Annotated in this window: 39 protein-coding genes (2 of these 39 cut by a window edge); 13 read left to right on the forward strand and 26 right to left on the reverse strand. The window is 34.2% G+C overall.

Annotated elements, in window-relative coordinates; translation table 11 throughout:
• Window positions 1-3,382, reverse strand: partial view of a translocation/assembly module TamB domain-containing protein gene (locus IC221_RS12330; protein ID WP_188169260.1) — the 5' portion only. It extends 1,880 nt beyond the left edge of the window; only the first 3,382 of its 5,262 coding nucleotides appear in the window; the start codon lies at window positions 3,380-3,382; its stop codon lies off the left edge, out of view.
• 128 nt (window positions 3,383-3,510) lie between these two features.
• A complete protein-coding gene (locus IC221_RS12335) occupies window positions 3,511-3,933 on the reverse strand; it encodes a hypothetical protein (protein WP_188169261.1) in 423 nt (140 codons plus the stop codon).
• Between the two features lie 188 nt (window positions 3,934-4,121).
• Here IC221_RS12335 and IC221_RS12340 point away from each other — a divergent pair, with 188 nt between their 5' ends.
• From IC221_RS12340 to IC221_RS12350, 3 genes are read left to right on the forward strand one after another with little or no spacing between them, the layout of a single operon-like run.
• Window positions 4,122-6,551 (forward strand): TonB-dependent receptor, encoded by a 2,430-nt coding sequence (locus tag IC221_RS12340; protein ID WP_188169262.1) that lies wholly within the window; start codon window positions 4,122-4,124, stop codon window positions 6,549-6,551.
• A 40-nt stretch (window positions 6,552-6,591) separates the two neighbouring features.
• Entirely contained in the window at window positions 6,592-7,764 is a 1,173-nt protein-coding gene (locus IC221_RS12345) for an NTP transferase domain-containing protein (protein ID WP_052444280.1), read from the forward strand.
• A 49-nt stretch (window positions 7,765-7,813) separates the two neighbouring features.
• Window positions 7,814-8,467, forward strand: a complete 654-nt coding sequence (locus IC221_RS12350) for a bifunctional nuclease family protein (protein ID WP_188169263.1) — start codon at window positions 7,814-7,816, stop codon at window positions 8,465-8,467.
• Between the two features lie 144 nt (window positions 8,468-8,611).
• Here the strand turns inward: IC221_RS12350 and IC221_RS12355 are convergent, their stop codons facing one another.
• The 5 genes from IC221_RS12355 to IC221_RS12375 all read right to left on the reverse strand — a co-directional run bounded on the left by IC221_RS12355 (window position 8,612) and on the right by IC221_RS12375 (window position 24,030).
• Window positions 8,612-16,081 carry a S8 family serine peptidase gene (locus tag IC221_RS12355; RefSeq protein WP_188169264.1) on the reverse strand — a complete coding sequence of 2,490 codons (7,470 nt, stop codon included), beginning with the start codon at window positions 16,079-16,081 and terminating at the stop codon, window positions 8,612-8,614.
• Between the two features lie 17 nt (window positions 16,082-16,098).
• Window positions 16,099-17,544, reverse strand: a complete 1,446-nt coding sequence (locus tag IC221_RS12360; protein ID WP_188169265.1) for an FISUMP domain-containing protein — start codon at window positions 17,542-17,544, stop codon at window positions 16,099-16,101.
• Window positions 17,545-17,603: 59 nt separating this feature from the next.
• On the reverse strand, window positions 17,604-19,031 hold the full coding sequence (locus IC221_RS12365) for a RagB/SusD family nutrient uptake outer membrane protein (RefSeq protein WP_188169266.1): 1,428 nt from the start codon (window positions 19,029-19,031) through the stop codon (window positions 17,604-17,606).
• A 13-nt stretch (window positions 19,032-19,044) separates the two neighbouring features.
• Window positions 19,045-22,113, reverse strand: coding sequence for a TonB-dependent receptor (locus tag IC221_RS12370; RefSeq protein WP_188169267.1), 3,069 nt, complete (start codon window positions 22,111-22,113; stop codon window positions 19,045-19,047).
• Window positions 22,114-22,287: 174 nt separating this feature from the next.
• On the reverse strand, window positions 22,288-24,030 hold the full coding sequence (locus IC221_RS12375; RefSeq protein ID WP_188169268.1) for a hypothetical protein: 1,743 nt from the start codon (window positions 24,028-24,030) through the stop codon (window positions 22,288-22,290).
• Window positions 24,031-24,517: 487 nt separating this feature from the next.
• Here IC221_RS12375 and IC221_RS12380 point away from each other — a divergent pair, with 487 nt between their 5' ends.
• Entirely contained in the window at window positions 24,518-25,672 is a 1,155-nt protein-coding gene (locus tag IC221_RS12380) for an AraC family transcriptional regulator (protein WP_188169269.1), read from the forward strand.
• A gap of 29 nt (window positions 25,673-25,701) precedes the next feature.
• Here the strand turns inward: IC221_RS12380 and scpB are convergent, their stop codons facing one another.
• Both scpB and IC221_RS12390 read right to left on the reverse strand, forming a co-directional pair.
• Window positions 25,702-26,295, reverse strand: a complete 594-nt coding sequence (gene scpB / locus IC221_RS12385) for an SMC-Scp complex subunit ScpB (RefSeq protein WP_188169270.1) — start codon at window positions 26,293-26,295, stop codon at window positions 25,702-25,704.
• Window positions 26,296-26,361: 66 nt separating this feature from the next.
• On the reverse strand, window positions 26,362-26,739 hold the full coding sequence (locus IC221_RS12390; RefSeq protein WP_044203968.1) for a TraR/DksA C4-type zinc finger protein: 378 nt from the start codon (window positions 26,737-26,739) through the stop codon (window positions 26,362-26,364).
• Window positions 26,740-26,902: 163 nt separating this feature from the next.
• Between IC221_RS12390 and IC221_RS12395 the strand changes: the two genes are divergently transcribed.
• The 4 genes from IC221_RS12395 to purU all read left to right on the forward strand — a co-directional run bounded on the left by IC221_RS12395 (window position 26,903) and on the right by purU (window position 31,242).
• Window positions 26,903-27,775, forward strand: coding sequence for a DUF4178 domain-containing protein (locus tag IC221_RS12395; RefSeq protein ID WP_188169271.1), 873 nt, complete (start codon window positions 26,903-26,905; stop codon window positions 27,773-27,775).
• A 130-nt stretch (window positions 27,776-27,905) separates the two neighbouring features.
• Entirely contained in the window at window positions 27,906-28,646 is a 741-nt protein-coding gene (gene lptB, locus IC221_RS12400; RefSeq protein ID WP_188169272.1) for an LPS export ABC transporter ATP-binding protein, read from the forward strand.
• Window positions 28,647-28,851: 205 nt separating this feature from the next.
• Complete coding sequence (locus IC221_RS12405; RefSeq protein WP_188169273.1) at window positions 28,852-30,363, forward strand: GH3 auxin-responsive promoter family protein; 1,512 nt, start codon at window positions 28,852-28,854, stop codon at window positions 30,361-30,363.
• 6 nt (window positions 30,364-30,369) lie between these two features.
• A complete protein-coding gene (gene purU, locus IC221_RS12410; protein WP_188169274.1) occupies window positions 30,370-31,242 on the forward strand; it encodes a formyltetrahydrofolate deformylase in 873 nt (290 codons plus the stop codon).
• A 63-nt stretch (window positions 31,243-31,305) separates the two neighbouring features.
• On the opposite strand, the gene greA is transcribed toward purU, so the two are convergent.
• From greA to IC221_RS12450, 8 genes are all read right to left on the reverse strand, one after another.
• On the reverse strand, window positions 31,306-31,776 hold the full coding sequence (greA, locus tag IC221_RS12415) for a transcription elongation factor GreA (protein ID WP_188169275.1): 471 nt from the start codon (window positions 31,774-31,776) through the stop codon (window positions 31,306-31,308).
• A gap of 107 nt (window positions 31,777-31,883) precedes the next feature.
• Window positions 31,884-32,393: an NADH-quinone oxidoreductase subunit J gene (locus IC221_RS12420; RefSeq protein ID WP_188169276.1), complete on the reverse strand. Its 510-nt coding sequence runs from the start codon at window positions 32,391-32,393 to the stop codon at window positions 31,884-31,886.
• On the reverse strand, window positions 32,393-33,100 hold the full coding sequence (locus tag IC221_RS12425; protein ID WP_188169277.1) for a 4Fe-4S dicluster domain-containing protein: 708 nt from the start codon (window positions 33,098-33,100) through the stop codon (window positions 32,393-32,395). The genes IC221_RS12420 and IC221_RS12425 overlap by 1 nt, the downstream gene beginning before the upstream one ends.
• 176 nt (window positions 33,101-33,276) lie before the next feature.
• Entirely contained in the window at window positions 33,277-34,461 is a 1,185-nt protein-coding gene (locus IC221_RS12430; protein WP_188169278.1) for an efflux RND transporter periplasmic adaptor subunit, read from the reverse strand.
• A gap of 10 nt (window positions 34,462-34,471) precedes the next feature.
• Window positions 34,472-38,830, reverse strand: a complete 4,359-nt coding sequence (locus IC221_RS12435; RefSeq protein WP_188169279.1) for a CusA/CzcA family heavy metal efflux RND transporter — start codon at window positions 38,828-38,830, stop codon at window positions 34,472-34,474.
• Between the two features lie 142 nt (window positions 38,831-38,972).
• Entirely contained in the window at window positions 38,973-39,413 is a 441-nt protein-coding gene (locus IC221_RS12440) for a hypothetical protein (RefSeq protein ID WP_188169280.1), read from the reverse strand.
• A 113-nt stretch (window positions 39,414-39,526) separates the two neighbouring features.
• Window positions 39,527-39,847: a hypothetical protein gene (locus IC221_RS12445; RefSeq protein WP_188169281.1), complete on the reverse strand. Its 321-nt coding sequence runs from the start codon at window positions 39,845-39,847 to the stop codon at window positions 39,527-39,529.
• Between the two features lie 78 nt (window positions 39,848-39,925).
• Window positions 39,926-40,840, reverse strand: a complete 915-nt coding sequence (locus IC221_RS12450; RefSeq protein WP_188169282.1) for a hypothetical protein — start codon at window positions 40,838-40,840, stop codon at window positions 39,926-39,928.
• 123 nt (window positions 40,841-40,963) lie between these two features.
• On the opposite strand from IC221_RS12450, the gene IC221_RS12455 reads away from it, so the two are divergent.
• Window positions 40,964-41,527 carry a Crp/Fnr family transcriptional regulator gene (locus IC221_RS12455; RefSeq protein WP_188169283.1) on the forward strand — a complete coding sequence of 188 codons (564 nt, stop codon included), beginning with the start codon at window positions 40,964-40,966 and terminating at the stop codon, window positions 41,525-41,527.
• Window positions 41,528-41,610: 83 nt separating this feature from the next.
• Window positions 41,611-42,300: an arginine-tRNA-protein transferase gene (locus IC221_RS12460; protein WP_188169284.1), complete on the forward strand. Its 690-nt coding sequence runs from the start codon at window positions 41,611-41,613 to the stop codon at window positions 42,298-42,300.
• On the opposite strand, the gene lpxK is transcribed toward IC221_RS12460, so the two are convergent.
• The 3 genes from lpxK to topA all read right to left on the reverse strand — a co-directional run bounded on the left by lpxK (window position 42,255) and on the right by topA (window position 47,298).
• Complete coding sequence (gene lpxK / locus IC221_RS12465) at window positions 42,255-43,271, reverse strand: tetraacyldisaccharide 4'-kinase (protein ID WP_188169285.1); 1,017 nt, start codon at window positions 43,269-43,271, stop codon at window positions 42,255-42,257. The genes IC221_RS12460 and lpxK overlap by 46 nt on opposite strands.
• 69 nt (window positions 43,272-43,340) lie before the next feature.
• Complete coding sequence (gene sucC, locus IC221_RS12470) at window positions 43,341-44,531, reverse strand: ADP-forming succinate--CoA ligase subunit beta (RefSeq protein WP_188169286.1); 1,191 nt, start codon at window positions 44,529-44,531, stop codon at window positions 43,341-43,343.
• Between the two features lie 328 nt (window positions 44,532-44,859).
• Window positions 44,860-47,298 carry a type I DNA topoisomerase gene (gene topA, locus IC221_RS12475; protein WP_188169287.1) on the reverse strand — a complete coding sequence of 813 codons (2,439 nt, stop codon included), beginning with the start codon at window positions 47,296-47,298 and terminating at the stop codon, window positions 44,860-44,862.
• A 409-nt stretch (window positions 47,299-47,707) separates the two neighbouring features.
• Between topA and IC221_RS12480 the strand changes: the two genes are divergently transcribed.
• The 3 genes from IC221_RS12480 to IC221_RS12490 all read left to right on the forward strand — a co-directional run bounded on the left by IC221_RS12480 (window position 47,708) and on the right by IC221_RS12490 (window position 53,456).
• Entirely contained in the window at window positions 47,708-48,988 is a 1,281-nt protein-coding gene (locus IC221_RS12480; protein WP_188169312.1) for a citrate synthase, read from the forward strand.
• Between the two features lie 79 nt (window positions 48,989-49,067).
• Window positions 49,068-50,465 carry an outer membrane protein transport protein gene (locus IC221_RS12485; protein ID WP_188169288.1) on the forward strand — a complete coding sequence of 466 codons (1,398 nt, stop codon included), beginning with the start codon at window positions 49,068-49,070 and terminating at the stop codon, window positions 50,463-50,465.
• A 78-nt stretch (window positions 50,466-50,543) separates the two neighbouring features.
• The gene (locus tag IC221_RS12490) at window positions 50,544-53,456 is read left to right on the forward strand and encodes a glycosyl hydrolase (protein ID WP_188169289.1); all 2,913 of its coding nucleotides are present in this window, start codon (window positions 50,544-50,546) and stop codon (window positions 53,454-53,456) included.
• 63 nt (window positions 53,457-53,519) lie between these two features.
• On the opposite strand, the gene IC221_RS12495 is transcribed toward IC221_RS12490, so the two are convergent.
• From IC221_RS12495 to IC221_RS12520, 6 genes are all read right to left on the reverse strand, one after another.
• Window positions 53,520-53,888 (reverse strand): DUF983 domain-containing protein, encoded by a 369-nt coding sequence (locus IC221_RS12495; RefSeq protein ID WP_044203940.1) that lies wholly within the window; start codon window positions 53,886-53,888, stop codon window positions 53,520-53,522.
• The gene (locus IC221_RS12500; RefSeq protein ID WP_188169290.1) at window positions 53,881-54,597 is read right to left on the reverse strand and encodes a cell division ATP-binding protein FtsE; all 717 of its coding nucleotides are present in this window, start codon (window positions 54,595-54,597) and stop codon (window positions 53,881-53,883) included. The genes IC221_RS12495 and IC221_RS12500 overlap by 8 nt, the downstream gene beginning before the upstream one ends.
• A 2-nt stretch (window positions 54,598-54,599) precedes the next feature.
• On the reverse strand, window positions 54,600-54,803 hold the full coding sequence (locus tag IC221_RS12505; protein WP_044204043.1) for a hypothetical protein: 204 nt from the start codon (window positions 54,801-54,803) through the stop codon (window positions 54,600-54,602).
• 141 nt (window positions 54,804-54,944) lie between these two features.
• A complete protein-coding gene (gene fsa, locus IC221_RS12510; protein WP_044203938.1) occupies window positions 54,945-55,601 on the reverse strand; it encodes a fructose-6-phosphate aldolase in 657 nt (218 codons plus the stop codon).
• 141 nt (window positions 55,602-55,742) lie between these two features.
• Window positions 55,743-57,071: a protoporphyrinogen oxidase gene (gene hemG, locus IC221_RS12515; RefSeq protein WP_188169291.1), complete on the reverse strand. Its 1,329-nt coding sequence runs from the start codon at window positions 57,069-57,071 to the stop codon at window positions 55,743-55,745.
• Between the two features lie 224 nt (window positions 57,072-57,295).
• Window positions 57,296-57,671 carry the final stretch of a malate dehydrogenase gene (locus IC221_RS12520; RefSeq protein ID WP_188169292.1) on the reverse strand. Its footprint extends 557 nt past the window's final position, so only the last 376 of its 933 coding nucleotides appear in the window; its start codon lies beyond the right edge, outside the window; it ends in the stop codon at window positions 57,296-57,298.

The raw sequence follows: 57,671 nt of genomic DNA on the forward strand, positions 1-57,671 counted from the left end.
CTGTAAATTTCTCAAAGGCATCGAGTTTTAGTTCCTTAATATCAATTGATAAATCAAGTGGTGAAATACTGTCTACCAAATTGTAGGTTGCTTTTGATGACATATCACCAATAGCACCTTTGATACTTGTTTCATTTAAGAAAATATCTCTATTCTTGGTGTTGGATGCAGTGTTTTTAATTGTGGCTAATATATGGTTGAAGAAACCAAAATCTTCAATTGACAGATCAGCTGAAAGGTCTCCTCCATTATGTAAGTTGCCAATATTGACCAATGCATTGATCTCTCCATTGATTAATGAAGTATCTGTTTTAGCATTATAAGTTGCTGAATCCAAAGAAAATTGGTCAATTTGGAATGCATATACTGTGTCTTTTTCATCGTATTGAGAAGTTTCTAATTTGATGACCTGCTTTCCCTTTTTTATACGAAGGTTGTTTACATAAGGGAGATTGCCATCTGATAGAATATAGTTATCCTTGTTCACTGACCATCGTTCGTTATTAGCAATGATCTTATCATCTAAACTAAACTTATAGGTAGTTGAATCCAATTGAAGGTCTCCACCCAAATACAACCACTGTTTCTGACGATCTTCACTAAAGCCTTCTGTTTTAAAGCTTAAGTGGTTATTGGAAGCATCTCCTCCAAAATTCCAATAATGAGCTGCATAGTCTTCATAACCCAACATCAAGAATCGATGGAAACCTAAATCGTATTTTAGCTTTTCGGTATTTGCATGAACATTGGTATAGATCGTATCTAGTTGATAATCCAAATAGGCCAATTTTGGTATACTCAGATCAAAGTCAAAGGTATTGGCAGACGCATTGAAATGGAATTCACATTTTTCAAATTCCAAACTATCAAGTCCTCTGATAGTACCATTTGTCAGTAATTCATTGTCTTTGATTTTTAAGTATCCATTCAAATTGCCATTTGATGGAGGCAGTTGACCAATCATTTCTCTTGATGATAAGAATTGAGAGAAATAACGTTCTATCATTACTGAGATACTGTCAAGTGTAACGTCAGATTCGACACGAGCTTCGACAGCCTCTGATTCTAAATTAACAAAGAAGTGTGTGCTGTCTAATTCCACATGTGATCGTATATAACTTACATCATGTCTTTCTTTATCTTGGATAAAATAGATTTTGTTGAGATTGAGCGTAGAATTTAGATCTTCTACATCAAAACCAATTGTATTAGATTCTATATCCATCCCGAAGGCCAGTGTATCTTCGTATAAATTCAATGCATAAAGATCGATCACATTTACCTTACCATTTATAGCAGCTGTAGGAATTTCTTTGTTCATATCAACACTACCCACAAGGTCAAAATTCATTGCTTCTTTATCAGCTCTCGCTTCCCACTCCGCAGATTGTCTATCAATATTCATATGCATTGCTAACCCTTGATAGTCGTAATCGTTGTATTCTGCTTTTTGAAGATTAAATGAAAGTTCTGCAAGCAAATCGTTCTCCACATCAAAACCTTTTCCATCTAAAGTTAAATCAGTACTGATCTTTCCTATGGTTGAATCCTTTAATATTCTCCCAACATCTAAGTCGTGAGTTTTGGTATTCAAATGATACTCATCTTCGTTCTTAAGGTTAAAATCAAGTGTGAAATAACCATTATCAAAAATATCAATTTCAGATTGCGTTGATACATCTGTTAATCCTCCTTGTGCCTTAATATTTCCTTGAATTCTTCGAGGAATTCTATACTCTTGCTGCATTGTTGAATCCAAGAATATGCTTAAAAGCGGAGGTGTGTAGAATTGAAGTGAATCAATAGACATATCGTAACGCAATGAGTCATCAGACATGACATTGGCTAAGTCCATTTTGAAAAATGTACTGATACCTAATGAAGTGGAGAGTTGAGTGTTATCGATTGACATTTGTGATAAGTTACCCTCTACTACTGTTTTTAGATCTAGATCATGTGCTAAGAAAGGTTGAATCAGTGTATCTGATTTTAAGGATGGATCAAAAATAGAGGCATCACTAAATGCGATATGTGCTTTCTTCAGAGAATTTTTGAAGTATAACTCTTCAGGGTAATCCCCTATCAAAAATAAATTGGGGTATTTTAAATAAAGATCATTTTGAAGAAAGCTATTATTCAATTCTAATAATAAGTTGCTGACTGATAATGATTGAGGTTTTACCGAAACATTAGTTCTTAAATTATTGACTTTAAACCCACTTTTTTCTTTTAAGTAAAAAGAGAAAACCTCCAGGTCAATTTTTTCATCATTGATCGCAATATCATTTGTTACATTATCAATTTGCTGAAAGTAAATATGATTAGGGTCAAGACCTGATGCAACAGGAGAATAAAGATTGTCATCGTATTTTAAAGAAAGCTTCTCAATTTGAGTTTCTTTAATATCTATATTCCATCCTAAGTCCAATGAGTTGAGTTCGGTAAGCTTAGGTTTTACGTAAGGCTCTTCTACCTTTGTTGTGTCAGAAACCAAAGCATATTCTATATATGAATTCGTTAATTTATTCTCACCGATGGAAATAATGGTCTTTTCTAAATCTACCAAATGATCATTGATCTCATAAAGACCAATTTTGACAAGTGCTTTTTCGTTAATTACATTTTCATTGTATTCAAGAGAGAAATTGGCAATTTTTCCTTTTTTTAGCTGGAGTATAAATGGTGTGCTTTCGGTATTTCCCTCGCTTTCTTCAGCAGGAGGAGTCTCACTTACAGGCATTGGCCCAAATTGAGTATAGTTGACCTTAGAATTCTCTAAGTCAAAATAATTGATGGTATAAACACCATTATTTAGGTCAATCTCAGGAATTGAAGTTTCAGCTCTGCCTATCCCTACTTCAGCGGTGAGGTTGAGTACACTGTCAATATAATTGAATGAAGTATTTTCAATCAAAATAGAATGAATGACAATTTCAGGCAATGGTGAAGTAGTTGTATCTTCTACTACCACCTCCTCTTCACCTGAAGAAAATGCTTCTATTAGATAATCAAAGTTAAACTGCTCATCACTGTTCATCACCACTGTAGATTGTAAGCCAATAATGGCAATTTCATCAAGAATGATTTTTTCTAGTGAAACAGTTTCAAAGTCGATATCAACAGACAGTTCTTGAACTGAAAATAAAGTCTCATTTTTTGGAGTAATGAGAGCTACATCTTCCAAAACTAAAGATTTCGGAAAATTTAGTGCTATATATCCAATCTGAAAATCACTATTTGTCTTTTCAGAAACGTAAGAAGTGACTTTTTGAATGACAAGGTTTTGAACATATGGCACTCTTAGTATGCCATAGATTGAGCCTAAAAGAATTATGAATAAAAGAAGAATACCAAAAAATATTCGCTTGAAAGATCCTTTCATTATCGAATGGAGGAAATTGTGATCTGTATTTTAAAAGTAAGTCTAAAATTACTTAAATATTGGAAGTAGACACAATTTAAAAGGTGAAATAAAAAGTATTCTAAAAAAAAAGTCAAAAAAAGGAGCGATTAAGAAGTGAGCCAGTCTTTGTATCGGTTGGAGATAACTATTTTCATGGTGTCAAAATTCTCCGAACTGTCTTTTACATGAAACATAGAGTTTAATCCCTCAGACAAAGTATTTTGGTAATCCATCAAATACTGTCCACCCCCATAATAAGATCTTACAAAGGGTTTTAATGTTTCTCTGAAAAGTGAATAATCGATAATACCATCAAGTGTAGCTGCTAGAATAATTGGTGAAATCTCATTGTTCATGAAGTGTATAATCTGAGCCCCATATTCATCTTCATAATCATCACTGTATAAGTCCATTTTGATTACCCAACCCATGAATATACCCATATGAAGATAAGCTTGATCCAATGCCACTTCTTCAGGGAATTCTGAACCAAAATAATTTCGTACATTATCGACAATATTGCTATTCATTATCTCTTTTTTAATTAATTAAGTTCGTAACGTGAATTTAATATAAATATAAAAAGCAAAAATAACTTAACTTTTCAGATAAATTACGTGTAAAATGTAAACTAGATTTTAATTTCACTAAATTAGATTAATTTTTAGATGTACTTTATTTTAAGTATTGTAATTTTTTAATACCGTTTTTTGCAATTATGCTAAAAAAACTTAGTCTATCTTTTTGTGTCCTATTACTCGTTTTATTTGTTGGAGCTACCCAAGATTTAACAGCTCAGACGGCTACTTTACGGGGAGTTTTGATAGATTCAGTAGGAATGCCTATTCGATCTGCAATTGTTCAAGAAGGCAAAAACAAGCAAAATTTTTATTTAACCAACGATAAGGGAGGTTATATTCTTACTTTACCTGCTGATTCAACTATCACTGTTTTCTTTTCACATCCTAATTTTTCTCCTAGAGCTTTTGAAATTAAATTATCAGAAAATGAAATAAAAACACTCGATGCAAGATTATTTAAACAAATCTATCATTTGAAGGAAGTTGAGATTTCTAGTGATAAAACGCAAAAGGAATTAAGAGATAAAGCAAGTACCGTTTTTGTAAAAGGCGAAGACTTACGAGAAATTCCTGTAGGTTATGGTGAGTTTACTCAACAATTAGTTGCTTCAGGTGCCCTTGGTATTGCCTCTAACAATGAGTTATCTTCCGATTATTCTGTACGTGGAGGTAGCTTTGATGAAAACTTAGTTTACGTCAATAACATAGAAATATATAGACCATTTATCGCTAGAGCCGGCCAACAAGAAGGCTTGAGCTTTGTCAATACAAATATGGTAGAAGCTATTGAGTTTTCATCAGGAGGCTGGGAAGCGAAGTATGGTGATAAACTATCTTCATCATTGAACATCAAATATAAAAGACCGGTTGATTTTGGAGGTACTTTGGAAGCCTCTCTATTGGGAGGTTCACTTACTTTAGAGGGAGCTTCAAAAAATAAAAAGCATTCTGCCATAATTGGAGCTCGTTATAAATCGACGGAATACCTACTCAGTACTTTACAAACGCAAGGAGAATACAAACCAAGATTTGGTGACGTACAGTCTTATTTAAGTTTTGATATCTCAGGGAAAGAAAAATATGGAAGAACATTTATTGATGCGATACTTTCTTATGGAGCCAATAGATATAGCGTCTTCCCTTCTACCCGTAGTACCAATTTCCAAACAGGAGAAGGAATCAATAATCTTACTATTGGTTTTGAAGGTAAGGAACAATTGGATTATGATACTTTCCAAGGCGGTGTGAAATTGATTCATACTTTCAATCCAAGCTTGACGAGTAACTTGATCGCTTCGGCGATGATCACACAAGAAAGAGAGAGAAGTAATCTGGAAAGTGGTTATAGAATCAGTGATTTACAAGATTTAGAAAACGGAATTACAGGAAATGTCACTGAAAAAGGATTAGGTGGTGAATTTCAGTATTCAAGGAACACTTTAAAAGGTAATGTGTTTATTATTGAAAATCGAAATGTGTATGAGCATAATCAAAACTGGAAGTCTGAATTAGGTTTTCAAGCAAAGTTTGAAGACATTGAAGACAACTTGAATGAATATAAGGTGAAGGATTCTGCAGATTATGTGATTTCAGTGGAAGATCAAATACAAGCTGTTAATCACATTACATCTCAGCGTTATTCAGCCTATCTGCAGAGTTCTTATCTTTCTAATAATGAACTGCATCGTTTTACATTAGGACTAAGAGGGACATTTTGGTCCATCAATGAAGAATTGAATGTTAGCCCACGTTTACAATATACATTTAGACCGGAGTGGGAAAAGGATATAGTATTCTCATTTGCATCAGGTATTTATTATCAGCCTCCTTTTTATAGAGAAATGAGAAGACCAGATGGCACTCTTAATTTGGATCTAAAAGCGCAGGGTTCTATGCATTTCATTGGTGGTATTGATTATAATTTTGAACAATGGGGACGTCCTTTTAAATTGATATCTGAAATTTATTATAAACAGATGTGGAATGTAGTTCCTTATGATGTAGATAATATTAGAATTCGATATTCTGGCGAAAATGAAGCAGAGGCATATGCTGTAGGTATTGATACACGTTTAAGTGGTGAATTTATTCCAGGTACACAATCTTGGGTTGGATTGAGCGTGATGAGTACAAAAGAAAAAGTGGACGGAGATCCACGTGGATATATTAGAAGGCCTACCGATCAAAGAGTAACATTTACGATGTTCTTCCAAGATCATTTACCTAATAATCCTACCATGAGAATGAATCTGAGATTTATGTATGGATCAGGCCTTCCTTTTGGCCCTCCTAACAATCCTGAATTAAGAAATTCTTTTAGTGGTGGAAATGATTATATGAGGTTGGATGTTGGTTTTCAAAAAATAATAGCTTTAAATAAACAAGCTGAAAACCCTAGTGAGGAGTTCTTGAAAAACCTTTCTATTGGGGTTGAAATACTAAATGTATTGGGGAATAACAATGTGATTTCTCATACTTGGGTATCGACATATGATGGTACTCAATATGCTGTTCCTAATACACTATCGCAAAGATTTTTCAACGTGAAAATGATTTTGCACCTATAGTCAATGTTTGTAACTTTACAGAGAATAAACCAAAGATCTTATGCAGGATAACGATTTAGTACGTCCAAAAGTTGGAAGGTTCTGTAGAACTGAAGTTGCTTTTTTAGGTACTTCTTCCAGTAAAATAAAGGAACTGATTTTTAGGTTGACAGAGAGTTTGTCTAAAAATTGGAATATTGGTTACATTGATTGTGATCATCAATTCTCTGAACTTGAAAAAGAACTGGGTGTTGATTCTCAGACTTCATTATCTCATAAATCGAGAGTTGAGATAATTGATAAAATTACCTTTTCTAGAATCGATGTAAAGAAGGCTTTGAGTGTCAATGAAAGACATGTTGTGTTGAATGATATTGATGTAGCGTTCATCAATGGTAATCATTTCAAAGCATCTAAGCAGATTCTTATCATCGATAAGGAAAATACTTCGAAGATTAGTCGAAAAATTAGCCGATTAAGTAATGTCCTTTGCATAATTTATGCAGATGGAACTACTGAAGCTGATATTCCAGAGATTTTGCAAGAACGTATCCATAATATTCTTCAGAAGCCGGCTTTTCCTATTGAAAAGATACATCATATTTGTCAAGTTATTGAAAGCAAGATAAAAGCAGATGTAGGACAGATCAATGGATTACTTCTTGCAGGTGGTAGAGGAAAAAGAATGGGAGGTAAAGATAAGGCAAAGATCAATTACCATGGAAAGGAACAACGTTTTCATATGAAAGAGATCCTTTCTAGGTACACCAATGCTTCTTATATGTCTTGTAGACCTGATCAGGTCAATACTTTTTCTGATCAGTTGAATTTACTACCCGATACTTTTTTAAATTTAGGTCCATTCGGTGCTCTTCTTACTGCTTTTAGACATAACCCCAATGCAGCCTGGATCACCGTTGCAGTAGATTTACCTTTTGTTGATGATAAAACTATTATGCATTTAATAGAACAAAGGGATCCTACAAAAGTCGCTACATTATATAAATCGACAAATACAGGTGACCCTCAGCCTCTTTTAGGAATTTGGGAACCAAGAGCTTATTTACACTTATTACAAGCTTTGGCTTTTGGTAAAAAGAGTTTGAGAGAAGTGATTGAAGATGCCAATATTAAATTAATTACTCCACTTTCTGAACAAACTTTGAGTGAAGTAGACACTATGGATGAGCTAGATATTGCGATAAAACAGCTAAGTCAGCAAAATTCAATTTAGATTTTTGCTGATAATGTTTAGATTTGTGTAGAAATTAATAAAAAACGTCTTGAATAAAGTAAGATTAGAAATATTAGGGCTATCAGCTAGCCATACTTCGCATGGTTCATTTGCTCTAGTACTTGGAGAGAAACATGGAAATAGAAGACTGCCAATTATAATTGGTATGTTTGAAGCACAAGCTATTGCATTGGAGATCGAAAAAATTTCATCTAACAGACCAATGACCCACGACTTGTTTAAAAACTTCGCATTAAAATTAGGAGCATCAATTAATCATATACAGATTTCTAATTTGAAAGAGGGAGTTTTTTATGCTGACATTCATATTATCACTGCCGATGGAGAGGAAATTGTTTTAGATTCTCGTCCTTCTGATGCTGTTGCTATTGGAATTCGTTTCAACGCCCCTATTTATGCTTATGAGAATATTATGGGTGAGGCAGGTATACAAGTAGAAGAATTGGAACAAGATGAAGTAGATCACATTGAGGATGAACTGGAAGAAGATGATGATCTTGAAATTGAAGATTTTGAAGGTGTTGAAGAAGATGATGAAAGCAGTGTAGTTCCAGAATCAAGCGGTGGAGATCTTTCTTCTGTATCATTAGATCAACTTAATAAAATGCTACAAAAAGCAATTGACGAAGAAGATTATATGAAAGCAGCCCAATTAAGAGACGAAATTACGAAGAGACAATAGTCTAATCTTACTAGATTAACGATATAATAAAGACAGTATACTAAACGCTTGGTTTGGTACTGTCTTTTTTTCTATTCCAATTCAAATGAAAAAAGAAATGCACTAAGAAAACTTAGTGCATTTGCTGTTTTATCCAATTCAATATTATTTAATGAGAAGTTTATGGGACTTGACATATTGATTGTCAACATTAATCTTCAATACATAAACTCCTTTTGGTAAGTGCTCAAGAGGAATTAATTCAGAATGCATACCTGCTTTTTGTTGAGAGTAAGATTTTTGGTAAACACTCTTACCGTTGATGTTCACTACTTCAAGTTGCACATCTGTATCCTTCTCAACTTTGTAGGCCAATATTGCTTTACCATCAGTAACAGGGTTAGGGTAAACCGTGGATTGATCAAAAGATGCAAGATCTATATGAATAGGTTGTCCATTGGTATCTGTAGAGTTCATAACTGCTGAAGGATCATCAATTACTTCAACATAGACGAAATACCCAACAAGACCATCATCATAACCATCATAAGCTACAAATAGCACTTGTCCCACTCCTACTTTTAATGGAGTGATGTGGATATAAGATTGTCCTAATGCTAAATCAATCACATCCTCACTGTCATTTCTAACGAAAAACTGCATATCGTTACCGTCAGGGTCAATGAACAGATCATAAGGATCAATCGTAACGGTTTGAATAGTATCCGCTAAATTGATTCTAATGATAGCATAATCAGGGTTCAACACTGGAGGTCTATTCTTGTGTGTTACTTGAATCAATGTTGTATCTCTGGTAACATTACCAAATTCATCAGTTACTGAGACAGGTAAGTGATATAAACCTTCACTTTCATAATTTGTCATGATTTTTAGTGAAGCAGTATTCGGACCGTCTTGTAGGAAATGATAATTGATATTTTGAATATCATTAGAATCAACTTCGATTGTCATTTTATCACCTTCAGGATCTTCAAAAAGATAGGTAAATGTATATTCTCCGTCTTCCATCACACTTAAAGTGTCTTGATAGCTATTTGGAGTATATTCAAATGTTGGACGTCCGTTGACAGACACCTTCATTTTCATAACTTTACCTTTATTATTGATGTCATTAGATGAAACAATGATGGAAGCTACGTTTACACCTGGTTTTGCACCTGAAGCATTAATCGTTGCAGTCACTTCAGATTGTCCACCTTCCGATAAAACACCTTCTTTATGATCTACTGTCAACCAATTATTTTCAGCACTTGCTGTCAGAGGTCTGATTTTCCAAACAAATTTTTCATAGTTATTTGCTTGCCACCAACGGTAATTTCCGTTAGCTTCTTCCCCACCAAAAACACCACTAAATGTGTTGTCTAATATGGCTCTATCTTCTGAGGTGTTAAAGCCCATATATTTATGAGTAACAGGTAATCCTACTCCTACAAAGAAAGATTCTCCTTCTGGAATATGGAAAGGTTGTTCCAACTCAAAATACATCCAATCTTCATCAATTTTCTCACTGATTTGGAATTTTTGATCCAATAGTAATTCACCTTCTTGAGGAAGTTCACCTCCTTGACTAATCATAATACGAACATACTCATTGATGTTCTGAATATATGAATAAACCTTTATATGAGTAATATCAAAACCTCCTTCAGGAGCTACAAAACGGTTTGCAAATGCTAATTTTGCCCCTACTACAAAAGGAGTAAATACACCATCTGCTTCCTCACTCCAATCCAAGGCTAATGAATCTACGGCTAACCCATTTGTCGTCTTGATCTCACCAATCTCATCAATCACACCAGGGATTAAAGTAGGATCAATCTCTGGTAATACTGCCGGGATAATTGAATATTTCAATTTAGAAGTACCCTCATTATCAATGTTGAAAGAGTATGTTGTTGTATCTGTACTTCTTAATGATAACTCTTGGTCTGTAGCATCCCAACTGAAGATAGGAGAATCGACAAGGTTAGCTGTGATAGTTGCAGAAGTTTCACCTGTTGTATTGATAAAGTTAACTTTACCATTAATTGCAGTTTGTTCAGTAATTGGAAGTACTACTTCAATGTCAACGACCTCCCAAGGAGCAATTTGGATTGGTGCTAATAAAACTCCTGAGCTATTCATGATCATTTGATTACCAGATGCATCATAGTATTCAACTTTTCCTAAATCAGTTGAAGTTATTTTAGTAACTTCTAAATCATTATTTCCTTTGTTCATCAGTTGAATTTTGTCAGAAATTACTAAATTTTCTTCAAAAACAACTTCATCAAAATCTACATTATTTAAAACTGATAATTCCGGAGCACCTGTAAGATTGACCTTTACTGGAACTTCAATCAATGGTTTGATCTCACTATTTGTTAAAACTCTTAATGTGTCTACATAAGAACCATTGTAATTAAATCTTGAAGTATTGACTGAAAGCTGGTAAGAATCTTTTAGATCTGATCCTACTTTATGATGTACTGGTGGCACAATTGCAATTGATGATTTATCCTTTAAGTAAGACTGATTGACAATCAATACATCTTCATCTTGTAAAGTATATTTCTCATCTGGGCTTTCTAAACCATATCTTAATAAACCACCCCAGGTTTCTAGCTTTTTATAGTGGAAATATATTCTGCCATCTTTGACAATTTCAAAGCCAAAACTTAAAATTCCCGTACTTGAAGTAGGATCCTTTCCTATGATATTATTCCATTGTACAATTAAGCGTTCATCAGTCATTTTATAATACACACTATCTGTACCTGAATACTTCAAAAATGACCAGAAAGGAGCAATAATACCGCTTACACCATCATCTTTTAAGAATTGTTGACTCAAGAAATCTTCTTCCATAGGTAGTACTGAGGCCATACCATGAATTGAAATCCAAATTTTATTGTATTTTTCACCATAAAAAGGGAAGTCAAAAGGAAGCTCAATAGCAACAGGTTTACCATCTACTAATGGTAATACATTTTCGTTTTTGATGTATTCCCAACGGTAGAAATCATTTTCGGGGTTGCTTGTATGCCAAGTATAACCGTAATCATCTTGCATAAAACCGAAAGAAGTACTATCAAAAGTATCTTGGATAGATTCGTTTTCTAATCCTGTAAATAAACCCTCTTGAATTACATATTCAAAGTCAACTCCATCACTCTCATTTTGTATGAATACATCATAATTCTTCACTTCACCAATTGTAGCATCAACAACAATTTCGGATGGGAAGTTATGAGTGTAATCAGCATCGTTAATTCCATAACCTACTACATCTGTTTGTGTGATAGTGCCATCACTAAAGATAATATTAATTTTTCCTTCTTCTTTTTTATTAGAAGTTGGGGTAAATAGGATTGGAAGTGGATAGTTAGATTGACCTTTCACCTCAGTATTTAATAATTCATTACTAAAAGAGAATAAATTATTTGTTGAAGATATTGAAGTAATAGTGACAGGAGCTGAACCTTGGTTTTCAACCGAAATAAACTCTGTTTCATCGAGGCCAATTTTCACTTCTTTAAAAATTAATGAATCTGAGGCCTGCATTTCCGATAAACCTTGAACATTTACTTTAAAAGGTATAGTAGTTGAACCTTCAATCGTATTGGATTTTACTATAATTGAATTATTATAGGTACCATTGATTTGTTTGTTAAACTGAGGATCTAAGGTAACATTTAAATCAACACTATTTCCTGGAGGAATAATACCTTTTGAAGGAGTAACATCAGAAATCATATTCATGTCTGAAGTAGGTTCAAACATTACTGTTGTACCGTTTGTTAATGGCTCATCATCAAAATCTTTATACATTAATGTATCTGATACCAAGAACCCAATTGCATAGACTTTATATCTTGTTTCTGGATCAATATCTTCCACATTAATATAATTATATTCAATCAAGCCATTTCTATGAAATACTACTTGATATTCTATATTAGCATTTACGACATTGAATTTAGAGTCACCATAAATTACGTGATTAGCCTTAATAGAAAGGGCAAACTTATCACCATAAGCATGGTATTTCATTTCAACTGCACGTTGAAAACCATCTTCAAATGTTAAAGGGGATATTGCTATGAAATTGTAGAAATAAATTCTAGTATTATTTGTTAGGTCAATCTTACTCAACTGCTCATTGAAGTATGGGAAATCCATACCTAAATCATACGTTTTATAGTATACTTCAGTATCAATTGCTTTACCAATCTGATTGATTTCATCCCATAATTCGCCATCAAAAGGCTTTGTTTTTATAGAATAATTTAATGGCTGAGGAAGAACTCCTCCTTTCAATTCTAACTGGCTGTAAGGGGTTAAATCGTACTCCAAATCTGCCTGAGATCCTGTATTTTCTATTGTTAATACTACCTCTTTTTTATCTCCATAATTAATGTCAAACTCAGTAGCTTGTAAAAAAGCACTAATACTTGGTGCATCAACACTTGAGATTGTTAATGGAACATTAGCTTGACTATCATCAGAATGTAAAATCAGATTTTTTCTATGAATACCATTATTTTCATTAATATAATCAAAAGTAAATACTTGAGTTGATTTTGCTCCTACAACTATTGAATCTTCAAGAGTGATAATGTTTCCATCGATTTCATAACTTCTTATGACAAAATCACCTAAACCATTATTCTCTAGAGTGATCTCATGTTCCGTTTCAACATTTGTAAAGCAGTTTAATTCATATTGTTTTGCAAGGTCTATTTCTGGTTCATGACCAGAAACATCAACTTTTACTTCAATATTAACAACAGGTTTATGAATATCATTTGTTCGAATACCCAATGAAGCTAAGTGTTGTCCATTGGTTAAGGATTGTGCATCTACTGTAGCATTTACAGAAGTCGTTTCGCCGGATTGTACTTTACCAGATGTTGGATCAATGAACACAAATGATCCATTATCACCTGTACTTAAAACTCTTAATAAAGGAACAGTACTTCTAGTTGATAAACTTAATGAAGATTGGTAAGTCCTACCGTTATCTCTTGAAACTAAAAAGTTATCCACTTCAGATGGAATAAAACCAAATTGTAATAATAATGGTCTCTCAATTTCTTTAGGGAAATGAATTACAGTCCAAAATGTTTCATTTTCTCCAAAAAACTGAGGTTCATACAGTGGCATTCTGTAATATTTCATTACACCTGATGTATCAGGATAGTATTCCTGTGTGTATACTAGTTCAGATTCAAGAAAGTTTCTATACCCTCCTTTTCTTATTTCTATAAAAAATGGCTTATCACTTACTGTTGGTAACATTCCCAATTCAATATGCGTCAAATTGAATTCGTAATCATATGGAAGGTGGAATCTTGTAGCGTAAATCAATCCAGCATTTGGATTACCAGAACCTACAATAATACTTGGTCCTTCATATAATTCATAAGACATACCTGAAACAAATTCAGTAACGTCGTTTTTCCAATGTTCATTTGAGTGTAAGATCCCCTCTTCTACTTCATTAATTTGTGCTGAAGTAGCAAATTCAATAGATTGATCCACACTATTTAATGCCACTTCATTATTGAAGTTCAGTGGCATACTCAACACTTTACTAACCTCTGTTTGAGCTGTTGTAGCCGATTGGGACTCTATACCAAATTCTTCATGGAAGTTATTTTCGTTCGTAACCAAAGCTGACCAGTAAACGGTACCATCCCCAATGTTTGAAAATTCTAAGGGTGCCTCACTTGTCGTTTTTTCCTTCACATCAATTGATACGTATATTTGGTCCATTGATGTCATGAAATGAGGTTCATCAACTGTTGTCACCTTTAGAATATTTGAAATCTCAGATAAGTTTGTAAATTGATCTGCAGATTTTACAGCAAACCAATAATCTGATTCCTTCAATAATTGGTTAAAACGAATTCTTACAGTGTCACCTTCTGAAAGGTAATTCTCAATTCCATAAATCAATTGTTGATTGAAGTTTTCTTCTGTAATTTCTTCAGTAGAAAAAGCTAAATAAAATACACTTGGACCTTGACTATCTTCATCTTCTGGTACAGTCCATTCTAATGTAACTTCATTATGAAGAATTTCAGACGTTCTTAAATCAACAATAGTATTAGGAGCAATTCTGTTATCATCTGCTAAAGCATTGGCAGCGTTTAATACTCCACGTCCAAATTTATTATCATGATTACTGAAGTTAAAGGGGTCAGCTGAATTTAATAATATTCTTTTAAGGTCATCAGCTGTAAAATCTTCACCACCAAATTTTGAAATGATTAAAGCAGCTACACCACTCACATGAGGACAAGCCATAGAAGTACCTTCCATGTATCCGTAGTTGTTATTGATAAGCGTACTCAAAATACCTCCTTCTTGGTCAAAGTTTCTCATATCACCTCCCGGAGCAGCAATATCAACCCATTCACCATAAGTGGTATAGTAAGAAGGTAAACCTGATGGCCCCAATGCAGAAACAGCAATCACTTCATCAAATGCACCAGGATATTTGTTTTGCTCTAAGCCAGTATTACCAGCGGCAAAGAATAAAACACCACCTTTCATAGGACTTCCTTCGTATTGGCCTGCTTCGGCAACAAAATAACGAATGGCTTCTAAAACTTCTGGCTCATAATAATTCTCCGTATTGTATCCCCAAGAGTTTTGTGAAATTACGGCACCATTATCTGCACCATATACAATTGCTTCGGCGAAGTTGGCTCCATCTCTTTCTCTGTAATCAAATACTTGGCATGACATAATTTTTACACCATTGCCAGAACCATCACCACCTGCTACACCTGCTACACCAATTCCATTGTTGTTTACAGCACCAACTGTACCCGCGACGTGAGTACCGTGGTCACCTGGAGTAATTGGACCAGGAACAATGAAGTTGTATCCATAAATGTCATCCACATAGCCATTTCCATCACTATCTTCCCCTGGAGTACCATTCAACTCGGCTTCGTTGACCCACATGTTAGCATTTAAGTCTTCATGGTAAGGATCTACACCTTGATCGACCACTGCTACAATAATATCAGAGTTACCCGTTTGGATTTCCCAACCTTCTTTTAAGTTAATATCCATATGGAACTCACCTCCAATTTCTCTATGGTTGATATAATGCCATTGATCTGTTAAAAGAGGGTCATCAAATTTAAACTCTTCTTCTGTAACACTTTCAGTTTTGAAAGCATCTTTTTTGAAGACAACAGGTTTAGAGTCATTGTTGATGTTTACTTTTGAATAGACTGGCTTAACAATATCAATTTCAGCTAACCCTTTGTAATTTTCAATCATTACATATGGGTCAATGAGTGTATCAAAGTCTATTTCATACCAAAGGTGTAGTCCATATTCTATATGTTTTGCTTCATGCTTCATAGAGAAAGGAAAGACTCTTTTAATAGAGTAAATCCCCGTTTTTTGATTTACATCATCTACATGAGCAATTCCAACTCTTCCGTTAGATGAAGACAGTCTCATATTAGATGAAGCATTGACAGCATCTTTTGTAAATTTGACTCTAATCTTACCGCTCACGATATCATCACCTTGAGGTAAGTTTAGTTGTCCAAAAGTATTGAAAATAAAGCCAATACTTAAGAATATTAATATTAATAATTTTTTCATTCTCTTAATTTTAGCCTTTATTGTTTCTCTCGTACATAACGTACAGACATACCATTGAAATAGGTGTTTAAGATAGCAAACCCTACATTTGGAATAGATGTATTCATCGTTAGAACATAACCCATTCCGGTACTAGGATTGATATCAGAAGTCATAATCATTACTTCTTTTTCCTGACTTTTGAAAATATGTCTGAATGCTGGGTCTGAAATATCACTAAAAGACAGATAACCAGGATAATTGATCTCTAATCCAGATTCGCCTCCTACTTTTAAAGCTTCTTTTGCATACAATTCACCGCCATATAAACGAATGATATCATCTAACTCGATAGCAGTAGGTAATCTCCAACCTTCTGGAGGTCTGTTCATTGCAGCCTCAATAAAGTAAAGACGTCCATAGCGTTTTCTTTCTTCCTCATTATCTAGTGGATGTCCATCTTGGATTAGCGCTCTATAACCATAGCCATAATACCATGATAAATTTCCTGGGTCTTCGGCATAATTGTAGTTGTCTGCCATCCATTCTAAGCCATTGATTTCAACAAAACGATATTCTTGATTGTCACGTTCATCCACCCAAATCCCCCATTTTCCTCTGAAACGAAGTTTTACAGTATCTGCGGAAACAGTATTACCAATTTCCACTTTCCAGGCTAATTCATATTCAGTATCTGGATCTCCTTTAAATAAAGAGTGAGGAAGATTATTATGGTAAATCTCACCGTTTGTATCGTTCAATAAAGTCCAGTCGCCTGTTGCACCTGCGGGTAAAAAGGCTTGCAAAGTGTAGAACTTTTTCTCTCCGCTATTTAAATCAGTGATAATATCCAATTGGTCATTACCTGCAAAAGCTTTGAGCTCATCGGTTACAAAATCTAATTCTTCAGAAACGATTTTATTTCCAAATGATAAAGTCCATTGTACTTTATAAGCACTATTTTTTGCACCAACAAAAGCAGCCGTGCTATCATTGATCATTTCAATGCTTCCTCCTTCTCCTTCTAGGATAGACCAACTACCAGCAGCACCATATTTAGGTGCCGCTGCAGTTAAGTATGTCGATATATTATGAAAAAGTGTATCCTGAGGTATTTCTGTCAAAATGGAAGGCTTAAGTTCTTTGTAAGATACTGTGATCAAATCTGTTTTATATTGGTCTCCTTCAGTCACTTCCCAGATCAACTGATAAGTTACGCCTGGCTCACCATAAAACTTTGATGTTGGATTATGAATATCTTCAAAGCTTCCATTATCTCCAATATAAACCTTCCATGTACCCGTTTGTCCCTTGTCAACAGGTCTTGCTGACAATTCAACCATGTACCCTTCACTCTCAATATCCAAAAAGCTTGGACCAGCATCTGGGGTTATTTTTACGATATCAGTATCGTTCTTACAGCCAAATCCGAAGACCAGCAATAAAAGCAAACCGATACTATTTTGAATTAGTCTATTGTTCATTACGAATTCCTATTTAAGCAATTGTGATGATAGTGTAGATCATCAATTGGTTGAGTTATTTAGTACCCTATATTTTGATCTGCCTCAGAGATATTTGTATTTGCATCAATCTCAGATTGAGGAATAGGGAATGTTAATCTGTAGTAATCATTATCATTTGCAGTGAAATTAAATTTCACCCAATGGTCTCCTTCACGAACAAATGGTAATTGGCGTCTTTTGATATCATTCCATCTAAAGCCTTCTCCAAACAACTCTTTTCTTCTTTCTAATAGGACTTCATCGATCAATTCTTGTCCAACATTCTTGCTCTTTGGTACACCAGGATAAGCTCTTGACTGAATAACATGTAATGCATCTTGAGCTTTAGAATAATTTCCTAATTCCGCTTCACACTCTGCTTCAATAAGGTACATTTCTGAAGCTCTAATCACAATTCGCTCTGCATTACCAACAATTCTATTGTGACCAAATTTTAAGATTAGATTTCTATTTTCATCAATCTCTTCTTCTTTCAAAAAGAAGAAAAACCTTAAGTCCTCCGTAGAGAATTTTTCGATGAATTTATCATTTGCTCTCATTGAACTATATCCTCCCACTGGCCAATAGAAAGAAGGTAAACTTAGGTAAACATTGTTGTCTTCTTCAGTGTAGGCGATGGTGAAAATAGTTTCGGAATTTCTACTCATAAAACCACCATACATTTCATTGGCAGTCATTAGATCTAGATCTTTATAAGCATTTTGAGCATTCACTTTTGCTTCTTCCCATTTTTCTTGGTCAAGGTAAGTTCTTGCTAATAAAGCATGAGCACCCTTTTTAGAAATAAAACCTTCGTCAATATCCAAGGGCTCCAAGTCAGGTAATAATTCGACTGCTTTTAATAAATCAGACTCAATTAAATCATATGCATCTTGTAAAGGACTTCTACCTGGGTCTTCGGCTTCAACATCAAGCACTTGGTCTACAATCATAATAGACGGTGCCATGCTGTTTCGCTTATGAGCCGGAGCATACATCTGCACTAATTTAAGGTTTACATAAGCTCTAAGAGCTCTTGCTTGTCCCTCAATATTATCCTTTTGCTCTTGAGTGGCATCTGGGATGTTATTGACATTTTCAATAATTTTATTTGTATCAAAAATGATTTTATAGCCGATCCACCAAGGGCTATTGATGTATGTAAAAGTAGGTAATAAGTTCATCTGATATACATCAGTAAACCAGTTCCAGTTGTCTTCAGAATTGATCATTACATCCTCACCCATAATATCAGACATGATAGGGTTGTAAAGACCATCAAAATTAGGAGAACTTAATTGGTCATATGCACCTACTAATGCAGAGTGAGCACTTGAATATTTGCTGAATACATCCTTTTCTTTTAAAGCAAAACTAGGGTCAAGCTCTAGAAAGTCATTTGTACATGAAAATAAAAGACTTAATGAGAATAAGGTGATTATACTCTTTTTAATAATTGTGTTCATATTATTTTTCTCCTTAAAAATCTAAATTGAAACCTGTTGAAACTACTTTCACACCTGGGATATTACTTCCTGTAACACCATTGATACTCATTTCTGGATCAAACCCTTTATAGCTGGTGAGAGTCCATAAGTTTTCTCCAGATACATAGGCTCTCAATCCACTGATTCCCATTTTATTGCAAAGTCTTGATGGTAGTCGATAAGCCAAAGTCACATTTTTTAATCTGATATATGAACCATCTTCCATAAAACGTGATGACATTTCATTTCCTCGATCAGTGTTGTTGATCACATAGCGAGGTACATCTGTATAAATGTTATCAGGTGTCCATGCGTTAAGAGCATCAGCAGCGAGGTTATTTCCTGGTGCTTGACCGTCATGCATACTTGTTGCATAGTCATGATTGTAAACCTTGTTTCCATAACTGTAAGAAAACAATAAGCTCAATTCTAAGTTCTTATAACCTACACTATAATTCACACCACCAAATACAGTTGGTAAAGCTGAACCTAAACGTACTCTTTCAGCGTCACCGTATTCGCTTGTAACTAATCTTTCAGAACCATTAGGATCTTTAAATGCTGATGCAGGTAATTCAGTTCCATTTTCACCGGTATGATTTACATACCAGAGCGGTTTACCGTTTGAAGGATCAACACCGGCCCATTCTGTTAGATAAAATTGATATAAACTTGCTCCTTCCTCAATTAGTTTGGTACCCGATACTACTTTTTCTGTCGTTAATTTTAAGACTGTATTTTTATTAGTTGAAATATTGAATCCAATAGTACTGTAGAAGTCAGAGTTTGTTTTAATATCATAAGACATCGCTAATTCAAAACCTTTGTTGTCCATTGCTCCTAAATTGGTTAGGATTGATCCAAAGCCTTTTGATGCAGATAGAGGTTTTGAATATAATAATCCATCAGAATGACGGATATAATATTCAGCAGATAATGTTAGGTTTCTGATTAATCTAGACTCAAAACCTATGTTGAAGTTACTAATCTTTTCCCATCTTATATCTTGGTTATCCAATTGTGTAGGTGTCAATCCTGCGAAACCACTGTAATCTGCACCACCGCTGTATAAACCTAAGAATGAATAGTTTCCGATGTTATTGTTACCCGATGTACCGTAAGAAGATCTGATCTTTAAATGATTGATCCATGATATATCTCTCATGAAATTCTCATTGTTGATTCTCCAGCCGCCACCTATTGAATAGAAAACACCGTATTTGTGATTTTTTCCAAACCTTGAACTACCATCAGTACGGATACTACCACTGAAATAGTAACGGTCTTTAATATCAAATTTTGCTTGACCTAAGTATGAAACTAATGTCCATTCACTTGTCGAACTTGATGGTTTTGAAGGTTGAGACCCCCAAATGAGATCATAATATCCATCTACTGCAAATCCAGTGACTCCACTTGATAATGATGAAATATTTTGTCCTGCAGCTTCTTGACCTGCTAATAATGTAACGGAGAAATTTTCTCTGTAAAGATTATAATTGAATAAGTTCGAAACGTTCCATGTAAGGTTGTCAGATTGTGACATCACACTTCTACCGTCTACACCTTCTCCATTACCATGTTCTCTATTGTAATAATTTAGACCTTTGTTGATTGAATTATCAATACCTAAGGTTGTTTTAAATGATAAGTTTTTAGTAAAGTCGACGTTCAAATAAGAATTTAAAACACCTCTTTTGGTTTCATATAAATATTTATCTTTTTCAGCTAAGCCAATTGGGTTGAAGTCAAGTACTGCTTTGTTATCCCAATTGTAAGTGCCATCATCGTTATATACAGGAGAAGCGGCATTAATTACTTCAACAGATCTTACGGGGTTAGAACCTTGACTACCATTTGGAGGTGCATTTGTTTTTGAGTAAGACAACATTGAATTGACACCTGCAGTAAGGAAGTCATTGATTTTGTGAGAAACGTTTATCTTACTTGTATATCTTGTGTAATCAGAACTTAAGATAATTCCAGTATCATCATAATAACCAAGTGAAAAGAATACTTTCGTTAAATCATTACCACCACTAATATTTAAGTTATGATTATTGACTAAACCATTTTTATAAAGCTCATCTCTCCAATTAGTGTTAGTATGTACATGCGTACCATTGATTACTTTTCCATCATCACCTAACGGATTCTCTGAACTAAAAGGATTAAAACCTACAATGCCCTCAACATTCTCATGGGCATAATCTATTGCTTCTTCAGCTGAAAGGTTATCATTCAAAGCTCTGTTGTATAAACCTCTCCAAGTATGTTCATAGATTTGGCTTGAATTCATTAATGCATAACCCTCTGAAATTCTACTAGAAACACCGAATTGTGAGTTTAATGAAATTTTTGTTTCACCAGATTTACCTTGGTTTGTCGTGATAAGGATTACACCATTCGCTGCACGAGACCCATATAATGAGGCTGCTGCAGCATCCTTTAATACAGTGACACTTGCAATATCATTAGGATTAAGATCAGTGATAGATCCAGTCATAGGTACACCATCCAATACATATAATGGGGCACTACCTGCACTGATAGAGCCAATACCTCTGATTCTAATTGTTGAAGCGGAACCAGGTTGTCCTGAACTACTAGATACCATTAAACCAGGTGTAGTACCTTGTAATGCTTTATCAAATGAGGTTACTGCTCTATCTTTTAATACTTCATCATCGATAGTTTCAGCTGAACCAGTAAAAGCTTCTTTTGTAGTTGTTCCGTAAGCAACAACCATTACTTCTTCCAAGTGTTGAAGGTCCTGTTCCATTGTTACATTAACAATAGATCTGTTATTTACTCTTTCGTATTGAGTAGCCATTCCAATGAAGGTATAAACCAAAGTGGAGGTGTCAGAAGGAACAGTAATTTGATATTTACCACCCATATCAGAGACGGTAACAATATTAGACCCAAGAACTTTAATATTTACGATAGGCAGTTCTTCGCCTTTTTCGTCTACAATTTTACCTTTTACAATTCTGTCTTGTGCAAACAAAGCAGCTGTAGTAAACAATTGTAGAAGAAAAAATAATAATAAATTCTTCATTAAATAAGATTTGAATTGGTAGTATAAAAACTGAGTTGAAAAGCTCAGGTTAGATAAATTTTGATGGAATTTGTATGCTGTATTTAAAACGAATTGTGATTGAGGGCACCACATATAAATTGTTGTGATGCCCAGTTACAAAAGCAGTTATTGCTTTTATCAAGTAGTGTATTTTTAGTCACAAGAAGACAACAATTCTTCAATTGTAGCATTTTGATCTTCAACATCTTGATGCCATCCCCACTCGTTTATTGCTTGGATGTATACTCTGTAATTTGTATTACCTAATTCATCGTTCTTGATCTTTGTAAGAAGAGTTGATAAAGGACATAATGAAACATTAGTATTCTCAGGTAATTGTAATGAAAGGTAAGTATAGTCTTCATAACCAGGTTGTAATCTATCCAACACATTAAATGCATTAAAGTCAGTGACATCACCAATGTTTAGACGAAGACGTGTGGCAACCGTCATAGATGAAAAACCTTCAAACCTCACAACATCTGTTGAGAATAGTCCAAAACCACCATCATCAGCTGTTGGGTTTTGAATATCAATAGTGATGTCACCTCCTTGTAAAAGGTTTGAGAAACCATTAAACCAACTTGTTTTCTCGTAAATGTAAACCTTAGTGTTTTCAGATCTGAATTTAGAAACAGGAATACTTGCTTCAGTTATATTATTAAAAATGTCTAATACAGTTAAAGTACCATTGTTATTAAATGTAATATCAGACCCAATTAAAGATGTTATAGCATTAAATGACTCGATAGATGTCAATGCAGTGTTTCCTGAAATATTAATATCACCTTTAATTTCTGTAAGGCTTTGGAAGCTTGGGAAAGTTTCAAAACCATTAGTATTTGAAGTAGCGAATGTACCTACACCAGTATCAGGCTTATTGTCTATTATTACGATATCGCCATGAATTGTTTTTACATTGTCAACAACAAGATTTACAAGAGATTCGTTATAACTCAATTCTAAACCACCTAAGTGAGTACCAGCGATATTAATATCCGTGAAATTTGTTTTTTCAAGCTTCAAATTACCGCTAACATTACCAATGTCAAGAGTTCCGGTGCCACCATAAGCGACAGTAAGGTCTCCTTCAATATCTACATTCGATATTTCTACGTTAGATAAAGCACCGATATGCTTGTAACTTGGATCATCAGCCCAGTAACTATTAATCGATAACGATTTCATATAAGCTAATGTCTCAAAAGAAACTGTTTCCAAAAGAAGGTTGTTGTTGATTTCAACACTGCCAGAAACAAAGGCAAGCTTGTCAGCAACTAAAGAAGTTTGCTCAGAGTTGTCATTGTTAAACCATCCACCAGCTACAGTAAATAAGTTTTCAAAAACAACACTGCCTTTTGCTGACGATACGACTAAATCGCCCCCTACTGTTTCTAATGCAGGAAGTGTAATATCCATTAAATTAGATAAGTGGATGTTTCCGCCTGTTACTCTTAGATTAGCTAAAGCATTCAATTGTTCCTCTGTTGTAACTAATACATTACCTGTAACAATTGAAGCTCCTTGTGCAGTGTATTGAGCAAAGTTTTCAGAAGTTAATAAATCACCGTAATAAATAGAGCTACCACTTTCAGCTACTTCATCATGGATAGACTTCAAACTATCTGAGATGGTGCTGTATTGATCTGAAAGTTTAGAATTTTCAGCAATGAGACTTGCCATCATGTCATCCATCTCTTGAATTTTTTCAAGTAATGTATTCTGATGTTGCTCTTTTAATGAAGCTAGTTCTTTGTCTAAACTATCTAAGTTAGAGTTTAGATCTTCTACTTTACCGCTTAAGTCATCAATTTGACTTTGAATGCTGTCGTCTTGACAACTTACCATACAGCTAGAAAGTGCTAGTAATGATAGTACGAGTTTGTTGCGAAACATAATTTAAAAAGTTTAAATAAATAGAAAGGAGTTGTATCTCTCTTTAGTAATTTTTTGTAAATTTTCGTTAAAAATATGTTTCACCCTAATTTACAGTAGTCCAAGTTGTGTCACCGTTGTTATTGGCACAACTTCCATGAGTGGTACAGTTTCAATTCCACGAGTGGCACACCCTAAGTGGCTGTTAATTTGTTACTTAATAATATTTTATCTTCTATCCTTTAGTAAGGATGTTAGAAGAGGTAAATGGACTTCAAGTGACATAAAGGTAATTATTAGCTTATTCTAACATTCTAAATGATGTTTTTTAGTCAGACGATATTTACATTTGTATTTGGAGGTTTTCGACATTTACAAGTAGAAAATCATCCCATTCAATAAGGACTAAAACCATCTCATAGCTAGTGTGTAATCATTTTGTGTAACATTTTATCCAAACTTTGATTATGATTCACTAGGCCGTATAACTTACAAAATAATAGCATTCATGATCTTAGACAGTATTTTTCATTTATCACTACTAATTGGAGTAATATTATCTTTCTTACTTTCGATGTACATTTTTTTTGTTCCTCCAAAAAATCCTTCTAACACCACTTTGGGAAGTTTGATTTTGGTTTGGGCTACAACAGTGTTTGTCTATGTTTTCAAGTCAGATGAGTTTTTTCTTGAATATCCTCATCTATATTCTCTCATTGATCCCATAGTACTTCTCTTTTTTCCACTGATGTATTTCTATATCAGGTTTTATTTCACACCTGATTCAAAATGGAATTATAAGCTTTCATTTCACTTTCTCCCTGTATTCTTTTATTTCCTGGCATTTTCACCCTTTCTGATCTTACCATCACATGAGAAGGTTGAACATCTCACCAACGGATTACCAGAATGGTTTTTGCCCTACAGTTTATTTTTTGATTCTATCATCATTGTACAGGGCGTCATTTATTCTTTGAAGTCAGCAAAGATTCTCTATCAATTTCACGATACATCTAAAATCTCAGAAGACTTGAGGTGGTCTATCCGTTTCATGAAGTTTTTTATATTTAGTAATATCTTCCTTTGGGCTTTAGGTACGGCAGGCGTAGTACTTCAAATTCTAAAAGTACAGGTGACCATCAATTTTTTCCACTTCTTTTATTTCGGTTTAACCTGTTTAATGTTGACAATAGGTTTTTGTGCTTTTAAATGGCCAGAGCTTTTCTTACAACTAAATACAGTAATAGAGGAAGAAGCATCAATAAAAACCGTTACTATTGACGAGCCAGCTGAGGGAATTCAAGACTTAGAGGAAAATCAAAGACTAAACGAAGAAAGTCAACTTTTGTTAGATTTGATTGAAGAGAAAAAACCTTATTTGAAGAATGATTTGAAAATGCAGGAGTTGGCAGATATCACTGATTTTTCATACAAAAAGATTTCTCAACTATTGAATAATGAATTGAATACTTCATTTTATGAATTAATGAATGATTTTAGATTGAAAGAAGTATTGAAACTCATTGATGAAGGCAAGCATATTCAGTACAACTTACCGCACATCGGTGAACAGGCGGGTTTTAATTCTAAGACTACATTCAATAGAATATTTAAACAAAAAATAGGTCAAACACCTTCTGAATACATTAAAACACTAGGATAATAAGAGTAAGAGTTTTTGGGTGAAAAGATTTATGAATTTGAAGGTTCTTCTGTAGTAGGTTGAACGTCGTCAGGTCCATCTCCTAAATCCTCCTCAGAAAATTCTTTTGGTGATGGTAAATCTCTTAAAGTTGTGATACCAAAGTATTCTAAGAATTGATCAGTAGTTCCGTAAAGCATGGGTCTTCCAATTGCTTCAGACTTTCCTTTCATTTTTACCAATCCTCTATTGAGTAGCTTTTTCATTGCATAATCACTACCTACTCCACGGATTTTTTCAATTTCCCCTTTGGTAATTGGCTGTTTATAAGCAATGATTGATAAAGTCTCTAAGGCAGATCTTGACAAACGTTTTTTAGATCTATTTTTTAAGAAAGTATTAACTACATTACTGGTTTCTTTCTTGGTTAAGAAACTGTACCCTTCCCCACTTTTAATGACCTCAAAAGAATAATCTTTACGCTTATATTTTTTGATTAACTTTTCAATATTTTCAAGAATCATTTCTTTGGTGATTTCCTCTTCCTCGAAAGTTTCTTGAAGTGTATTTAAAATTTCGTCAACTGATACGGGTTCGTTAGAGACAAAAATTAGGGATTCAATTGCTATATCTATTCTTTCCATAAAAAAATATGACACTTGGTATCTGTCATCAACCAAGTGTCATTAAATTAATTAATACCTTGTAAATTAACTTCTTTTCAATTTAGCTTCAATCGAATGTTGTGTGTGCGGTACTGCACGTAAACGATCTTTAGAAATTAAGTTTCCAGTATCCACACATACACCGTAAGTACCATTTTTGATTCTTACTAACGCCTTTTCTAATTGGGTTCTGTATTTTACTGTTCTGGCAGCTAACTGATTTAACTGCTCTTTTTCAAAGGCATCTGCTCCATCTTCTAGAGTTTTCCCACCTGTGTGATTAGAATCTTGACCACTAGTATCTTTGGTAATAGAATGTTTTAAATGTTCAAGTTCCTTATTAGTTCTCTCTAGCTTCTTATTTAAAAGGATTTCAAACTCCTTTAAATCTTCCGCAGAATAGCGTAATTTTTCAACTGCCATATCTAAAAAACGGTTAAGGTAATATGATTTTACAAAGTTAATGAATATAAATCTAAAAAAATCGTACCATAAGAGTATTCGAGAAAAATAAACTTAAAAAATAGAATTAAACTCATTATTATTGTGTAAATATAAACTATTAATCTGAATTCAGACTTTTTTTATGAAAGAGAATATAGGAAAATATTTAGAAAATAATTTTTGGCCTAAATTATCAAAAGAGAAATTAACCACTGAGAAAAAAAAATACGAACTAGCATTACCTGCTCAAAAAAAAGTAACATTCTTCAAAAAAATAGAGGAAGAGTTTTACAAATTTGATGTAGTAAGAAAAGGGATTGTTGCTGCAAATGTACTTGCTTTCATGTATGATTCAGATGTCTCTTTCGCTTTATTTGCAGGATCAGCGATTTATCTTTTCAATCAAGCCAAGAAAATTAAAAATACTCCAGAGAAGGTTTTCAATCTTATCTCTGGCCATCAGATACATACAAATAATCCTACAAAAGCTTTCCAAAAAAGGTCTTTCAATTATGATCCCACTTCAATTGGTATTAATGATATACAACTAGGTTATTTGTTGGACTATGATCTAAAAACATATCAAGTTGTAGAGCACTATCAGTTGAATGCCAATAACAATGCAGAAGAAGAAAAAATTGTATTATTGTCAGGTATCAATGAGCTAGTTGTTTTTAAATATTTCGATCAAGTCAATCTGAAAATTAGAGTGACAGAAAAGGTCAATATCTATAGTATTGATGAAAGTTTAGATACTGAAATCTTATTAAAACAACAGCCAAAATCTATTCTTACCGTTAATGGCAAGAAGTTCTATCGAGATACCAACTATGCAGGTTCTTTTTATTCATTTACCGAAAATAAAGTAACACATAAGTATGCTCGATGGGATTATTATGATGAAAGCCGTGTAGAATATATGGCAATTGAGCAGATCGGGGCTAAAAATTTCCATGCTTATATTGGTAAATTAGTGCACGAAACAGCCTTTTCTGATATTTTACCCAAGAAATGACTGTTAAAAAAAGTTAGCTAACTTTAAGGTTAGTCAACCACCAAAAAATTATATTATTTTTGAGGGAAAATTTGAGCAATACCTATTATATTTCCTCAAATAAAAATTTAGAAGATATTATTTTTATATAATGATACTAAAAGCAGATAATCTTATTAAGCAGTACGGTAAGCGTACAGTAGTTAATGATGTTTCTATTCAAGTAGAGCAGGGAGAAATTGTTGGTTTGTTAGGACCAAACGGTGCTGGTAAAACTACATGTTTCTATATGATTGTTGGGTTGATTAAGCCAAACAATGGAGAGATTCATCTTGAAACAGAAAATATCACGACACTTCCAATGTTTAGACGTGCTCAGAAAGGCGTTGGTTACTTAGCTCAAGAGCCATCGGTTTTTAGAGGATTGACTGTTGAAGAAAATATTATGTTGCCTTTAGAAATGGAGAAAATTTCTAAAGAAGAGAAAAAACAAAGAGTAGAAAACCTATTAAATGAATTTTCTCTTACACATGTTCGTGATAACTTAGGTATGTCTCTTTCAGGTGGTGAAAGAAGAAGAACAGAGATTGCACGTACATTGGCAACAAACCCAAGTTTTGTACTTCTTGATGAACCTTTTGCTGGTGTTGACCCTATCGCCGTAGAAGAAATTCAAAGAATTGTTTACAACTTGAAAAAGAAAAATATTGGTATTCTTATTACTGACCACAACGTAACGGAGACTTTATCAATTACTGATAGAGTTTATATCTTACAAAGTGGTGTTGTATTTAGAGACGGTACTCCTGATCAGCTTATCAATGACCCTGAGGTTAGAAAAGCTTACTTTGGTGAATACGCTGAATACAAAAAGAAAGATTTTTCTGAGTAAGAAAGCCATAAATCATGATAAGGACGCTCAGTTGGGTGTCCTTTTTTTGATACCCAAAATTTTAATATTACTTTAGTAGTTAGCTTGAAACTAACAAGATGGACAAACATCAACAGTAGTAACTCATTTTTTAAATACCTGTGATATGTTGGGTTGCTATGGTATAGGTTAGTTTCTTTAATGATCTAGAACTATCTTTTATTATATGGAAATACTTACTTCTGCTATTAGCTGGATTTCAAAGAGAAGAATGCATCAGATTGAGCATTTTATGATGCATCCTATAGAAGTGCAAGATCACCTATTTAATGATTTGGTATCGAGTGCTTCCAAAACAGAATGGGGTAAGAAATATGGCTATAGTTCCATTAAGAATATTAATACTTTTGACGAAAGGGTTCCAATTTCAACCTATGAAGATTTGAACCCCTATATTGAAAGAATGATTCGTGGAGAACAAAACATCTTATGGCCTACTAAGATTACTGATTTTTCTAAATCATCAGGAACTACAAATGCTAGGAGCAAGTTTATTCCAGTTTCAAAAGAAGCACTAGAAGACTGTCATTATAAAGCAGGAAAAGATTTGGTGACAATATACCTCAATAACCATCCGAACTCTAAAGTAATGTTTGGAAAAAGTTTGGGAATTGGAGGTAGTATTCAGAAAAATCACCATTATAATGATAGTTTATTGGGCGACGTTTCTGCTATTATCATGAAGAACCTCCCCTTTTGGGCTGAATTTATGAGAGCTCCTAACTTGGAGGTAGCATTGATGGATGAATGGGAATCCAAGATTCAAAGGATTGCAGAAACAACAATAGAAAAAAATATTACAAGTATTGCCGGGGTTCCTACTTGGACATTGGTTTTATTTGAAAAAATATTAGAACAAACAGGCAAATCTTACTTGTCAGAAGTTTGGCCTAACTTAGAGGTGTTTTTCCACGGAGCAGTAGCTTTTGGACCTTACAGGGAAACATTTAAAAAGCTGATTGGCAGAGATGATATGCAATTCATGGATGTCTATAATGCTTCTGAAGGTTTCTTTGGTATTCAGGATACCACTAACGACGATGAACTTTTATTACTTTTGGATTATGGTGTATTTTATGAATTTATACCTATGTCTGAGTTTGATAAAGAAAACCCGAAAGTAATACAGTTGGCAGATGTTGAAATTGGGAAAAACTACGCCATTGTCATTACTACAAACGCAGGTTTGTGGAGATATTTGATTGGAGATACCGTTCGATTTACATCAAAATATCCTTATCGAATAAAAATATCTGGTCGTACTAAACATTTCATTAATGCTTTTGGAGAAGAAGTAGTGATAGAAAATGCAGAGGAAGCCATAAAAGCAGCATGTAAAGCAACCCAAGCTGAGGTTAGGAACTTTACAGCTGCGCCAGTTTATCTACAGGAAGGACAGAAAGGTGGTCACGAGTGGGCCATCGAATTTAAACATACCCCTAATGATCAGCAATTGTTTATTGAAACACTTGATAAAAAATTAAGAGAGGTCAATTCAGATTATGATGCAAAGCGTTATAAAGACATTGCTTTAATTGCACCAAAAATTCATTTTCTGGAACCTAAATCTTTCTATAATTGGATGAAATCAAGAGGCAAGTTAGGGGGACAAAATAAAGTACCGAGATTGGCTAATCATAGAGAATATTTAGACTCTTTATTAGCTTCATTAAAATAACTAAACATGAAACAACAAACACAACCGAAGACGGCCATCTTATTGATGCATTGTCCGGATCAAAAGGGAATTATATCATATACAACTCAATTTATTCACGAAAACCAAGGCAATATCATTTACCTTGATCAGTATGTAGATCGTGAAGTGGGACGATTTTTTATGAGAGTTGAATTTGAAATTGATTCTTTTTTAATTCCAGAAGATAAAATTAGAGATTATATAGAGACACTTTTAGCAAAGAAGTTTGATATGACTTTGAAACTTTATTTCAGTGATCAAAAGCCTCGTATGGCACTCTTTGTCACAAAAATGTCTCACTGTTTATATGATATTTTATCAAGAACAGATTCAGGTGAGTTACAAGCTGAAATTCCGATGATTATTAGTAATCATGAGCACTTGAAAAAAGTAGCGGATAAGTTTAAGATTCCTTTTTTCCATTTTGCAATGAATAAGGAAAATAAAAAGGAACAAGAAGCTGCTCAGTTAAAATTAATGAAAGAACATAACATTGATTTTGTTGTTTTAGCGAGATATATGCAAATTCTTTCCCCAGAATTTATTAAGAGTTATCCTGATAAAATCATCAATATACATCACTCTTTCTTACCAGCATTTGTAGGGGCAAAACCTTATCACGCAGCACATGAAAGAGGTGTGAAAATTATTGGAGCTACTTCTCACTACGTAACTTCAGATTTGGATGCAGGTCCAATCATTGAGCAAGATGTGGCGAAAGTAAGTCATAAAGATACCGTGAAAGAGTTGATCCGTAAGGGTAAAGATTTAGAAAAAATTGTTTTATCGAGAGCACTTTATCAGCATGTCAATAGAAAGCTGATGACCTATAAAAATAAGACAATCATATTTGATTAGTAAAAAATAAAGGGTGATACATTCATTTGTATCACCCTTTATTTTTATGCTTTGAATCGGAGATTATAGAGAAATATCTAAGATCTCGAATTTCATTAATCCTCTTGGAGTTTTTACTTCTGCAACCTCTCCTACTTTTTTACCCACTAAACCTTGAGCAATTGGGGAATCAATAGAAATTTTATTTTCTCTAACGTTAGCTTCTTTAGCTGATACTAATGTATATGACATCTCTGCTCCTGTTGGAGCTTTAATCTTAACAGTACAAAGGATACCAACTTTTGAGTTATCTAATTTTGATTCATCTATTACTCTTGCATTTGCAATTAAATTGGCTAAGTTGGCAATCTTTGCTTCTAAATGACCCTGCGCATCTTTCGCTGCATCATATTCAGCATTTTCACTTAAATCTCCTTTATCTGTTGCTTCAGCAATCTGACGAGCAATATCAGCTCTCCCTTTCGTTTTAAGCTCAGTTAATTCGTCCGATAACTTTTGAAGGCCCTCCGCTGTATAATAAGTAACTTGTGCCATAAGTTTTTTATTTATCTATAAATGAAAAACGATCCAAATAAATTAGATCGAATTATAATCGTGTAAGAAAACAAATATATGCCTTCTTCTATTATTTAGAAAGAATTTTATTGATTATCTAATGATTTATCTGCTTTACCAGCTACGAAAACAGCACCAATTAATACAACCAATAAAAGTATTGCCGTTAGTTCAAATGCAAAGATCTGATCGGTCATAAAACTGACACCTAAATTAGAAGTAATACCTTCATTATTGACAGTGTAATCTCTATCTAAGTCCTCTTCTAAAATTCCGAAAGCCAGAATTCCAAACAAGATGGCACCAAATGAAAAGCCAATTAACGTCCTTTTCGAACCACTATCCATTTCATGGTCAATAGAGTTTTTAGTATACATCACCCCAAATAATAAAAGGACTAATACACCTCCAATATAAACCATAACTTGAGTAATAGCGATAAAGTCAGCACCTGAAAGTACAAATAAACCGGCTACACTTAATAATGAAAAAAGTAAGTAAGCGGCATTATGGATAACGTTCTTTGTGAAAAATAACGCAAAGGATGATAATGCTATTACCCCTATAAAAAAATAAAATACTATTAGTTCAATCATTATTTCTTTTTGATCACTTTAGGTCTGAACTTTGGTTTTGGAGCTGATTTTTTTACTGGCTCTTCCACTTTTTCTTCCGTTTTAACAGTTGTAGCTTTGGCTTCTGTTGTAGCACCCAACTTTGCAGCTTTCTTTTTCTCTTGTTCTAAATCGTAAAGTCTGTTTTTCTCCTTCACTTCTTCAGGTGACATGTTTGCAAAGCCGTAAGTCAAACTTCTCATATCCAACTCACTGTAGTCATACGATTTCGTCATCGTCAGACATTCAGTGGGACAGACATAAGTACATAAACCACAGAAAAGACATTTTGCCATATCGATATCGAATTTGGCGGCATAAATTCTTTTGGGTGTACCATCAGAAGTTTCACCAATCACATCAGTGGATTTGATGGGTTCTATATCAATACAATCTACAGGACAGATTTTTGCACATTTATCACAAACAATACAGTCATCTATCTCAAGATCTAATTTATATCTACCATTATCAGGAACGGGCAATACCTCTTCAGGGTATTTTAAAGTTACAATTGCATTTTGTTTCTCAAAATAATTATCATCACTCGTTCCTAAGGGATCTCTTCTCTCATTTTTTAAAGCATCTTTAAAGTGATCTATTGTAATCTTTAGACCATGTTTGGATGTTTTGAATGCTTCTTTAATATTTCCGAAGTATGAATTATTTGCTCCTATTTTTTTACTCATTCGCAAATCTTTATAATAATTATTGTAAAGTTAATAATTTATTGGAGTAAAGTAACCGTTTAAGGGGAAATTATGTTTTAGTGATGAGTTGATAGGTTGGTGATGAAGATGAAAGTTTTTAAAAAACGCACCCAAAGAAAAAAATCCTCAGATGCGTTGTGGGTAGAATTAAAATATTAATGATGATGTTCGGCTTCTGCCTTTTTCATCTCAGCCATCAAATAATAAGCATTATTTAAAGCCACTTTTTGATGCTTATCTATTTCTTCTAAGAAGTTTATTTGAACAAAACCATTATCTTTTTCTCCAATGATGACTTTATGAGGTTGGAATGAATACTCGTTATTTTTCATCTCTGCTGTAAAGAAATACATACTATCTCCTTCTCTCACTAGAGCATCTTCTGGCAATGCAGAAGTGTAATCATTTTCGATCATTATTTTTCCTTTACAATACGTACCAGGAATCAAGCTCTCTTTTTCACCTTTAATATCTGCATGAAGGTGAATCGCTTTTGGCCCTTGTTCAAAGGATTTCCCCACATTAAAAATGCTCGCTTTCATCTCTTGATTAGGATTCGCTTCTGTTCTAAATACAACTTTTTGACCTACTTCAATTTTAGAGATATCCTTTTCAAAAACCATTAAGTCGACATGAATATCATCCAAGTTGATTACTTCAAACATTTCTGTCTGAGGATCTACATATTGTCCTGTTTTCACTTCTACCAATTTGATATAACCACTCATTGGACTCACTACGGGAATATTCTCGAAAATATGTCCTTCTTTGATCTTATTTATATTCAGATGAAGCATTTTGAGTTGTGCTTCCAACCCTTTCACTTCACCTTTGGTGGAGTAATAAATTGAAGTTGCTTTTTGGTACTCTTTTCCAGAACCTACCTTTTCATCGTATAGCTTTTTCTGTCTATTAAATTCATCTTCTAAAAAGCGAAGCTCATTTAATTTAGTGACATAATCGGTTTGTATCTTAATAAGGTTTGGATGCTTCAAATAAGCTAAAACCTGTCCTTTTCTAATTTTTTCTCCTTCAATTACATTGATCTTCTTAATATTAGCTCCAATTACAGCCGTGATAGATGCTTGATTTTGAGGCGGTACTTCAAGTGTGCCATTTGTTAGTACATACTCTCCGATATTCATAGTAGGTATTTCTCCCACTTTCATGGCTAAACTTTTGAATTGGAGTGAAGAAAGATGTACTTCATCAGAATGTTCCTTATGCCCTTCTTCATGCTGGTGTTCGTCTTCTGTATGATGATGATTTGCTGAAGTTTGACAGCTTTCAAGAAGAACACCTAGTAATAAGAATCCTAATATATATTTATACTTTTTCATTGTATTTCTTTTATTGTCCAGTGATGTATTCTATTTCAATCATGGTTTGATTGAAAGTGTTGAGGGTTTGTAAATAGTTATATTTCATTTCCAGACTTTGATTGATATTTTGGAAATACTCAATATAATTAATGGCACCATGCTCAAAGCTTTTCTGAGCATTTTCTATGATTCGATCAACTTGTGGAAGAGCCTTTGTTTCATAATAATTAAGGCTTCCATTTAACTTGTTGATTTCCTGTTCAAGCCTGATTTGCTCACCTTCTAATTGAATTTTAAATTGTTGAGATTGAACAACAGCATTCTGAGCTTTCAGTTTTGAAGCATCAATTTTAGCCTTATTTGAACCATAGAAAATAGGAATTGCTAAACCTACTGAGATACCTTGAAAACGGTTGGAGGAATTAGCAAATCCTCCATCTGCAGATAAAGGAACACCGTTCATGGAGTTGTTAAAATAACCAAGATTGATCTCAGGCAGTATCTCGGCTGAAGCAACTTTCTTTTCCGCTTCTGCTACCCCAACTTGTTGATTGATAAAAGCTAGAGTGGGATTACTTTCAATATCACGAGTGTTAATTCCACCTTTTTTCTCTAGCTTTTGAGGCTTGAACTTAAGTCCTATAGTATCTTGCAATAACACTCTCAGAGTATTTTTCTGAATGTTGATTTCGGACTGTAACAAAAACAACTTATTTTCAATATCCATTACTTGAGTTTCTGCTGATGCTTTTTCTAAAAAATTAGTAGCTTCCGTTTCAAACCTTATGTTTGATGCATGTAGAAACCTTTTATAAAGGCTGTCCTGAAATTGTATCAATTCCATTTCTTCATTCAGATAGCATAGTTGATACCAGGCTTTTTTAATTTCCCTTTTGATTTGATTTTCGGTCATTTTAAGCTTCAACTGACTTCCAATAAGATTTTCTTTCGCTAAATCCTTTCTTTTGGAGTAAACCGTCGGAAATTCTATATTCTGAGAAACTTCAAAACCCAAATCATTTCGGAAGGAGTTATATTGACCGTATGTAGAATTAATTTGAGTTTTCTGAATGTTTAATGCTTCTTTCTTACCCAACTCCGCAATTTCAATTTCAGTATTGGCAATTTTCATATTACCGTTTTGTTGCAAACCAATTGAAATCGCTTGATCTATTGAATTAATCACTTGACGTTGAGTTTGTGCCACACTCTCATTGTTTAATGAAAAAAGTATCAATCCGACAAAAATGGCAATAACAGGCTTGGGATTTACTTTTACTATCTCAGACTTTTCAATCATTGAATACAGGACAGGTAATACGATCAAGGTTAAGAAAGTTGAAGTAATCATCCCTCCAATTACCACTGTAGCCAAAGGTTGTTGTACTTCTGCTCCTGCTGATGAGGAAATCGCCATTGGAAGAAAGCCTAAAATATCGGTTAACGCCGTTAATAAAATAGGACGAATTCTTCTCTTAGCTCCAATTCTTATGCGATCTTTAAGATTATCGACTCCTTCGTGTTTTAGTTCATTCCAGCCTTCAATTAAAACCAAACCATTGAGAACTGCTACTCCAAATAACACAACAAAACCAACTCCCGCTGAAATACTAAAGGGCATTCCTCTTAACCAAAGGGAGATGATACCACCAATCGTTGCAAATGGTATTGCCATAGCAATCATTAATGTTTCTTTTAAAGATTTAAGTGCTAAAAAGAGTAATAAGAAAATAGATAAAAGAGCAATTGGAACTACAATTTTCAGTTTTTTTGATGCTCTCTCTAAATTCTCAAACTGGCCTCCATAGCGAATAAAATAACCTGCAGGTAAATCAAGTTCTTGGTTTAATTTGTCTTTAATATCATTGACCACTGATTCTATATCACGTCCTCTGACCATCAGACCAACATAAGTTCTACGTTGCGTATTATCTCTACTGATTTGCATTGGGCCGGTTTCATACACAACATCTGCAATTTGTTGAAGAGGAATTTGATGACCATTAGGTAAATTGACATAGAGACTTTTCAGATCATCAATATCATTTCTTTTACTTTTTTCCAACCTTACAACTAAGTCAAATCTTTTTTCACCTTCGAAAATGACACCTGCTGACTTCCCTGTAAATGAAGTTTGTACTAGGTCATTCAATTCATTGATGTTTAAACCATATTGAGCTAATTTGTTTCTGTCGTAATGCACAACAATTTGTGGCAACCCTGCAGTTGCTTCGACTCTTTTATCAGCAATACCTTCCACATCCCCAATCAGAGCACTAATTTCTTCTGCTTTTTCCGCCAAAACAGTTAAATCTTCCCCATACAATTTGATAGCTATATCTTCTCTGACTCCTGAAATTAGTTCATTAAAACGCATTTCAATGGGCTGGGTAAACTCGAAGTTTATGCCAGGGACTGTAGATACTTTTTCTTTAATTTTATCAATAAGTTCTTCTTTTGTAGAAGCAGAAGTCCATTCACTTTTAGGCTTTAAAATCACCAAACAATCTGCAACATCCATAGGCATGGGGTCGGTTGGGACATCAGCAACACCGATTCTACTCATTACTTGTTCAATCTCAGGGAAATTGGACTTCATGATATTCTCTATTTTTGTTGTTGCCTTAATGGTCTCTTCCAAAGAGGTACCAGGTTTCATGATCACATGATAGGCAATATCTCCTTCATCCAATTGCGTCATAAATTCCCCACCGAGTGTAGAAAAAATATAAAGTGAGGCCATCAAAACTATAAAACACGCCAAGATAATCATCTTCCCTTTTGCTAGAGATTGTAGAAGGATTGGCTCATAAGTATTTTCAATAGCTTGAATGATTTTACCCCCAAACGAAGGTTTATTCTTGCTTTTCACATTTATGAAAAGAGAGGAAATCATTGGTACATATGTCAAACATAGAATCATTACACCAATCATGGCAAACATAAAAGTGAGTGCCATTGGTATAAACATCTTACCTTCCACTCCTTCGAGGGTTAGTATTGGAGCAAAAACGATAAGGATAATTAACTGTCCAAAGAAAGCAGAATTCATCATTTTCGTTGAGGCTTCTTTACTCACTTCGTCTTTCTGTTGTTGAGATAAACCAATGTTAGAAACAACCTTTTTTTGCATCATAAATACCGTTGCCTCCACAATAATCACGGCTCCATCTACAATGATTCCAAAATCAATAGCACCAAGACTCATTAGATTGGCCCATACATCAAATTGATACATCATCATAAATGCAAAAAGCAAGGATAATGGAATTGTTGAGGCAACGACTAAACCTCCTCTCCAATTACCGAGTAACAATACTAAAATGAAGATCACGATAAGTGCACCTTCCACTAAATTATTCGAAACAGTGGATGTTGTATTTTCGATGAGTTTATTTCTTGCCAGGAACTCCTTGATGCGAACGCCCTCTGGCAATGATTCTTGAATTAATTCTACCCTTTCTTTTACAGCGGTGATGACTTGATCAGAATTGGCTCCTTTCAACATCAAAATCATTCCTCCTACAGCTTCTCCTTGTCCTTCCTTTGTCAAGGCTCCATATCGAACAGCATGTCCAAACTGTACCTTTGCAATATCACCAATACGAACGGGTATATTTCCTTCCTTCTTGACCAAAATATTTCTGATGTCGTCCAATGATCGTATTAAACCTTCACCTTTAATGTAATTGGCTTTATAATCCTTTTGAATGTAGGATGCTCCTGAATTTTGATTGTTTTGATTGAGGGCAGTGTAAATGTCTTGAATTGTGATTCCCATTGAATTCAAAACATCTGGTTCCACGGCTACTTCATACTGTTTAATGTATCCTCCAAAGGCATTGACTTCTACCACACCGGGTACCATTGCCATTTGCCTTCTAATTATCCAATCTTGAATGGATCTTAGATCAGTAAGAGAATAATGATCTTTAAAGGTCGGGTCTACTTCAAGTGTATATTGATAAATCTCGCCCAGACCTGTACTGATGGGACCGATAAAAGGTTCTCCAAATCCTTTTGGAATACTCTCCTTGACCTCATTTAACTTCTCCATCACTAGCTGACGAGGTAAATAGGTACCTACCTCATCATTAAAAACAATTGTCACTAAGGATAAACCCGAACGGCTTACGGAACGAATTTCTTCTACATCCGGTAGGTTGGACATCGCCAACTCAACAGGATAGGTAATAAACTGTTCCACTTCTTCAGTACCCAAACTTGGAGCTTGAGTGATGACCTGTACTTGATTGTTTGTGATATCCGGAACAGCATCGACAGGTACTTTAGTCAATGACCATATACCACCACATATCCATGCAATGATAAAAACACCAATGACTAATTTATTTTTTATTGAAAATGATATGATATGACTTATCATCTTTCTTCTGTATTATTGATTGTATATAGAATTCCCATTTAGGTAAAAATATAGTATTTCAACCTGTGAGATAAAAAAATGGATATAGCAATTAAGGCTAGTCTTTTCAGAGAAGCTTTAAAACTGTTATATCAAAAAGAAATTACAATAATACAGGAGGTCCACGTTTACCGGAGCCGGTAATATAGAGGAGTGGTTTTAAAGAGCTATCCTCAGCAACGAAGTGATTGATAACTTCTGTAAATGTTTTGGGGATACTCCAAAGAATATAAAAAGCGATAGCTTCTCGGATTACTTTCGGAGCTTTCAAGATCATTTCATTGTCGGTAGAGATCTTTGTATCTACCACGGCAGAATGATTAATGTGACCTAAAAGACATGCTAACAAATCATACAGATCTAAATCAGAATGATTGATAAAGTTATATGACTGATGGTCTTTACTATCATTTTTAACGCAACAGCCCTTCTGCTCAGCTGAGCAATGTATATCAAAATCTGAATGTTCAATAAAAGTATGTCCTACTCCAATTGAATAGATTAATAATATAAAAAATGATATGTACTGTTTTGCATTATTCATCACAACAAATTTAGAGATTAATAATATGCAACAGTTAGGCAATAATATAAAAAGAATTAAAATATATGTTAAAACAAAAGCATCTACCCTTTTACAGAATAGATGCTTATACATTAAATGATTTTGATATGCTCAATATCATTTCCAAATTTTACTTTATCTCCATCTTTTTTGTTTTTAAAAAAACGATAGAAAGGAGAATCAGTGGTTAGTCCTATGATGTTTTTTCCTTCGTATTTTAAAGCAGGAAGCTTTACGCCTACAACAAATAAAGAACTTTCCGTTTCAAAAACACTACCTTTCCCAATGCCTTCATTTAGATAAGGTTGATGCATGAGCCGTACAACATTTTCGAAATTGGCTTTTGTACTTTCTTTTGATTCTTTGATTTGTGCTTGTAAAAATGATAGTACTTTCTCTTTTGACGTTTTCATTTCAGAATACTTTAGTTATTTGATAATATTTAGACTAATTGGTTAACTATAAGTTAAGAAATGAAGCGTCAAAAAACACTATTTTTTTATCCAAATTTCAATATTAGAGGCATCTCTCCATAAATAATTCAATCCTTTAGAAGAAAAAGACTTATTAGGATCATTGTTGAAGAAAATCGCAACTTCTGGAACTTTAGTTCCCCACTTAGATGACATCTTACCTTCACCTTTTCTAATGAATGAAAGTTGGATAAATCCTTTAAAAGCGTAAGCCACCAAAACTAGTTCACCTGCATTTGCTTTTTTAATGGCTTCTTCAAGTGTTCCTTTATTACTAGCTTCCCCTAGCATTTTCCAATTGGTATCAGCAGCAATTTTATCATAGGCTTCTGTCATCGTCAAGAAACTACCGCCTACGTAGGGATCTTTAAAATCATCTACATTAAAAATCTCTGTAATTGCTCTTGATGTATATTGACGACACTTCATTGGATCAATCCCTTTCTGGTAGCATTCCTTGTATTCTTTGATGTACTTATTTAAAATATCAGAAACTTCAACCTCTGTCAGAGATTTCTTCACATTGGCAGATGAGCTTTCATTTTTTGGTGCTGTAGCGTTTGCTAAAATAGCGTTGTCTTCTGCAATAGGTGTTTCAATTTTTGAAAATAAGAAAGTACCTTGATCGACATTGTCGGTATTGAAAAATTCACCTTTGTACATGTAATTAGCAATGATTTTCCCTTCAAATCGTTCTCCATCTTTCTGACGTAATGTCAACGTTCCATCTTCTGCAAATTCACCAGTTAGTGTTTTTTTGTCTTTTGTATCCATGTAAATACAATAACCCTCCGCTTTTTGACCTTCAACGGAAAATCGAAGTCTAACTTTTAATTCAGTATTGATTAAACCTTCGAAAGAATAATTTGTTTGTTGTGCTTGAACTTGTAGTGTATAAACAAGTAAAAAAGGCAAGATTAAATATTTGATCATTGTATTTTTGTAAGTGTTAGATTGCGAAAATAAGGTTTTTTCTTTGTTTTTGACTAGCTTTTGAATTAAATCTATTTAAAATAAAGCACCAATTCGTAATTGTTGTTGAGAATTAAAATTATTATGGATTCATTATTTCATGCTCTTGTAAATTCGAACGAAAATATATCTGAACTTCAAAAATTATCAAGGGGAGATTTATTAATCAGAGTTGGAGAAATTGAAAAACACATGTATATCGTTTTGGATGGAGCTGTCAGAGTAACCTACTTTGAAGATGATAATGAAGAAGTACATACCATTCGATTTGGTTATAAAAACTCTATTCTAGCTTCTATTCCCTCTTTTTTTGATGGAAGTCCTTCTTTATTTACCATTGAATGTATTCGTAGTTCTGTGATAAAAAAAATTCACAAGAAACAGTTCTTTGAAATCATTAATTCCAATAACGACTATCAAAAAGAATACGATCTCTATTTACAAAACTTCTTTAAGCAACAAATTGAAAGAGAAATTGACTTATTAACCACTTCACCAACAAAAAGATTTGAAAGAGTGATAGAAAGAAGTCCACAATTATTCCAACATATACCAATGAAATATATTGCTTCTTATTTGAGGATGCAACCTGAAACACTGAGCCGAATTATGAAAAAAGAGAGAGACTTAATGAAAGAAGCAAAATAGGCCGTGTTTTTTCTGAATTATTTGTAGTTTTAATGTTCAATGATGTATTCTTTACCAAGAATAGGGATTAAATTTATCAATCAATGAACTATATACTAGACGAGTTTTCAAGAACGTGGGTATCCCCGTCACAATATGATTATTTATTGGCGAAAGGCTGGAGACACTTTGGTCCAAACTTCTTTAGATATAATATTAGCATTCACGATGACAAAGTCTGTAACGTACTTCCTTTACGTTTAAGAGTAAAGGATTTTAAGCCTTCAAAATCACAACGTAAAATTTTACGTAAATGTGGGGATTTCCAATTAAGTATTCAAAAGGTAGAGCTAGATTCAATTTCACAAGAACTATTTCAAATCCATAAATTGAAATTTGAAGACAATGTACCACAGAGTATTTTTGATTTTCTTTCTAAAGAGAAAACGTCGAGCACTCCTACTACAATATTGGATTTAAGGGTGTTTGATGATGATAAATTAATTGCAGTAAGTTATTTTGGAATTGGAGAAAATGCTCTTTCTAGCATATATGGTATGTTTCATCCAGACTATAAAAGTTATAGTCTTGGAATCTTCACTATGTTAGTAGAGATCATGTATGCCAATCAGCTTAACTGTGATTATTACTATCACGGTTATTGTTATGATGTACCGTCATTTTATGATTACAAAAAAAAATTCTCAGCCATGGAAACTTATCTATGGGATATTGACAAGTGGGTAGATTATTCAGCTTTTGATAATGCACTTTCAATGAGTGCCAAAAGTTGATCTTTTTGATTATTTAAAACTTCCGGGAGAATAGGAATGACTATAAATTGAAGGGAAGTATTTCTTAATAAAGGTCTTAGTTTTACCGCATCTTTTTCGGAGATGATGATTGTTTTCTGTTCACCTATTTCTTTCTCAATTCGTTGGATAGTTTTTTCAGTAAATGAATAATGATCTCTGAATTTAAAATGTTTCACCACTTTGCGTTGAAGATTTCCTTCAATGTATTCTAACATCGGTTCCGGCTTTGCAATACTCGTCATTACAAAAACCTCTTTGGCCTCTAACCCATTTTTAGAATTTTCATTCAGTGGATACAATTCCCCATATTTTATTGAGGTAAAAAATACCTGAGCATTCGGAGCATATTGATGTGTTGATTGTGTATAAAGTTCAATCTCCTTTTGACTGAGCTGATGTTTTACTTTAGTGTAAATAATAACGTCAGCCCTAGAAGCACCTTCTCGTCTTTCTCTTAATCTTCCTAATGGTAAAACCTCATCTTTAAAAAATGGGGCACTGAAGTCAGAAAGCATAATATTCAAGTCTCTATGAATTGCTCTATGCTGAAATGCATCATCGAGAACAATGATATCAGAATCAGCAAAGAATGGAACCCCTAAAACTCTTTGTTCTGCTACCACTACTTCTATATTTTGATACTTAGAGTGGTATTGCATCGGTTCATCTCCAATTGTTCTTGCCGTGGCTATTTCATCTGCATAAATAGGCCCTTTTGTCTTCCTTCCGTAGCCTCTACTGAGAATACCGACCTTATATTTATCTGATAAATTTTGAATCAGAAATTCCACAAAAGGCGTTTTCCCTGTTCCACCAACAGATAAATTTCCTACACAGATTATCGGTAAAGAAAAAGAAACAATACGACTTCTTCCCTTATCATAACCTTGGTTACGGACGGAGGTAATATAATCGTATAATCTAGAAAAGGGCTTTAATATATACTTCATGCTTCAAAAATAGACAATAAAAAACCCATCTGAAAAACAGATGGGTTGAAAATATTGTAATAAAAGTAATTAAGCTAAAGCAGCTTTTACTTTCTCTGCAGCTTCTTTTAATGTAATTGCTGAAGTTACTTTTAATCCTGACTCGTCAATGATTTTAGCTCCTTCCTCAGCGTTAGTACCTTGAAGACGTACAATGATCGGCACTTGAATGTCACCAATGTTTTTGTATGCTTCAACAACACCGTTTGCTACACGATCACAACGAACAATACCACCAAATACGTTGATTAGGATTGCTTTTACGTTAGGATCTTTAAGGATGATTCTAAAACCAGCTTCTACAGTAGTAGCGTTTGCTCCACCTCCTACGTCAAGGAAGTTTGCAGGATCACCACCTGAAAGCTTAATCATATCCATAGTTGCCATTGCTAAACCAGCACCGTTAACCATACAACCTACGTTACCGTCAAGTTTTACATAGTTAAGACCTGATTCACCAGCTTCAACTTCTGTTGGATCCTCTTCAGTGATGTCGCGCATTTCAGCGATATTTTTGTGACGGTATAAAGCGTTATCGTCGATACCTACTTTAGCGTCTACAGCCATTACTTGGTCATCTGATGTTTTGAAAACAGGGTTGATTTCAAACATTTCAGAGTCAGTATCTACATAAGCATTGTAAAGAGCAGTAACAAATTTAGTCATCTCTTTAAAAGACTTACCTGATGTTCCTAAGTTAAAAGCAACTCTTCTAGCTTGGAAACCTTGGATACCTACAGCTGGATCGATTTCTTCTTTGAAGATAAGCTCTGGAGTTTTCTCCGCCACTTCTTCAATGTCCATACCACCCTCTGTAGAGTACATGATCATGTTTTTACCTGTAGCTCTGTCAAGCAATACAGACATGTAATATTCTTTGATTTCTGATTCACCAGGATAGTATACATCCTGTTGGATCATCACTTTATTAACCTTTTTACCTTCAGGTCCTGTTTGAGGTGTTACTAATTGCATACCGATGATTTGCTCAGAAAGCGTTTGTACATCGTCCATACTTTTAGCCACTTTTACTCCACCGCCTTTTCCACGGCCACCCGCATGAATTTGAGCTTTAACCACCCAGAAATTGGTGCCTGTTTCTTCAGTAAGTTTTTTTGCAGCCTCCACAGCTTCTTCTGGAGTTTCTGCTACATATCCTGCTGGAACTTTTACTCCGTATTCCTTAAGGATGCTTTTTGCTTGGTATTCGTGAATGTTCATGACAATTGACCCGTTGGGTGCACAAGTTTGTTTACGTATTGCTACTTAAAAAAAACACAATGACAAGCATCATGTTCGTTTGGTAATACAATTCTAATTAAAATAAATGTAAAGTCTAATTTGCTTACACGAATACATGCCTACGTATTGTGTTTTTCTTAACATTTTTAATTGAAAAATAGATAAAAAAAAGAGTTCGATTAAAAAAATGACCAAATATTGATTCGTTTTTTAATCGAACTCCAAAAGAAAAATCTTTAAGATTGCATTTAAAACCTGAATGAGTAGAGTAACTCTTCTATATTAGACAGGTATTCAAACGAACTTATTATGACTTTTTAGTAGTTGTTCTTTTTCTTGTTGTGGTCTTCTTTGCCGTTGTCTTTTTCGCTGCAGTTGTTTTCTTAGCTGTAGTAGCCTTTTTTGCAGGTTCTTTTTTAGCGGCTGCTTTTTTACCACGTGTTTTAGGTTCTGGAGCTTCTTCTATGATTTTCTTAACCTCTTCATAGGTCAATTCCTTTGCCTTTTCTTTTAACTCTTTCGGGATTTTAATATTCGCCTTATTGTAAGAAATATAAGGTCCCCAACGTCCATTTAGTAATTGAAGGTTTTCTTCTTCTTCAAACACTTTAATGAGTTTTTCAGCATCTGCTTTTCTTTTAGCTAAAATAAGCTCGATTGCTGTATCTAATTCTACAGTTTCCGGTGCGTATTCTTTTCCTAAAGAAACAAATTTGCCATCATGACGGATGTATGGACCAAAACGACCAATTGCAGCCACAACCACTTTGTCTTCAAACTTACCTAATGTTCTAGGAAGCTTGAATAACTCTAGAGCTTCCTCTAAAGTAATTGTCTCTAGGTATTGTCCTTTTCTTAATGAAGCGAATTTCTTCTCTTCATCATCTTGTTCACCAATTTGAGCAATCGGACCGAAACGACCTAAACGAACCAAGACTTTCTTACCAGTAGCAGGATCAACACCTAACTCTTTTTCGGCATGTGCTTCTGCTCTATCAGCATTTTCTTCTGTATCGACTACAGTATGATGGAAAGGCTTATAAAACTCTCCCAACATCGATTGCCACTCTAAATTACCGTGGGCAATCTCATCAAATTGTTCTTCTACTTTTGCTGTAAAAGAATAATCAATGACATTGGTAAAGTGTTTTACAAGGAAATCGTTTACCACCATCCCCATGTTGGTTGGGAATAATTTTCCTTTTTCAGTACCGTAAGTCTCAGTAAGATTCTTTTCTGTAACTGCACCGTTTTCAAGGATAAATTGAGTGTAGTTTCTTTCCTTACCATCTCTAGCTTCCTTAATTACATACTCCCTCTTTTGGATAGTAGAAATTGTAGGAGCATAAGTAGATGGACGACCAATACCTTTCTCTTCCAACATTTTCACAAGACTTGCTTCAGTATATCTTGCTGGAGGTCTTGAGAAACGCTGCGTTGCCGACATTACATTTAATGGCATATCTTGACCAACAGACAATGGAGGAAGCATTCCTTTTGTTTCATCATCATCATCATGATCATCATCATTTGATTCGATATAAGCCTTTAAGAAACCTTCGAAGATGATTACCTCACCTTTGGCTACAAATTTTTCAGAACGTTTAGCTGTTGTAATTTCTGCTGTAGTTCTTTCTAATTTTGCATCTGCCATTTGTGAAGCTACTGCTCTTTTCCAAATCAAATCATACAAGCGAGCCTCTCTATTGTCAGAAAGGTCAGGTTTGTGGTTATTGAAATTGGTAGGACGAATGGCTTCATGGGCTTCTTGAGCTCCTTTATTTGATGTTTTGAAATGTCTTACCTGTACATAATCCTCTCCGTATACCGTTGAAATCTCATTAGTAGCAGATTGAATCGCTTCCTCAGATAAGTTTAAGGAATCGGTACGCATGTAGGTAATATGTCCTGCTTCATATAATTTTTGAGCAATGGACATTGTAGAGGCTACTGAATACCCCAACTTCCTACTGGCTTCCTGCTGTAACGTAGAGGTTGTAAAAGGAGGAGCTGGTGTTTTCTTACCTGGTCTTGTTTTAATATCATTGATTTTAAAATCAGCACCTAGGCAATCATTTAAAAATTGTTCTGCCTCTTCTTTAGAGTTGAACTTAGTGGATAATTCAGCTTCTAATGATTTATTATTACCTAAATCAAACGTAGCAACAACTCTGAAATAGTCTTTTGGCTTGAATGCCTCAATTTCTCTCTCTCTTTCTACAACCAATCTAGCGGCTACACTTTGTACACGTCCTGCGGATAATCCTCTTTGGATTTTTTTCCAGAGTACGGGTGAAAGTTCGAAACCCACTAATCGGTCTAGAATTCTTCTCGCCTGCTGAGCATTTACTAAGTCTATATCAATAGTTCTTGGAGCTTGAATCGCAGCTTTGATGGCTGTTTTCGTGATTTCTCTAAAAACTATCCTTTTAGTATCTGTCTCTTTTAATTTTAAAGTTTCTTTTAAGTGCCATGAAATAGCTTCTCCTTCGCGGTCATCATCGGTCGCTAACCATACCATTTCAGCTTCCTTGGATAATTTCTTTAGTTCTCTGATAACATCTTTCTTATCAGACGATATTTCATAGGTTGGGTTAAAATCATGTTCAACATCAATGGCGTCATTTCCTTTCTTCAAATCTCGAACATGACCATAGCTTGATCTAACCGTATAATCACCTCCTAAATACTTCTCTATAGTCTTGGCTTTTGCTGGCGATTCGACAATCAGTAAATTCTTAGTCATATATATAAATAATAATCTCTATTAATTCTTAAAAACAACAGAATGATAAATGGTATATCTCCCGCGCGAAACAACTTATTACAAACTTAAATAAAGTTCAAAGAATTTTACGTTTTTATTTTTTTTAGATTGATTTTACATGAAATTACCATTTTTTAATGATAAATGTCATTTAAATATAAAAAAAATAAATTCTTCTGATTTTTAGTGTTTTTAGCGCATATCTGTATTGAATTACCCCCGTTTTTTTGCAAAAACGTAAAATCTGAAATATATTTAGGCATTCAAAACGAGTAGCAATCAGTTTTGGAATGAAACACGTGCGAAAATAAAGAATAATTAACACTTTTTAGTTATGCAAGAAGTAGAACTTGACCACAACAAACCTCAAACAAATTCCGACAAAAACATGGATGAAAAGACAGCGCAATTAACATATGCTGGTAAATCATACGACTTACCAGTTATCAAAGGTTCAGAAGACGAAATTGGTGTTGACATCAGTAAGCTTCGTGCTCAGAGTGGATTAATCACTTTGGATGTAGGATTCAAAAATACAGGTTCTACAACAAGTGATATTACTTTCCTTGACGGAGAGAAAGGTATATTAAGATATAGAGGCTATTCTATTGAAGATTTATGTGAACATTCTACTTTCTCAGAAGTTGCATACTTATTAATAAATGGGGAATTACCCACTGCCCAAGAATTCGACAAGTTCAAATCAGACGTTTCTCGTCACACATTAGTACACGAAAATGTAAGAAAGATCTTTGATGGTTTCCCTGCAGATGCTCACCCAATGGGCGTTTTATCTTCATTGGTAACTTCATTGACAGCTTTCCACCCTGAGTCATTAGATCCTAATAGAGATCATGAAATGGTAGACTTAACAATCCATAGATTGATTGCTAAGCTTCCTACTTTGGCTTCATGGGTATATAAGAAAAGTGTTGGACATCCGTTGATGTATCCTGAAAACAAGTTAAGCTATATCGAAAACTTCATGAAAATGATGTTCGGTTTACCTGTTGAGGATTACGATATCGATCCAGTATTAGTTGATGCATTGGATAAATTATTAATCTTACACGCTGATCATGAGCAAAACTGTTCAGCTGCTACAGTAAGAGTAGTAGGTTCATCACAAGCTTCATTATATGTTGCTATTTCTGCTGGTATCAACGCACTTTGGGGTCCTCTTCACGGTGGTGCTAACCAAGCAGTAATTGAAATGTTAGAAGACATTCACGCTAACGGTGGCGATGTTGATAAATTTATCGCGAAAGCAAAAGATCCTAATGATCCATTCCGTTTGATGGGATTCGGTCATAGAGTATACAAAAACTTCGACCCTAGAGCGAAAATCATTAAGAAGCACGCAGATGCGGTACTTGATAAATTAGGTATCAATGATCCACTTCTTGAAATCGCTAAAGGTTTAGAAGAAAAAGCATTAAACGACGAATACTTCCAAAAGAGAAAATTATATCCAAACGTGGATTTCTATTCTGGAATTATTTACAAAGCAATGGGCTTCCCTACAGAAATGTTTACTGTATTATTTGCTTTGGGTCGTCTTCCAGGTTGGATTGCACAATGGAAAGAGTCAAGAAACTTAGGACAACCAATTTCTCGTCCTCGTCAGGTTTATACTGGTGCAGTTGCAAGACCTTATCCTACAAAATAATTTTTGAAAGTATAACTTTCATGAAAGCCATCAGAAATGATGGCTTTTTTTTATGTTATTTTTCTTCTATTTTTAACCCATGCTCCGAATCTATTTCCCTCTTCTATTGCTTTGCTTTATTACCTCAATTGCTTCAGTAATGGCACAAGGTAATTTCTATTGGCAACAACAACAAGGTGCCAATGGTAACTTATTGGGTGGATCTCTCGCCTCTGGAGCCACTGATAACAGTGCAATTTTTTATAATCCTGGTGCTTTAGCCTTTACCGAAACCCCTAACGTTTCATTTACTTCTGACCTTTTGAGTTATACATTTTTTAATATTGAAAATGGAGCTGGACAGGGTGTGGATTTAAAAGGGAATCAGTTTGAAACCAAACCTCAAATGATTTCAGGCACTGCATTCAACCTTAAAAAACGTCATTTCAAAGTCACTTATGCTATTATCAATCTTTTGAATACAAAGAGTGAATATACGAGCTCAAATCAAGGTCAAATCCCTAATTCCAATGACTATTATGAAGGGTATTTTAACTATAAAAACCAGCTAAGGAATGATCGAATAGCCATTGGGACAACGTACAGAATCAGTGAGTCGTTGGGCATCGGTATCACCCACTTTATAGATATCAAAAACGCGGAACTCACGAATAACACTAATGAAACTTGGGCAAGAGGAAATCAAATTATCAACTATAGTAATGATTATAAAAACCTCCGATTCAATCAAGTGTCTATCTTATGGAAAATCGGAATAGCATGGCACTTTAATGAACGTTTGAACCTCGGTTTTAATTTTGAAACATCAGACATCAATCTACAGTTTTTATCAAAATCTAACTCCAGGAGGATCATTGAAACCATGGAAACTTCTGGAGAAGTGCTCAAAGAGGTCAGTGATCAAGAAAAAGTAGACTCTAAATATAAATTACCAATAACTGCCGAATTGAATATCGGTTATATCACGAAAAAGACAGAGTATTCTGCACGGATAGGCTTTTTTGGTAAAGTACAGAAATATGGAATATTAAGTCTTAAACCTGAAAACTCTATGTTTTCATCGAACGATGATACTTTCAGCCAATATTTTGTAGCGAATAAACCCATTACTAATATTGCGGTAGGTGTGAAACATGAAGTGGTTGAAGATGTCAATATTTTGATGGGTTTTCGGACAGATTTTAACTTTTTAGATTTTGGAGATATTGATCCTATTAAGGATAACAGAATGTCTTTTGATTATTGGGATTTATATCATTTATCTGCTGGTTTTGAATGGTTTGGACCTCGATTTAATATTATAGGAGGGCTAGTTTGTGACATGGGATTCTCTGAAAATGATATCCAAATTACAAACCTTACCGCAAGACCCTACTCAGAAGTTTTTGATAGAAAGACGAACACAAGTACTACATATCTTCAATTCAACCTAATTTTTGGTATCACCTACCACTTCAAAGATAGAACACAACTGTAAAACATGAGGCTTTTATTTTGAATTGATCTCTTTGAATATTTATATTTATAATCAATCAATTCAATTTAAATCTTCAACATGAAAAAAACTTACGCACTTAGTTTTTTACTAAGTCTAGTAGTAGTATTGACTTCCACTTCAACTACTAAAGCTCAAGATATAAATACGAGCAGACTTCCAAGTTTTCAAAAACACCAACAGCTAAATGAGAAATCCTACCTCAGAAACATTCCTTTTAGAAATGTAGGGCCAACGGTCATGAGTGGCCGAGTAACAGATATTGATGTTAACCCAGATAATCCGAATGAATTTTATGTTGCTTATGCTTCTAGTGGCTTATGGTACTCCTCGACAGCTGGCATCGATTTCACCCCCCTTTTTGATCATGAAGCGACTATGACGATTGGTGATATTGCAGTCAATTGGAAAAGTGAACAAAATACGATTTGGGTAGGTACAGGTGAGAACAATTCGAGCCGATCTAGTTATGCAGGGCTTGGTTTGTATAAATCAAATGACAGAGGAAAAACTTGGCAACATTCAGGTTTAGAAAGTACTCAACACATTGGACGTATTGTATTACATCCCAATGATGAGAATATACTATGGGTAGCCTCTATCGGTAATTTATATTCTAAAGATGAAAATAGAGGTGTTTATAAATCAAATGATGGAGGAAAAACATGGGATAAAACACTGTATATATCAGACAGTACGGGCATCATTGACCTAATCATTGACCCTCAAAATCCTCAAATTCTTTATGCTTCTGCATGGGAAAGAACACGTAAAGCATGGAATTTTAAAGCCTCAGGAAAAGAATCAGGAATTTATAAATCAACTGATGGAGGAATATCTTGGAATAGAGTTACGACCAAAAAGTCAGGTTTTCCAATTACGGAAGGAGTTGGCAGAATTGGCTTAGCTATTTCTCATCAAGATTCTAACAAATTGTACGCTTTCTTGGATAATCAAGATCCAAAAGAAAATCAGGAAGAAAAAGAGGTATTACCTCTCACCAAAAAGCAACTCAAAACGATATCTAAAGAGAAGTTTTTGGAACAATCGGAAGAAAATATTAATAGGTATTTAGATCATTACAGTTTCCCAAAGTCTTATACAGCAAAGTCCATAAAAAACGATATTCAATTGGGTAAATACACTCCTATTGCCCTTGTAGAATATCTAGGTGATGCAGAAGATGATCTATTCAATACAGAGATCAAAGGTGCTGAAGTGTATCAATCATTAGATGGCGGTACAACATGGAAGAAAACACATTCTAACGATCTTGATCGAGTAGTTTATACTTTTGGTTATTATTTTGGAAACATTAGAGTAAGCCCTCAAGATGATCAGACCTTATACATTCTTGGCGTACCAGTATTAAAGTCTACTGATGGAGGAAAAACATGGAAAGATAAAGGAGATCCCAATGTGCATGTAGATCATCATGCATTATGGATTAATCCTAAAAATGATCAACATATTATTTTAGGTAATGATGGAGGGCTTAATATTTCTCATGATGGTGGTGACACCTATTTCAAGGCTAACTCTATTCCTGTTGGACAGTTTTATGCTGTCAATATTGATATGGCAGAACCTTATAATATTTATGGAGGACTTCAGGATAACGGAGTTTGGGTAGGGTCATCTAAAGCTAAGATCGATAGAGCTTGGCAGAATTCTGGGAAATACCCATTCCAAGAAATCATGGGAGGAGATGGTATGCAAATAGGCGTTGATACTCGTGATAATCAGACCGTTTATACAGGTTATCAGTTTGGAAATTATTATAGAATTAACACGAAAAAAGGAGTTGAAAAATACATTACTCCTAGACATAGTTTAAGTGAAAAACCTTTACGTTGGAATTGGCAATCTCCTCTTCAAGTTTCTAGTCATAATGAAGATATTGTTTATTTTGGTTCAAACCGCTTCCATAGATCTATGAATAAAGGGGAAGATTTTGAAGCACTTTCTGAAGATCTGACAAATAGAGGTAAAAAGGGAAATGTACCTTACGGAACACTCACTTCTATTTCTGAATCCCCTATTCAGTTTGGTTTACTTTATACCGGATCAGATGACGGCAAGGTATTTTTATCGGATAATGTTGGAGCCTCGTGGAATGATATCTCTAATGAATTACCACAAAATCTTTGGGTTTCTAGGGTGATTGCTTCAAAACATGATTTGAATACAGTATTTGTAGCCATGAATGGTTATAGGAATGATGATTTCAAGCCTTATTTATATTCGTCATTTGATAGAGGTAAAACTTGGAAAAAACTAGGGAATGATCTTCCTGATGAACCTATTAATGTAGTAAAAGAAGATCCGAATAATCAAGATATCCTTTATGTTGGTACTGATAACGGGCTTTATATTTCTTATGACAAAGGAAATTCATTTATGACATTAGGTAACCTTCCAAATGTAGCTGTGCATGATTTAGTCGTTCATCCACGAGATAATGAAATTGTAGTGGGAACTCATGGTAGAGCAATCTATGTAGGTGACCTCTCTATCAGTCAAACTTTTAAGAAGGCTGATTTTGAAACACCGTTAAAAGTATTTTCAATCAATGAAATTACTGAAAACCCAAAGTGGGGAATGATAGAAGGTTATTTTGAGTGGGGAGAACCAATAGAGAGTGAAGTTCAGATTCCAATTTATAATAAAGATGATGGAACAGTTGAAATTAGTATTGCTTTAGAAGGTAAAGTATTAAAAACGTTTTCAATTGAAGTTGAAAAAGGATTGAATTATATTCATTATGACCTTTCTATTGATGCTAAAAATAGAAAAGTATTAGAGAAAGCCTTAGCGGTTGAATTGAAAGAGAAGGACAATAAAGTCAATTACCTTAAGCCTGCTCAATACACTGTTTATGTTTCAATGGGCAATGAGAAAGTAGAGGGTGTTTTGACTGTTAAAGAAAAGGAAGAGCCTTATAAAAGAGTGAAAAAGAAAAAGATTCCATAATCATCGAAATACGCTGTAAAAGAAATGCTCCATTGAAGTCTCAAAGCAACAATGGAGCATTTTTTATTTTCCTTTATAATCGATTCCACCGAAAAGATGGAGGTAGATTGATCTTGATAATCGGAAGGTAAAAGGAAGTAATACAATCATTGGAATTACTGCCATAATGATATAAGTGAGGGTGTCTTCCGGATCAATTACAACTGCGGTAATGACAAGCATTACAAACATCAGTGCTGTATTGATACCATAACTGACGTACATTGCACCGTAATAAAAACCTGTCTCAGGTTCAAGGTTTGCATTACATTCTGTACATCTGTGATTGATTTGATTGAATTTCAGAGATAAAGCTGAATTTTTAAAAAGATCCCCTTCTCTACACTGGGGACATTTTTTCTGAACGATAGCTTGAAGCTTACTTTTACTCATGTTTAGGATTTAAGTCTAGTTTCTGTTGAACCTGTTCTTTAGAAATATCTTTAATGTTCCCTCCTTCACATATTAAAGCTCTTTCTGGGTGTAGCCTTAAAAATGAATGTTGGTGAGTTGCCATTATGATACTGGTTCCACTTTCATTTATTTCTTTAAATAAGTCTAGGATGGCTCTTGATACTTTTGGATCTAGGTTTCCGGTTGGTTCATCAGCGATGATTAAGTCAGGGTTGTTTACAAGAGCTCTTGCAATTGCCACTCTCTGCTGTTCACCTCCTGAGAGTTGATGTGGCATTTTTTCTCTTGTTATTTTAGGCAGATTTACTTTTGCTAAAAGCTCATCTACTTTATTATTCATCTTTTGCTGACTGCTCCAACCAGTAGCTTTCATTACGAATAATAAGTTCTCTTCTACAGATCGATCTGTCAAAAGTTCAAAATCTTGGAAGATAACACCAACTGATCTTCTGAGAAAAGGGATTTCCTTTTTTTGAAGATCGTTGACTTGGAAGTTGTTGACTCTAACAATACCCTCAGTTGGGTAAAGATCAGCATATAAAAGGCGCAATAGAGTGGATTTACCACTACCCGTTGTCCCTAGTAAATATATAAACTCACCTCTCGCAATATCAAAGTTGATATCTTTGAGAATAACAGCACCCTCAAAAACGACTTTGACATCTCGAATTGTTACAATTTGATCCATTTTTAGATTTCTAGTTTTTGAATTTTACCGAAAGGCAATTGCTCAATTACAGCTTTAAGGGCTTCTTCTTTACCTTCTAAACCATATTTTTCTAGTTTTGTCAAAGGCCTATCAGCTCTAAAATAAGCAATTAAGACGAAGTCTTCGTCTCTTAACTGAATGTAGTTTGGAATTTTGGCTTTGCCTTTTACTTTAATAATATACATGTAATAAATTAAATTTAATACGCCATTTTCCACAAAAGGCATGGTATAAATGTAGGGACATTGTAGTATAACAATGTCCCCATATTATCAATAATTACCTTCTATGAGGTAATTGTAACTTATTCAATAAAGAAAAGTTTCTTATTCTTCCATTTTCTTAGCGTCCTCAATAAATTGAGCCAAACCTTTATCTGTTAAAGGGTGATTCAATAATGCTTTGATCGCTTTTAATGGACAAGTTGCAACGTCTGCACCAAGTTTAGCACAATCCAAGATGTGCATAGGGTGTCTAACTGAAGCGGCTAGAACTTGAGTACCAAAACCGTAGTTTTCAAAGATTGTTACGATATCTTCTACTAATTGTAAACCATCTGTAGAAACATCATCTAATCTACCAATAAATGGAGAAACATAAGTTGCTCCAGCTTTTGCTGCTAGTAATGCTTGACCAGCTGAGAAGATTAGAGTACAGTTTGTATCAATACCTTTACTTGAAAAATATTTAATAGCTTTTAAACCGTCTTCGATCATTGGAACTTTAACGACAATTTTAGGATCAATTGCAGCTAAGATTTCTCCTTCCTTGATCATCTCCTCATAAGTTGTTGATAGTACCTCAGCACTAACATCACCATCCACGATATCACAAATTGCTTTGTAATGAGCGTTTACAGCTTCTGTTCCTTTTACACCAACTTTCGCCATTAGTGATGGGTTAGTTGTTACACCATCCAAAACTCCCATTGAGTGAGCTTCTTTGATTTCGTCAAGGTTTGCGGTGTCTATAAAAAATTTCATAAGTATTCTTTGTCTAAAAATTTATATGTGGCAAACATACATAAATCTCAATGTTTTTTTAGAAAAACTGATAGAGATTTTTGAAAGTTTGAAAGTAATATCTTCATTAAAATGGCTATTGTCGTCTTTTAACTCGGTAGTTTAAGAGAACTGTTCTTCAACCAATTTTTTACTCTTCTCAATACAATCAGGAACTGCGATACCATCTTTCCAGTTTACTGTATAATACAGGTTCTTTATAGGTGACTTTTCCATAGCTTCCCATAGATTCAAAATATTTTGATCGTATTGAGGAATAGCTTTTCTCCACTTGTATGTTTTTTGATAAACAGGGTCTGCAGAAAAACCTAGTGTGGACTGAAGTTCATTTCCTACATTATTCTTAATCGCTGCCTCTTCTAATTTAGCATTATCAGGAGTATGCGTCCCTCCTACAAAAGAAGTCACTAGTACTTCATTATCAGTAGTTCTATTTGGAAAAATACATGAGGACCAGATAGAACCAGCAGTAAACGTTTTTTCGATAGATGGGTTTAAACCTCCAAAACCAATCGGTGTATTTTGAGAAGCGTCTTTTGCAAAGACAGAATGCACAACACACATTGGAGGACAATACACTTTCTCTAATTTTTCAGCTACTTTAGGTAAAAGGTATTGTAAGATTTGAGATGTAGCTTCAGCTGGTGTTGCAATGATGACTTTATCAAATAAAAATTCATCATTATAGGTCTTTACAGAAAACACATCATCTACAATTGTAATGCTTTCAACTTCAGAATTATAACTAACATCAACTTTATTAGCCAATGCATTTGTCAAAGTTTGAATTCCATCTTTAAAGCTATACGCTGTTTTTCTTTTGACAGCAACTCCATTTACCTTGTTCTCTTTACGTTGCTGAATCATTCCTTTGATGATAGAACCGTGATTTTTTTCAGCTTTATAAAGAGAAGGAAATGACGCTTTTATTTTAAGTTGTTTTGGATCACCAGCATATATTCCTCTTACAAAAGGATCGACTGCATAATCACAAATCTCATTATTAAATCGTCTTTCAAAGAAATCATACAATGACTCATTTTCAGAAATAGGATTGTTTTTTCTGAAGTATTCTGTCATTATGGTCCATTTTGTTTTCCAACTAAAAAACTTATTGGAAAAGAAGTTTTGCGGACCCGATGGTAATACATTGTATTTACCATTTTTTAAAATAAATCGATCTTTATTGACGTCGGCAGCTTCTTGTAATTGGCCTTCGATGCCAAGTTCCTTGATGAGAGAGAGGTGATCATCGTTAAAAAGTAAGGAATTAGGTCCATTCTCATACAGGCGTCCATCAATTTTCTCCGTTTTAATGCACCCTCCTGTCCTATCACTTGCTTCTAAAACAAGACAAGTATGACCTTTTTTCTGTAAATAATAGGCTGCTGTTAGCCCTGATATTCCTCCTCCTATAACACCGATTCTCATATTTTAGGGAATAATTCTTTTTATAAATTAATAAGTGTTTCAGCTAATGTTTGGTTTGGGAAAAATTAGAAGAAACATATTACAAAACTAATAAATTCATATTGATCTTATACATATAAATCACGATTTATAACGGTTGAAATACAAAAACTTCTTAACAAAAAAATGCCCACCACTAAATGAATAGTGATGGGCACTTCTTATCAATTACGTTGGCTTATAAACTAAGCTTTAACGTCTAAAAGACCGTTAGTTTTCTTCACACCTTCAGCTGAAGTATGTAATTTTGCTTTTTCGTCTTCTGAAAGCTCGATTTCAACGATTTTCTCGATACCGTTTTTACCTAATACTACAGGTACACCGATACAAAGATCTTCTAAACCATACTCACCTTCTAATAATGCTGAACAAGGGAACATTTTCTTAGAATCTAAAGCGATAGCTTTCACTAATTCAGAAACTGCTGCACCTGGAGCATACCAAGCTGAAGTACCTAATAATTTAGTAAGTGTAGCACCACCTACTTTAGTAGCTTCAACGATAGAAGACTTTTGCTCTTCAGTTAAGAATTCAGATACAGGAACTGAATTACGAGTAGCT

This window comes from Flammeovirga sp. EKP202 (assembly GCF_014534745.1).
Lineage (GTDB): Bacteria > Bacteroidota > Bacteroidia > Cytophagales > Flammeovirgaceae > Flammeovirga.

Coding starts and splice junctions, on each gene's coding strand:
- IC221_RS12430 (WP_188169278.1), bottom strand. CDS start 34,461: ATGAAAAAGTATAAATATATATTAGGATTCTTATTACTAGGTGTTCTT.
- IC221_RS12500 (WP_188169290.1), bottom strand. CDS start 54,597: ATGGATCAAATTGTAACAATTCGAGATGTCAAAGTCGTTTTTGAGGGT.
- scpB (WP_188169270.1), bottom strand. CDS start 26,295: ATGGAAAGAATAGATATAGCAATTGAATCCCTAATTTTTGTCTCTAAC.
- IC221_RS12345 (WP_052444280.1), top strand. CDS start 6,592: ATGCAGGATAACGATTTAGTACGTCCAAAAGTTGGAAGGTTCTGTAGA.
- IC221_RS12445 (WP_188169281.1), bottom strand. CDS start 39,847: ATGAAAACGTCAAAAGAGAAAGTACTATCATTTTTACAAGCACAAATC.
- IC221_RS12405 (WP_188169273.1), top strand. CDS start 28,852: ATGGAAATACTTACTTCTGCTATTAGCTGGATTTCAAAGAGAAGAATG.
- IC221_RS12495 (WP_044203940.1), bottom strand. CDS start 53,888: ATGAGTAAAAGTAAGCTTCAAGCTATCGTTCAGAAAAAATGTCCCCAG.
- IC221_RS12455 (WP_188169283.1), top strand. CDS start 40,964: ATGGATTCATTATTTCATGCTCTTGTAAATTCGAACGAAAATATATCT.
- IC221_RS12420 (WP_188169276.1), bottom strand. CDS start 32,393: ATGATTGAACTAATAGTATTTTATTTTTTTATAGGGGTAATAGCATTA.
- IC221_RS12435 (WP_188169279.1), bottom strand. CDS start 38,830: ATGATAAGTCATATCATATCATTTTCAATAAAAAATAAATTAGTCATT.
- sucC (WP_188169286.1), bottom strand. CDS start 44,531: ATGAACATTCACGAATACCAAGCAAAAAGCATCCTTAAGGAATACGGA.
- lptB (WP_188169272.1), top strand. CDS start 27,906: ATGATACTAAAAGCAGATAATCTTATTAAGCAGTACGGTAAGCGTACA.
- greA (WP_188169275.1), bottom strand. CDS start 31,776: ATGGCACAAGTTACTTATTATACAGCGGAGGGCCTTCAAAAGTTATCG.
- IC221_RS12335 (WP_188169261.1), bottom strand. CDS start 3,933: ATGAATAGCAATATTGTCGATAATGTACGAAATTATTTTGGTTCAGAA.
- IC221_RS12450 (WP_188169282.1), bottom strand. CDS start 40,840: ATGATCAAATATTTAATCTTGCCTTTTTTACTTGTTTATACACTACAA.
- IC221_RS12390 (WP_044203968.1), bottom strand. CDS start 26,739: ATGGCAGTTGAAAAATTACGCTATTCTGCGGAAGATTTAAAGGAGTTT.
- IC221_RS12360 (WP_188169265.1), bottom strand. CDS start 17,544: ATGAACAATAGACTAATTCAAAATAGTATCGGTTTGCTTTTATTGCTG.
- topA (WP_188169287.1), bottom strand. CDS start 47,298: ATGACTAAGAATTTACTGATTGTCGAATCGCCAGCAAAAGCCAAGACT.
- IC221_RS12380 (WP_188169269.1), top strand. CDS start 24,518: ATGATCTTAGACAGTATTTTTCATTTATCACTACTAATTGGAGTAATA.
- IC221_RS12460 (WP_188169284.1), top strand. CDS start 41,611: ATGAACTATATACTAGACGAGTTTTCAAGAACGTGGGTATCCCCGTCA.
- IC221_RS12365 (WP_188169266.1), bottom strand. CDS start 19,031: ATGAACACAATTATTAAAAAGAGTATAATCACCTTATTCTCATTAAGT.
- hemG (WP_188169291.1), bottom strand. CDS start 57,071: ATGAGAATCGGTGTTATAGGAGGAGGAATATCAGGGCTAACAGCAGCC.
- IC221_RS12425 (WP_188169277.1), bottom strand. CDS start 33,100: ATGAGTAAAAAAATAGGAGCAAATAATTCATACTTCGGAAATATTAAA.
- IC221_RS12375 (WP_188169268.1), bottom strand. CDS start 24,030: ATGTTTCGCAACAAACTCGTACTATCATTACTAGCACTTTCTAGCTGT.
- IC221_RS12480 (WP_188169312.1), top strand. CDS start 47,708: ATGGATGAAAAGACAGCGCAATTAACATATGCTGGTAAATCATACGAC.
- IC221_RS12355 (WP_188169264.1), bottom strand. CDS start 16,081: ATGAAAAAATTATTAATATTAATATTCTTAAGTATTGGCTTTATTTTC.
- IC221_RS12440 (WP_188169280.1), bottom strand. CDS start 39,413: ATGAATAATGCAAAACAGTACATATCATTTTTTATATTATTAATCTAT.
- IC221_RS12505 (WP_044204043.1), bottom strand. CDS start 54,803: ATGTATATTATTAAAGTAAAAGGCAAAGCCAAAATTCCAAACTACATT.
- fsa (WP_044203938.1), bottom strand. CDS start 55,601: ATGAAATTTTTTATAGACACCGCAAACCTTGACGAAATCAAAGAAGCT.
- IC221_RS12370 (WP_188169267.1), bottom strand. CDS start 22,113: ATGAAGAATTTATTATTATTTTTTCTTCTACAATTGTTTACTACAGCT.
- lpxK (WP_188169285.1), bottom strand. CDS start 43,271: ATGAAGTATATATTAAAGCCCTTTTCTAGATTATACGATTATATTACC.
- IC221_RS12395 (WP_188169271.1), top strand. CDS start 26,903: ATGAAAGAGAATATAGGAAAATATTTAGAAAATAATTTTTGGCCTAAA.
- purU (WP_188169274.1), top strand. CDS start 30,370: ATGAAACAACAAACACAACCGAAGACGGCCATCTTATTGATGCATTGT.
- IC221_RS12485 (WP_188169288.1), top strand. CDS start 49,068: ATGCTCCGAATCTATTTCCCTCTTCTATTGCTTTGCTTTATTACCTCA.
- IC221_RS12340 (WP_188169262.1), top strand. CDS start 4,122: ATGCTAAAAAAACTTAGTCTATCTTTTTGTGTCCTATTACTCGTTTTA.
- IC221_RS12490 (WP_188169289.1), top strand. CDS start 50,544: ATGAAAAAAACTTACGCACTTAGTTTTTTACTAAGTCTAGTAGTAGTA.